Source organism: Bacillus crepusculi (assembly GCF_014764715.1).
GTDB lineage: Bacteria > Bacillota > Bacilli > Bacillales > Bacillaceae > Bacillus.
This window is the reverse complement of sequence record NZ_JACXXE010000002.1, coordinates 346028-403698: the sequence shown is the minus strand read 5'-3', so window position 1 is coordinate 403698 and position 57671 is coordinate 346028. Positions and strand designations below refer to the sequence as shown.

Genomic DNA, 57671 nt, shown 5'->3' with positions numbered 1-57671 from the left:
TAGATAGCCGCCAGGGTTTCCTCTCACATCCAGTACAAGACCCTCTATACCCTTTTTCTCGAGCTTATTCAGGCTTGACGTGAAATCCTTCGCAGTATCTTCTGAGAAGCTAGAGATCGCAATATAACCTGTTTTATGACCATTTACCTCTTTGATAGAGGAAGTCACGGTTTCAAGCGGGATTTCTTCTCGTTTGATATGGAACGTTAACTCTTTTTCAATCCCGTTTCGTCTAATTTTCAAGGCGACAGACGTTCCTTTTTTTCCTCTTATTTTCAGCACAGCATCGTTTAAGCTTTTTTCTTTCATTGGCTCACCATCAATACTGATGATTTCATCTTTTGGCTTAAGACCTGCTTTTGCTGCAGGGGATTTTTTAAAGGCAGAGACGATAATGATCTTTCCTTCATCCATCCCTACTTCTGCCCCAATTCCCTCAAAGGAGGAGTCAAGCGAATCAGAAAATTGTTTTGCTGTTTGCTTGTCCATATATACTGAATATGGATCATTTAAAGTTGAAAGCATGCCTTGAATGGCGCCTTCAAGCAGCTTTTGGCGATCCACTTCCTCTACATATTCATTCGAAATGAGATCATAGGCTTTCTCGATTTTCTCCATTCCATTTTCTTTCGCCCGATCACTTGATTGAGCTTGTCCAGCCACCATAGCAGCTGATCTCGGTGACTCTGCATGAGTCCCCTCTTTATGCGTGATCACCCCTGCACTGATTAATAGAACGACACTTGCCATAATAGATGCGATTTGTTTTTTCATATTTGGCCTCCTTCTTCAACTCTTCCTGATGACCTGAGTTATTATATGCCAGAAGAAGGGATTTCATGTAAGGACATTCTCTCATGAAGGCTTGACTAATCATTTCATTAGGTGTAATTTTTATTTTGTTATGATCGAGAAGGAGTCTTCGCTATGTATATTATATTGACGATGCTTTTATTAGGAATTTTATTAGGATTTGTAGGAGCAGGCGGGGCTGGTTTTGTCATCGCATTGCTTACGTTAATTTTTGATATCCCGATCCATACAGCGCTCGGGACATCTTTAGCCGCTATGGCATTTACGACGTTATCAGGTGCATACAGCCACTACCGGGAAGGGAATATTCAGCTGAAATCCGGTTTAATTGTTGGGGCTTTGGCTTGTATTGCTTCTTTTGCAGGGGCTAAGGTTGCTCCTTTTATTCCAGAGGAAAGCTTGCACTATTTAACAGCCGGGATGCTCTTTTTATCTGCTGTTTTTATGATGATCAAATTATTTGTCCTCAATGAAGAAGCAGAGCAGCAGCCGCTTTCTTCACGTCAGCTGATGACAAGGGGCATTATTTTAGGACTTGTATCAGGTATGCTGTCAGGCATGTTCGGTATTGGGTCCGCACCATTTATTCAAGTTGGGCTTTTGATTTTACTGAAGCTGTCGATTCGACAGGCAGTTGGCACGACCATGCTTGTCATCATCCCGATCTCCATCGGTGGTGGAATTGGCTATATTTCAGAGGGGTATGTTGATTTTATTTTACTGATTCAAATCTTAATTGGAACAGTATTAGGGGCATTTATCGGCGCGAAGTTTACACGACTTGCACCAAAGCTTTTATTGAAATCCGCTGTGCTGTTAACACCTATTATTGCTGGGTTACTGCTTTTATTTTAATTTTATTTAGATTCGAAAAAGCCGATAACATGGGGTTATCGGCTTTAGATGGTTGACAAAGGGCTAAAATGATCTTGATTTTAGCCCTTTGTCTTCTTTTCAGCGTGATAGAAAGCCCTTGAAGTCTAGGAAGGACGAGCACCGGAGCGGAGCGAATTGGACATTCGTGAGCACCGGCGCGCAGACCTGACAAAGAATGCGAGGGTTTGTCTACATGCTGAGCCGATAACGTGGGGTTATCGGCTTTTTTGTTAGCGGATATATGGTGCTGGATTGACAGCATTTGATTTTGCGCCATTCCATAATCCTTTATGAATTTCAAAGTGAAGATGCTGGCCATACGACTGACCTGTGTTCCCCATGTATCCGAGGAACTGTCCTTGTTCCACTCTCTGCCCTGTTGATACACTTCTTGTTGACAGGTGGGCGTATACCGTTTGATATGTCTGTCCATTGATATTGTGCGTAATAAATACAACATTCCCGTAGCTCGTTGAGTAGCTTGAGTTTGTGACTGTTCCAGATGCTGCTGCGACGACAGATACTGTGCCTTTTGCGGCAATATCTAATCCGTAGTGCTGTCCGCCAGAGCGTCCGCCAAAGCCTGATGAGAATCTACCTGCAGCCGGCTTAATGAAACCTGAGCTGCTTGCTGGTGTATCAGATACTTGATCCGAGCCACCGCTACGAGATGCAGGTACATTTTTTTCAGCAGCTGCTTGTTTTGCTTTTTTGGCTTCTTCCTTTTGACGGCGTGCTTCCTCAGACTTCACAGCCGCTTGCTGGTTCGCTAGAATGTCTTTTTCGTTTTCAAGCTTGCCTAGTTCATCATGTGCATGTTCTTTTTCTTCCGTAACATGACCAAGGACTTTTCCCTTTTCTTTTTGCTGCTTGGATAAATCCTTTTTCAGTGCTTCAAGGTCTTTCAGAGATGTTTCAAGCCCACTCAGCTGATTATTTAGCTCTGCTTCTTTTTGCTCCACCAGCTTTAAATCATTTTCATGTTCTGTAATCATGTCTTTATCGGCTTCGACAATCGTTGTGACAGCTCCAACACGACTGACAAAATCACTAAAGCTGCGAGCACCTAGCAGCACATCTAAATAGTTGATTGCACCGCCGCTTTTTTGCATAGAACGAATTCTGTCTTTGAAAATTGCTTTTCTTTTTTCAATTCGCTCGTTGATGACTTGAATGTCTTTTTTTAGTTTCTTGATCTCTTGTTTCGTTTGTTTGACTTCTTTTTCTTTTTCAGCGACCTTTTCAGTTGCAACACTTACCTTTTGGTCAATCTTTTCAATTTCTTGTTTTAGCTTTGTTTCTTTCTTTTCCAGCTTTGCCAGCTCTGATTTCTTTTTCTTCAAGGTTGATTCAGTCTTCGATGTTTTCTCTTCGATTTGTTGACGTTTTTGATCTAGGTCCTCGTATGCGAATGCACGATTTTCTTTCCCTGGAATGTATAGCCACGTTGTTCCAATAAACGCTGCCATTCCAGCCATTATCAGCTTTCTTTTCAAAACGATATTCCCCTCCCATGACAACTGTCGACATGAAGAGTCGACCGGATGAATCGGATCAACCGGTCACACCTTCTATCAAATCCTCGAGTGCTGCCATCAAACATATATTTATACTTTTAAGAATTTACGGATGGACGTTAAGCTTCCCCACACACCAATAATGGCACCGATCAATAGAAGGACCAGTGATACTTGATAGACAAACGGGTTATATGGAAGCATTGAAATAAATGAGCCTTGTACTCTCGGCGCCACCCAGCCCACAACATATTGATATGTGCTAAGCAATAGAGCAATTGGTATAATGGAACCAAATACACCAAGCAGTAATCCTTCAATGAAGAATGGCCAGCGGATAAACCAGTTCGTTGCCCCTACTAGCTTCATAATCTCAATTTCTTTCCGTCTAGCAAAAATCGTAATTTTGATCGTATTGGAGATCAAAAACATCGCTGTAAATAAAAGCCCAATAATGAGCGCAAATCCGACATTACGTGCCACTCCGACCACATTAAAGAGTCGGCTGACCTCTTCTTTTCCATAGGTTACTTTATACGTACCCTTTAAATTTTCTAATTTTTTCGCTACTTTTGGTGTATCATGAGGATCTGTTGTTTTCACAATAAATGCATCATTTAATGGATTTTCTTGATCAACAAGCCCCATAGATTGTCCATTTTCACCAAAGCTTTTAATCAGAGCTTTTAGCTCGTCATCCTTAGATGAGTATTTCACATCACTGATTTCAGGAATCTTCTCAATTTCTGCTTTTAATTCATCCTGCTGCTTTTGATTTGCCGTTAAATCAATGAGCACTTTTACTTCTACTTCTTTTTCAGCGTTCGATGCCATGTTATTCAAGTTGAGCATAATGACAAGAAAAACTCCAACTAAAATCAGTGTGACAGTGACCGCACTAATTGATGCAAAGGTCATCCACGTGTTTCTTCCAAGTGAACGGAAGCTCTCACGTAAATGCCGCGAGAGAGTTTTAATCATAAATTCCGTACTCCCCTCTTGCTTCGTCACGCACAATCATTCCATCTTCAATTGCGATGACGCGTTTCTTCATGCTGTTTACAATCTCTTTGTTGTGTGTCGCCATGACGACTGTTGTCCCGCGGTTATTAATCTCTTCCAGTGTCTTCATGATTTCCAATGATGTATCTGGATCAAGGTTTCCTGTAGGCTCGTCTGCAATGACAACCTCAGGACTATTGACGATGGAGCGAGCAATAGATACACGCTGCTGTTCACCGCCAGACAGCTGGTCAGGAAATTGGCGCGCTTTGTGCTTCAGCTGCACCAAATCAAGTACTTCAAGCACTTTTTTCTTAATGATACTAGGCTGTTCACCAATGACTTCAAGGGCAAATGCCACGTTCTCAAACACTGTAAGGGTTGGCAGGAGTTTAAAATCTTGGAATACTACGCCGATTTCTCTTCTCACATAAGGAATGTCTTTTTCCTTAACCGACCCTAAATCTTTGTTATTAATTAAAATTTTCCCTTTGGTTGGCTTCTCTTCACGATACATCATTTTGATGAAAGTGGATTTACCAGCGCCACTGGGACCAACAACATACACAAACTCTCCTGGATGGATAGAGACGTTGATTCCATTGATCGCCTTTACGCCATTAGGATAGATCTTGTAGACTTCCTTCATTTCAATCATGTAATCACCTAATCTTTTCTTATTCGCTGACTAACAGCTTATCATGATGTTTTGACACTTATCGTCAAAAAACGTTATGTATGGTCACGCACATACCCTTCGATACGTACAAGCAATTTATGTCCTTTTCATCCAAAAAGATGAAAAAATTGAGCATCTACATTTCAACAATTCCAATTATACGTCATGATTCGACTCAATGGTATTACATTTATATTTCAAAACTTATAAATAAAAGGTAAATAGAGCAGTTAAAATCGAGAAATATGCCTTTTTACCCTTATTTTTTTAATAAAATTTAATATAATCCGCTTTCATACTATTCAAAAGTCTTTTTCTACATATAGAAAATAAAAAAACCTTGTCGAGTAGACAAAGGTTTTATTTTTTCTCTGCAAGCCATTTTGCGACTTCTTTCGCTTGTTTCTCATCTACCATCCCGCTTGGCATAGATCCTTTACCGTTCTGTGCAATATCTGCGATTTGGCTTTCGTTATATTTTTTCCCTACTTCTTTTAGGCTTGGTCCGCCTCCGCCAGATAAGTCTTTACCATGGCAGCCAATACAGTTTTGCTGATAAATTTCCTCACCACTGCTAACAGTAGAAGCACTCTTACTACCTTCTTTGTCACTGCTGCTTGAATTACCCCCACAAGCCGCGAGCACAAAAAGCATGGTCACAAATAGAAGTGTTAACCCACTCTTTTTCATCTATTTCCCTCCCTTACAATCATTTGGTCAACGCTATTATATCCTTGTTTACGCCCTTTTAAAACCCTCACCAAGCACCTCTTTTGCATCCATCACGATCACAAATGCTGATGCATCGATTGCTTTGACGACTTGTTTCAACTTTGTGAATTGTGATTGCCCAACAACACACATGAGAATTGGACGGTCATGATCGGTATATCCTCCGACTGCCGAAATCTTCGTCACACCACGGTCAATTTGATCAAATACTGCCTGTCTGACCTCATCCTCATGGCCTGTAATGATCATCGCCATTTTCGAATGACTGAAGCCGGCCTGTACCACATCAATCGTTTTACTTGAAATAAACACACCAATGACAGCGTACAGTCCCTCTTCAATGCCAAAAACAGTCATCGCAGCCAGCACAATCAGGCCATCCATCATGGCTAAACATGTGCCAAGCGTGAGCCCTGTATACTTATTGATGATTTTGGCAGCGAGTGCCGTTCCACCCGTAGAACCATTTCCAAGGAACACGAGTCCTATTCCGATCCCAATCACCACTCCGCCAAAAATCGCTGCTAACAGCGCTTCATGTGTGACAGGAGCAATATGTCTTGTGACAAACACCATCAAAGGTAAAAAAATAGAGCCAACGAGTGTTTTCACACCAAATGTACCGCCTAATAAATAAAAGCCAGCGATAAACAGCGGAATATTCAGTCCCCACTGCACATATGCCGCTTCAAAACCGAATGACTGCATAATGGTACTAATCCCGCTCACACCCCCAGCGGCAATCTGATTCGGTAATAATAACGTATTAAATCCAATCGCCACAATGGCTGATCCGATTAAAATGAACAGATAATTTTTACTTTCGATCAACAATTGAGAATGTCCCTGCTTCATATCTTTCTTCCTCCGTTACGTCTGAATGCACACCTATTTTAAGCCCTCTTATTTCGAATGTAAATAACAGCCAAATGCAGTGCTAATGGATTAATACTTTATCACACAGACGGATCAGCGTACTCGCCGTTTGGCATGAAAGAAAATGATGGTATATTTAATATGTACATGAGAAAGAAGGGACATGTGATGAAGAAAATATTGAAAGTCACTGGCATTACATTACTTGCACTGATGATTTTAGCTTTTGGTGCTTTTTATACTTGGAGCCGCTTTACATATGGACCATCCGAAGCATTAAAAAAGCAGGTGGCCATTGAGCAAGTGGAACATAAAAATGGTGTGTATGCATTTGAAGCTTCAAAAAGCGATACTGGCATCATTCTCTATCCCGGGGCAAAGGTGGAACCACTTGCTTACGCCTATATAGGGGAGGCGCTAATGAAAAAAGGTTATTCTGTCTTTATTCCCGACATGCCCTTTTCCTTTGCGATCTTCAATACAATGAAAGCACATGATATCATCAAGGACCATCAATCCATTAAACACTGGTATATTGGTGGCCATTCACTCGGCGGGACAGCTGCCGCTATGTATGCAGAAAAAAAACAGGGCACGCTCGACGGACTCTTTTTCCTTGCGTCTTATCCAGCATCAGATAACCTGAAACAAGCGACCTTGAAAGTCCTCTCGATATCAGCTGAAAAGGACGGACTAGCGACACAAGAGAAAATCAAGAAGTCGAAAACAAATCTGCCGTCTCAAACCGTTTATCATGAGATAAACGGCGGGAATCATGCGCAATTTGGCATGTACGGCAAACAAAAAGGTGATCAGCCGGCAGACATTTCAGCCCTAACGCAGCAAAAGGATATCATTCAGACGATGCTTGAGTGGTTAAAGCCAGCAAAAAAGCTCCCATGACGGGGAGCTTTTTATTTTTTCGTCGCTTCTAAAAACTCTTCGGCATCTGCTACAGCCAGCGAAATGGCTTCTTCCCAAAATGCTTTTTGAGTAAGATCGACACCTAAATGCTTATATGCTAAATCTTCTACTGTCATTGAAGCTGTATCCTTTAATAAGGCGATGTATTTCTCTTCAAACGATGTCCCAGCCTGCAATGCTTTTGCGTAAATACCTAGCGAGAACATATACCCAAATGTATAAGGGAAATTATAAAATGGCACACCTGTAATATGGAAATGCAATTTAGATGCCCAGAAATGCGGATGGTATTCATCTAAAGAGTCACCAAAGGCTTCCTTCTGTGCTTCTACCATCAATTCATTCAAGCGGTCAGCCGGCACCTCTCCATGTTTACGCTCTTCATAAAAGCGCTGTTCAAATAAGAAACGCGATTGAATGTTCATAAAAAATGCCACACTTCGCTGCAGCTTATCCTCTAACAAGCTGAGACGCTCTTCTTCATTTGCCGCTTCTTTTAATGAAGCATCGGCCACAATCATTTCTGCGAATGTTGAGGCCGTTTCAGCTACATTCATCGCATATTGACGATTCAATATACGAACATCCTGCATGACTTCCTGATGAAACGAATGACCAAGCTCATGCGCTAGTGTCGCTACATTAGATGGACTTCCTGAAAAAGTCATAAAAATCCGTGATTCGCCGCTGTCAGGGAAATTCGTACAAAAGCCGCCCACCCGTTTATTTGGGCGATCCTCTGCTTCTACCCAATGTTCATTAAATGCTTTTTCAGTAAAGGCAGCAAGCTCTTTTCCAAATCCAGCGAAATGCTTCACAATAAAAGCAGCTGCCTCTTGATAAGGATAGACCTTTGTTTCACTTCCAATAGGAGCCCCAACATCGAACCAGCTCAGCTTATGAACCCCAAGCATGTCAGCTTTACGTTGTAAGTAATCAATAAATGGCTGCTTATGTTCATCAATCACAGACCACATCGTATCAAGAGTTTCTTGTTTCATTCGGCAAATATCAAGCGGCTCTTTTAAAATATGATCCCAGCCTCTTGCTTCATACACTTGCAAACGAAAACCAGCCAGATGATTAAGCGTGCTTGCAAATAAATGTTCATCCTGCGTCCATGCATGCTCTAAGTTATGATAAACTGCCTTTCTGACTTCACGATCTGAATCATCCATGGCATTTTCCGCTTGGCCTACAGAGATCATCTGCGTTTCACCATTTTGCTCAAATGGAATGGTGATCTTATTCACTAAGCTAGAATAAAGCTCATCCCATGCATGGTAACCATCTACGGCTAATTTTTGAATCAACGTTTCTTGTTCAACAGGTAATTGATCCTTCACACGCTCTCTGCGTTCATTTAATATGTAACGAACATCTGAAAAAGCTACTGAATTCATGAGTTCTTCCCATTTGCTAGAAGGGATGGCAGCAAGCGCTTGATCAAAAAGGGCAAGAATGGTTCCTAAATCGGCTTCCAGCTTGGCAATCGTACCTCGAAGACTGCCAGCCTTCATATCCTTTGTATTTTGAGATTGGAGACAGGTTACAAATGAACCTGCTTGAGACAGTTTTTTATATGTGCTTTCATACGTGTCAAGGACAGACGTTAGTTTGCTTTCAATGTGTGTATCTTCTTTTGAAAAGGCATCTACCTTTTGGCGTAATTCCTCTAATAGCTGCTGAATGTGTTGCAAGTATGTCATCAATTCTGGTGAAGAGCTGCCTCCTTTAAAAAAGGCATCTAAATCCCACGTCTCTTGTAATGGTTTTAATCCCAAAGTATTTCCCCCTTTATTTGCTAAATTCATCATACAAAGGATATAGAATCAGTATGGCGTATGTATTCCTTTATATTCATTATATTTTCTCACAATAAAAAAGACCCGGCAAGAAGCCGAGTTTTTATGATAATTTCGAACGTAAATAAGCATCGATAAATGAATCTAAATCTCCATCCATGACCGCTTGAACATTTCCCATCTCCGTATTGGTTCGATGGTCTTTCACAAGGGAATATGGGTGGAATACATAAGAGCGAATCTGGCTGCCCCAGCCAATTTCCTTCTGCTCTCCTCTGATTTCATCCAATTCTGCCTGCTGTTCTTCGATTCGTTTTTGATAGAGTTTCGATTTCAGCATTTTCATAGCACGTTCTCTGTTTTTGATTTGTGATCTTTCTGTTTGGCATGTCACCACGACATTTGTTGGAATGTGTGTGATACGAACCGCTGAATCCGTTGTATTGACGTGCTGACCACCTGCGCCGCTGGCCCGATACGTATCTACCTTGATGTCCTCTGTACGAATATCAATATCAATTTCTTCATTGAATTCTGGCATGACATCACACGAAACGAAGGATGTATGTCTACGACCAGATGAATCAAAAGGAGAAATACGAACCAAACGATGGACACCTTTTTCTGCTTTTAAGTAACCGTAAGCGTTATGTCCTTTGATCAGCAATGTCACAGACTTAATTCCTGCTTCATCACCAGGAAGGTAATCAAGTGTTTCGACCTTAAAGCCTCTGCGCTCTGCCCAGCGAGTGTACATTCTGAGTAGCATAGAACCCCAGTCCTGTGATTCAGTACCACCTGCACCTGGGTGAAGCTCAAGAATGGCGTTGTTTTTATCATAAGGTTCGCTTAAAAGAAGCTGTAGCTCAAATTCATTAAACTGCTTTGTTAAGTTCTTCAGCTCTTTTTCAAGCTCTGCATGAAGCTCCTCGTCATAATCTTCCTTTAATAAGTCATGCGTCATTTGCAGTTCTTCATGCGATTCGCTTAGCTCATGATAGGAATTCACAGAATCCTTCAGTGCATTGGCTTCATTGATTACGCCTTGAGCCTTTTGCTGATCGTTCCAAAAATCAGCCTCTGACATCGTCGCTTCAAGTTCTGCGATTTTGACTTCTTTTGTTTCTAGGTCAAAGAGACCCCCTAAAATCAGCTAACCTGCTAGCCATATTTTCAAGCTCTTGTCTAATTTCTACTAATTCCATATCCTTCACCTCATAGATGTATGGGGGCTGACATGAATAGAAAGAGGTTTTCACCTCTTTCCATTACTTATTCTGTCTTCCCATGACAATTTTTATATTTCTTGCCGCTTCCGCAGTGACATGGTGAGTTACGCCCAATATCCACGACTTTACGCACCGGCTTTTTCTTCACTGTTTTCTCCTCATCACCCTCTTGAGGCTGATGAGCCGTTGTTTGACCTTGAACCACTTCTTCACGTTCTAGGTTGTTTTGGATTTCTGATTTCAAGACATATTTGGCCACATCATCTTCGATCGAAGCCACCATATGCTCAAACATCGCAAATCCTTCCATTTGGTACTCACGAAGCGGATTTGTTTGTGCATACGCACGTAAATGAATTCCTTGACGCAGCTGATCCATTGCATCGATATGATCCATCCATTTCGAATCCACCGCACGAAGAACGATGACTTTTTCAAATTCACGCATTTGTTCATCGCCAAATGTCTCTTCTTTTGCGTCGTATTTCTCTTTAATACGATCCATAATGAAGGACGTGATTTCATCTGCTTCTTTGCCGAAAATATCTTTGACTGTAATGGCCCCTTCATCTAAATAGTTCGTGTTGATTAATTCAACAAGACCATCTAGTTTCCATTCTTCTGGAAGCTCATCTTTCGGCGTATAAGAGCCAACAGCCCGCTCAATAGACGATTGAATCATATTGATGACAATCGATTTCAGGTTATCAGAATCGATGACTTCAAAGCGCTGTTTATAGATTACTTCCCGTTGTTGACGCAGCACATCATCATATTGTAGAAGCTGCTTACGGGAATCAAAGTTGTTCCCCTCTACACGTTTTTGAGAAGATTCAACGGCTTTAGATACCATTTTACTTTGAATTGGTGTCGAGTCATCCATGCCAAAGCGGTCAAGCATCGCCATCGTCCGCTCTGCACCGAATCGGCGCATCAATTCATCTTCCATGGATAAATAAAATTGTGTAATCCCAGGGTCTCCTTGACGCCCAGAACGTCCGCGAAGCTGGTTATCAATACGGCGTGATTCATGACGCTCTGTCCCAATAACAGCCAGACCGCCTAGCTCTTTCACACCTTCGCCAAGCTTGATGTCTGTACCACGTCCCGCCATGTTTGTCGCAATCGTGACGGCGCCTTTTTGACCAGCTTCCTCAATAATTTGTGCTTCACGTTCATGGTTTTTCGCGTTTAACACTTGATGAGGAATGCCTTTATTTTTGAGCAGCTTAGAAATAAGCTCAGATGTCTCAACAGCAACTGTTCCGACAAGAACAGGCTGCCCTGTCATATAACGCTGGGCAACATCCTCAGCCACTGCTTTAAATTTGCCCTCCATTGTGCGGTAAATTAAATCCGGTCTGTCATCACGAACCACTGGTTTATTGGTCGGGATTGTCACAACCTGCATGTTGTAAATGTTACGGAATTCCTCTTCTTCCGTTTTCGCTGTACCTGTCATACCAGATAACTTTTCATACATACGGAAGTAGTTCTGGAACGTAATCGTTGCAAGTGTCATGCTTTCATTCTGCACTTCAAGACCTTCTTTTGCCTCGATGGCTTGATGCAGCCCTTCACTATAGCGGCGTCCCTTCATTAAACGTCCTGTGAAGGAGTCAACGATAACAACTTGGCCATCTTCCACGACATAATCAACGTCTTTTTGCATCGCAACATGTGCCTTCAGGGCCTGAGCGATGTGGTGGTTAAGTGCGACATGTTTGACATCAAACAGGTTGTCGATGCCAAATGCCTTTTCCGCCTTCGTCATTCCGCTTTCTGTCAGCTGCACACTTTTTGTTTTAATATCATACGTGAAATCGTCTTCTATTTTTAATGTACGGACAAAAGCGTTTGCTTGTACGTAAAGTTTTGTCGATTTCGCTGCTTGTCCAGAAATAATAAGAGGGGTTCTCGCTTCATCAATTAAGATGGAGTCAACCTCATCGATGACGGCATAATGAAGTGGTCTTTGAACCATTTGCTCTTTGTACAGCACCATGTTGTCTCGTAAGTAGTCAAAGCCAAGCTCGTTGTTTGTTGAATACGTGATATCAGCGGCATACGCTTCTCTTTTTTCATCTTTGTCTAAACTGTTTAAGTTCAAGCCAACCGTTAATCCAAGAAATTCAAAAATCTTACCCATTTCCTCCGCATCACGGCTTGCCAAATATTCGTTGACTGTCACAATGTGGACACCTTTACCAGAAAGAGCATTTAAATAAACAGGCATCGTTGATGTCAACGTTTTACCTTCACCTGTTTTCATCTCAGAGATGTTGCCTTCATGAAGCGCGATCCCCCCCATGAGCTGCACCTTAAATGGGAACATTCCTGTCACGCGACGAGATGCCTCGCGAACTGTTGCAAATGCTTCAACCAACAGGTCATCCACGGATTGTCCTTTTTCAAGCTTTTCTTTAAATTCGATCGTTTTATTTCGTAAAGCTTCGTCAGATAATTTCTCAAAATCTTGAGCGAGTGCTTCAATTTCATTTGCCTTTTTTTCATATCGGCTGATCGTACGTTTCGTAGGATCAAACACTTTGTTTAAAATTCCAAGCATATAATAACGCTCCTCTATTTCATGCAATTTTTCGGCATGTCCAAAAGTTTGACAGGTCCATATTTACCTGCATTTATCATACCATACCTTCCTTCATTTCCAAAGAATTTGCAATGATTTCGCACAAAAAACCCGCCCCTCATCGAGGGAACGGGTTTACTTTTTTTAGGTTATTTTTAGATCAGCAGAAGCTGATGGTTAAGCGTTTGGCTCAATGAGTCCATATTTACCGTCATTTCGACGATAGACCACATTGGTTAAATTTGTCTCAGCATTTGTGAAGACAAAGAAACTGTGACCTAACATGTTCATTTGGAGAATGGCCTCTTCGCTATCCATTGGTTTTAAGTTGAAGCGTTTTTGTCTGACGATTTCTGTTTCATCAATTTCCTCGTCATCTTGAACCGCTACATCGGCAGTGCCATTTCCTCCAGCAAATAGATGCTTTTTCACACCTTGCTCTCGGAACTTACGGTTCACTTTTGTTTTGTGTTTTCTAATTTGACGTTCTAATTTACTGGCTGCTAGGTCTACTGCATTGTACATATCCTCATTATGCACCTCAGCTCGAAGTGCTAGATCAGTCATTGGAATGGTGACCTCAACTTTAGATTCTTTGTCATTGTAAAACTTCAAGTTCACGTTGACTGAAGCATCGACATCTGACTCAAAATAACGCTCCAGCTTTCCAATTTTTTTCTCGACATGATCTCTTAGTGCAGGTGTTACTTCAATGTTTTCTCCTCTGACATTGTAATTCATGTAAAGAACGCCTCCTTTAAAATTAAGGATATGTAAACCTATTTCTACTTTTCCCTCCTTTTCTCCTGCTCAAACGTAAAAATAATGTGAATATTTATTGAATTTTGTCGAATCCTGCGGTTCCGCAGCTTTTGCGGTGATGAATATATATTCGTTTCATGTGCGAAAAAGACCCACCCTTAATTAAATGTTAAAAGATGAAATAGATGTTTTCAATGATTGAGACAGGGACTTCAAATCCTCCGCAGCTGCTTTCATTTCTTCGTTCGCCGCTAGTGATTCTTCTACTGCCGCTGACATGTACTCTGTCTCTTCCGAGTTTCGTTTGGCTCCTTCTTCGATGACACCAACCGTTTGAGAAATTTCCTCTGTACTAGCTGAAATTTGCTCTGCTGTGGCTGACAGCTCCTCTGCTTTCATTGAGATATCACGAATGGATTCCAGAATTTCATAAAAGCTCTGTTCAGACAATTGTGATACTTTCACACCTTCTGCTACATCTCGTTCAACCTTCGTCATTGATTGTGATGACTTTTCAGTATCTTTGTTCACGTTCGCAAGTAATTGACTAATCTGATCTGTCAGTTGACTCGATTCCTCTGCCAGCTTCCTCACTTCATCTGCTACAACCGCAAAGCCTCTTCCATGTTCCCCTGCTCTTGCCGCTTCAATTGCTGCGTTTAAAGCAAGCAAATTTGTCTGATCAGCAATGGCGTGAATATGACCTAACAGATCCTGAATGCCCGTAAACTGTGCTTGTACATTGGCCATCGTGGAATGGTGGTCATTCACAGACTCCTTAATAGAGCTCATTTGTTTCACAAACTGTTGAATGAGACTAGCACCCTCTTCAGCCTTTTCAGTCACTGAAATTGAGTGACCCGAAACATCGGATGTGTGTTCAGCCGCATTTTGCATGCCAGTCGAGACTTCTTGAATGGCGGAAGCAACTTTTCCGACCGCATCTGATTGTTCACGTGAAGCTTCACTGACCTGTTCAATCGAGCTAGACGTCTGCTCACTAGCCGATATGGTTTGGCTGATGGTTTCTTCAAATTGAGCTGCAGAATCAGCTAATTGCTTTGATCCGTTTTGCACCTGTAAAATGAGCTTGCGCAAATGAGTCGTCATTTGGTTAAAGGCTGTACCAAGTTGGCCAATCTCATTTTTTGAGGTGACTTCAATCTCTTCAATTGTGAGATCACCATCAGCCATTCTTTTTGCGGCATTTGTAACAGAAACAATCGGTTTTGTCATTCGATGAACGAATCTGATACCAATGATCAAAAAGGCGAGCACAATCGCTGCACTGACGAGTATGAGTGTGAGCAATAATTGGTTACTGTCTTGATTGAGCTGATTGATTTTTTGATCTCTCTGTTTCAATTGTGTTTGTGCGAATTCTTTTGTAAGGGTATGTATTTCTTGTTCGATTGGCTGTAACTCTTGACTGAGGCGGGTGTTGAATTCCTTTTGATTTTGCATATTGAGTGAATTAAATAATCGATTGGTTGAGGTGTAGTAAAGGTAATTTTTTTCAGAAATTTGCTCTAACACATTTTTTGCTTGTTTAACAGTACTAAGTTTTGAAGCTTCATTTGTTTTCTTATTAATATCTTCATATGTTTGCTCAATCTTCTGTAAATTCTCTGCGTCTTGCACGACCACATATGTCTTGATTTGCGCTTCCTGCTTTTGCAGAAGTGCTTCTAATTCAAGTGATGTCTGATAAAGCTTCACTTCTTTGCTTAGAAGTGCCTTATAGGATTGATCTGTTTTGTAATAGATGAAGCTTGAAAACCCTAAAATACTAACAAACAGCACACATATGACAATAAGCCCAAATAAGAATTGATTTTTTAGTCTCATAATTTCCTCCGAATGGTCTGAATTGGACAAAAATTAATGAATGACATACGGCCTCATACAGGCATGTATTTCATCCATCCACTTTCTATATTCAGGTATAAAATATGATGTCAGGAATGATTGGAAGTGATTTGAAGGGAATGTATAGAAAGCTAGTATATCGAAACTTAAAAATATTTGATCAAACGAACGAATCGTCTTGGCAAAGTGCTCATTTTCAATGATTGAAAGCAGAAGGGGGTGTGTTGTATCTAAATGAAAGAAGGCATGGATCAGATCATTAAAGATCCGATCCCCTTCCGTTTTAGCAAAATCCTTCTCAATTTCATCTAAATATCTTAGACTCTCTTCTATCGTATATAGAAGTTCATAATATGTGGTTAATAAAATATAGTCATCTGAACGATACGCCACAGGTCTCACCTATTTATTTTCGTTTATCGTAGTATACGCCGTCACTCGTCAAAGGCTGGTATAGGTTTTGATAATTCAACTGTTTCGTTTTCTTTCTTTGAATCGCTTGAATATCTGCTTTTATCCCTTTTTGGATCACCGTTAATTGTTTCGCCATCTGCTGATCCGTTTGAATGATTTCTTTGATCTTCTCTTTTTCTTGATCGGAAAGCTCATGCTGTATATCTCTCATTAATTCGTCTCTCTCAATTAAAAAGGCGTCAAAGTCTTCAACCAACGTTTCACTTTGCGGATTTGCCGATATTTCGGCTGCCATTTTTAACGTTTGGTCGTGCAGCTGGTCTACAATACTCATAGAGATCCCCCGATAGAATGGTGACGCCCTTTTCGATCGGTCTGAATAACTTCCTTCCAAGCATCTCGAAAATCAGTCACGTATTGCTCTACTTCATTCAGTATCTCTTCGTCATTTTGCAGATTGGCTTCAATAAGTCTCCGATAGATGTAGTCATACATACTTGCCATGCTCTTTGATACATCATACGTACGATTTAAGGTGACATTTAATTCTTGGATGATGTTTTGAGCCTTTTTCAGGTTCAAGTTTCTCATTTCGGCATCTTCTTTTTGAATGGCATGCTTTGCTAGTCTGATAAACTTTAAGCATCCTTCATAAAGCATAAGCGTCAATTCGGCAGGTGTTGCGGTCTCAATAGAATTTTTCTGATAGGCGGCATAAGGGTTCTGTATTGCCATATGTTATAAACCTCCAATTATTGTCCAAGCAGTTGAGAAAGATAGCCAGATTGGTTGTTTAGCTTTTGAATCGCACTATCCATGGCATTAAACTTTGTATAGTAACGGGCTTCAACAATTTTCAAACGGTCTTGGAACGTACTCATTCGTTTTGTCAGAGAATCAAGGTCCTTACCAAGTCCGTATTCCTTTAATTCCATCGTTGTGCTTCCAGCCTTTGTTTGAATGCTCTTCGTGAAGGCTGTTAAAGAATTTTTGACACGATAAATGATCCCTTGTTCTTTATATTGCTGCTGCGCTTTGTCTTGATCTTTTGAATCCACATTTAAACTACCTGAGATGAACATTTGACTGACCTTTTGTGGATCTTCTTCTATGGCTTTTCTTAATTTCTCTATTCCATTACTATCCTTACTAAATTCAAGCTTCCCGCCATCTTTATACTTGGATGATGTCGTAATACCGATTTGTGTGAGATGAATTTTATTCGTATCACTTGTCGTAATATCAGCATAAAAATCATTTCTTATTTTAGAGGCACCAGCTCGTAAAATAGAATCACTTCTCAGCAAGCCCGACTTAGCTGTTGTTTCCCATAACTCAATTTCTTTTTCAGACATAGATTTTTTCTCTTCAGCCGTTAATGGCTGATAGTCTCTATTTCGTTTTTCATTCACTTTACCATTAACCAGTTCAACGAGTTCGTTGTATTTATCAACAAATTGTTTAATTTTATCAAAAATCGTATCCACATCTGTTGAAACGTTTAAGCTGACAGGCTTATCCGTTGTCCCTTTTAGCTCGTACGTAATACCAGCCTGCTCAAACGTATTGTTGTTATTTTCCATTTTTAGGCCATTAATCTCGTATTGCGCCTTCTGCCCTTTCGTTGTCGCAACTAATTTGTTATCTCCATCTACTTGGAATCCTAATTGCGTTAAAAATGAAGCAGAATTGCCATCCGTTGCCTTAATACTGACACCTTCACCGGTTGTACGCGAAGTGAGAGCGATCGTATCTACATAGTTTGTCCCATCAAAGATTTGACCTTTATAAGCCGTGACACCTAGTTGAGAGCTGTTCAATTTTGTCACGATTGAATCAAGGGTATCTGTATCAGTGGTATTAATGGTCACTGTTTTGGGTTTTGTAGAATCTGGTGTCGTCACCTCAAACGTAAACGTACCGTTTGCAGCAGTAAATCCAGAGGTACCAGAAGATTTGAAGACGGAAGCTGTCGCTAGTTGGGTCACATTAATCGAGCCAGAGGCAGCATTTGTTGATCCAGTTGCTGTGACAGCAGATTCATTTGAGCTTGTCACCTTTTTTGCGCCATATGTACTTGGACGCGTTAAGTTTAAGCTGTTGATCAAATCATCTAATTCTTTGACTTTCGAATTCACCTCGCGATAGCTGTCTCTTTGCCATTCAAGTGTTTGTTTCTGGCGTGTCATTTTATCAAGTGGCGCTTGCTCAGTTTTCATCAGCTTTGATACGATTTCATCAATATCAAACACATTTGAAAATCCAGTAATTCGATTTACCATTGTTTATGTTCTCCCTTCATTTACATTCTTTTATCTACAAATAAACCGACAATCTCAGTCATTGCTGCATAAAAATCAAGCCACTCCTTGGAAGGAATCTCTCTAATGACTTCTTCTGTTTGGTTATCTACGACTTTGACATAATATTCATTGAGCTTTTCATGTAATTCAAATTGCAGATGAAATTGCGTAGGCTCAATGAGCTTGTTTGCTCCTTGAAGCGTTTTTTCAATTTCCTCTTTTGAAACGACCTTGCCATTTGCTTGTAAATCAGTGTTTACATTGTCATTCTGATGATTCGTAACACGGGTTTGAAATGCATCAATCAGTGGTTCTAGCGAAGTCAACTTACCAACAGACATAGTTATTCAGCTCCTGTGCTTTAATCTATCTTTTATATCGGCTTTGAATTTTCAAATTAAATATAGATGAACCGATTTGTTAAAGTTTCATATAGATGGTGAACATCCACATAGAAACGCTTTCACACGGAGAAGGAATCAGATAAAAAAATCCTCACTTTTTTTGTGAGGATAATTGAGAAAGAAGATCTAAGGACAAGCTCGCAGCACGATTGTTCTCTTCTTGAATAGACAGGTACACTTCTTTCCTGTGAATATCGATGTGCTTAGGAGCCTCAATCCCGACCTTCACTTGATCGCCTTCGATTGAAATAATCTTGACTTCAATATCATCGCCTATTTGAATGGACTGATTTAATTTCCGAGACAGGACTAACATGAGGATGCCACCTCTAACAAATGTTTTGTATGATAGGCTGAATCATGCAAAATCACTTGCTTGGCTTTCATATTTTTCCGGTTCACAATGATAGGCGCTCTTAAGTTAGCAGTCGTTTTATCAATAGAAGATCCCATTGTTAAAATAACCATCACTTCCACATCATTGCTATCTTCCACCTCAAGAATGTCTACAACCGATTCTTCTAAGTCAAATTCATATTGATTGAAGAACAAAAAAGGGCTGCTGACAATAAAGCCTAGTTCTGCATTTTTCAAAGATTGGAGAACTAAAAAAGGAGACTCTTCTGATAAAGGTAAAATAACAAACTGTTTTTGATCCAGAAATCCTGGTATCCCATTAGAAAAGTTGATGATCTGCTCCTCTTTAATTGTCACTTCACCATGGTATTTTGTTTGAATGATCATAATTCACGACCTTTTTCGTTTTTCTTACCTATACCTTATCACCATTTTGACCCGTTTCGTCAACTTCTATTTTTAATTCAGGGTATTGTAACATATCAATATTTACTTTACCTGGCTGGTAGTTAACGATCGGTTTATGTGGTGTTGCCTCAATGACCGCTTTTTGAGGCTCAACATCAATTTGAAGCTCGGATGGCTGATAGTGAATTTTGACACTGAAGAATGAAGGAATCACACCGATGGTGAATTGCTTCGCTGGAGGACTTCCATTGATTTTGGCAAACTCAGCAATCGCATTCCCACCATTCTCGATCTTGATGAGTTCACTTCCTTCTTCTGCTCTACGCCCCATTCCTTCGCCAACAGCACGTTTCCCCTCAGCTGCCCATTCCTCAGAACGCCTAAAAATCGACTTAATATCCATATCAGCAAAGGCCTCGGTTTGATCTATGGTTAATTTCGAAGGTGTCCTTGTGATGTTCATAACAGCTCTTGGCTGCTGAATTTCGAGGTCAGCTCTTGGCTGCTCTACTTCTTGCCTAGAAGGAGTTGTCGACATTTGCAGCTTTGCATAGGTTTGCTCTATTAACAATCTAGGGATTTGCATATGTTCACCTCCATGATGCAAAAAAGCACCCAACGGATGCTTTTTATTATCTTAAGAAATCGACAAGGGATGGCTGAATGACTTTAGCTGTCGTCGCTAAAGCAGCTCTATTCACAGTTTCTTGTTGAAGAAGATCAAGAATCGCTTTTTCACTTTCAACATCTTCATTATCTGATTTAGCATTTTTCAGCACTTCGAATTGTGAAGTCAAGCGGCTGCTTACTAAGTCAATCCGATTCGATCGGGCTCCAAGATCTGAGCGCTCAGCACTCATCACTTCTTTAAACTGATCAATGTTTCCTAATGCATCATCAGAATTCGCGAACGTCCCATTTTTTAATGAATTTTCTAAATCCGTCAGCATTTCAATCACATTTTGACCGCTGGCAGATTGTCCACCAAATGCTGAAATAGGATTTGAATTCACATTTAATGTGATACCGTCAGAAATGTTCGATTGAACTGAGTTTGCATCAGTATAGTTTTCAAAGTTAAATGTATACGTACCATCTGCATTCTCTACAACTGGTTTAACATTTGTATTCGTCCCATTAAAAACGAACTTACCTAACATCTGCGTGTTCATTGCATCAATGATTTGTTTCTTCATCTGGCTAATTTCCACGCCGATAGCTGCTAAATCTTCTGGCTGTTTAGTTCCATTCGCCGCATCAAGCACTTTGTCTCGGACATTTGACATAATATCAATAATTTCAGTGACACTCGTTTCAGACGTATCAATCCAGTTTCGTGCCTCATTTAAATTATTTTGATATTGTTCATTTCGAAACAGGGCTGTACTATACTGAAGACTTTTCACTGCTGCAACAGGATCATCAGACGTTTTTGTGAAACGTTTTCCAGTCTGTGCCTGCTCATTAATTTTAGAAAGTTTTTCATAACTTTTACTAATATTGCGAAGTGAGTTTTGAGAAATCATACCTTGCGTGACTCGCATTAGCTATCCCTACCTTCCTACGACACCCATGCCGTTGATCACTTTATCCAATACTTCATCTTGTAATGTCACAATTCTTGCCGCAGCATTATACGCATGCTGGAATTGGATCATATTCGTCATTTCTTCATCGATGGAAACAGCACTAGTCGACATTCTACGTTCATTGGCTGAGTTGACAAGAGCCGCTGAACTGCTTTCTAGCGTCATATTCTTTTTACCTTGTATCCCCATTTCAGCAATGACATTTTGGTAGTAATCCTGAATTGTCGTTGTATTACCGCCGATTGGCAGCTTTAAGTTTTGAATATTAGCTAACTGCGTAGCATTCGAACCGTCACCCTGCGTTTGATTGAGAGATGCGGCAATATTATCTGTTGATGCTAAAATCACATCACTCACTTTGATACGTGCTGCTAAGCCTTTATTCAAATCATTGTTATTCTCGATATCAAAAAAGTCTTGTCCATTTGCCCCATTTAACGTGTACCCTTGCTTATGAACGTCGTTAAATGTATCCATGAATACTTGTGCTACTTCATCTAGCTCTGCAAGCATATCTGGATACATTCCTTTTTCAGCACCATTTGACATGTAGCCATACGCCTCAACAAGTGCTTTTACTTTACCATTCACTTGCAACTGATCTGCTGCAATGGTTGTTGTTCCGAATTGAAGTGAGTTAACAAGTCCCGTCGTATTATCATAGGAGATTTGCAGTTCAGATTTTTCGTTGGTAATACCATTCAAAATTGTCCCAGCAGATTGTCCATTTGCACCGATAATGTCGATGTTGACGGTTCCTTCAGCAATTTTGAGTGCATTTCCGCCAGATGGATTGTAGCTCACCTTAATATCAACAAGCGAGGATAACTGATCGACCAACGCATCACGCGTATCATAAAGATCATTCGGAAGATATCCATTTGGCTCCACTGTTGCAATCTGTTTGTTCACTTCATCTATTTGAGATAAAATGGTGTTCACATTTTTTGCTGTTGAATCGAGTTCTGTTTTTAAATTCTTTTGTATTGTTGTTAAAGAAGAATTGAGCAGACGGAATTGGTCCACTAAAGCCTGTGCACTTGTTTTAACAACGGTACGTGCAGAGGCAGTATCAGCATTTTTCGATTCTGATAAGACCTGTAATGATTTCCAAAGATTATCAAAGGCTCTATTTAAGCCTTCATCTGTCAAATCATTCATAACCCCCTCCATTTGTGAAAGGGCATCAGACTTCGTTGAATAATAAGATAAGTTGTTATTATGATCTCTGTATTGTAGGTCTAAAAAGCTGTCTCGAATTCTTTCAACCGTTCCAACTTGAACACCTGTCCCCATTTGGCCGTATGTCTTACCATCATAAACAGAAATCACTGGGTAAGGGTTATCTGCTTTAAAGGTAACTCTCTGTCTTGAGTAGCCTTCTGTATTTGCATTGGAGACGTTGTTTGATGTGACATAAAGCCCTGCACGCTGGGCTGTGATTCCTCTTTTTGCCGTTTCTAGTCCCATAAATGTAGAACCCATTGGTATCCTCCTTTTACGCCTTTGAATCAAACAAAGCCCTATGCTGTTTAGGCTTTGAACTCTCAAGACCATTTTGTCCGTAATTCATATTTTCTTTATTAGGGTTAACGAGATCGAATGTCAGTGAAATAAATTGAAGTGACTGCTGAATGAGCTGTTTATTTAGTTCATTTACATCTTTCAGTTCCACCATGATGTCATTCAGTTTCTCATATAACGAAATGAGCTCTTCTTGCTCCGTCCCTTTAGCCTTTTCGATACATGCGGTGATTGTCGGCGGTTGATCACTTTGTAAAAATTGAACTGTCGCTTCAATACGCTTTTCTTCTAATTGAGAAATGGCCTGAATATATTTTTGCTCTAAATTCAGAACCTCTGAAAGAGCATCAATCTCATTACTTTTCAGTATTTCTGTTTTATCCTTAGACAGCTTTAAAAGCTGTTCATGTAATCCATAGAGACGATGCAGCTCTTCAATAATTATTTTAACTGACATTCACGCTGCTCCTTTTGCTATTGTTGTTTATAAAAATTCAGCATTTTATCTGCAATACCTTTTGTATCTACCTGATATGTTCCTGCTTCAATGCTTTTTTTAAGTTGGTCTATTTTATCTTGACGTTCTTTCATTAAATTCGGCACCTTTTGCATTTCCATTGCCTTTTTAGAAATTTCGACTTTATCAGTTGATTTTGCTTGATTCGATTGCAACGTTTGTTTCTCATATGTTTTCTTGTAAGGATTTACTGGTTGTGTTCCATATCGATTAATTTTCACGGGATTCCTCTCGCTTTCCGTTACAGTCTGTCTTGATTCTATCCATTTTATCGACCAAACTGCAACTTAGTTTAGGGAATCAGTCGTTTTTAGGATTAATGGCATAATATGTGTCTTTTTTCCTAGATTCAATTTCCTTTTTACGCTCATCCTCTTGGTTCATTTGGCTTATTTGCGAATGAATATCCTGTTCACAATTGCTACACAGCTTGTTTTTCCTAATCGGTTGGCCGCATCTTTCACAAGGATAGTTAATATTCGGAAATTGACTAATTTGAAGCCTTTTCAAACGAATAAATTTCAAGATTAATTCTTCATCAACATCTGTTGCATCTACGATTTCAGCAATGGTTGATTGTCTATTACTTTGCTTTCGCAAAAATTTATACACGATATCAAAAGAACGTTCTTCTTCTTCAAAGCATTTGTTACAAACCGTTTGGATGGTGGTTTTTAAAAATAACTGATTACATTGTGGACAGTTTGCCAATTGATTCATAACCAAAACCCCTTACGTTATTTTCTTTTCTTATTATCGGTTGATTATCATGATTTTTAACTACGTATCAACGTAAAAGAGGAAACACTTTTGGCACCTGCGTCTTTTAAAATGTTTGCCGCATCATAGATGGTCGCCCCAGTTGTGTAAATATCATCAATTAATACAATATCCTTTTGAAGGATCGCATCTGACTGCTTTAATTGGAACAATCCCTTTTGATCTAGACGTTCACTTTTATTTTTCTTGGACTGCTTACTTTGATGAATTTTAACGAGTGGCTGCAGTATAGGCACACCAATCAAGGTAGCTATCACGACGGACTGATTAAAACCTCTTTCCTTTAACCTTTCTTGACTGAGAGGGATCGGTAGTAGCACCGGTTCTTTCATTGAAAAAGAGCGCTTAAACACTGCTCGTACATCTCTTTTAAACAGCTCAGCTAAAGCAGTATCACCTCGAAATTTAAACCGAGCAAGGACGTCTTTCATCAAATCGTTGTAAGCATACACAGACCTATTTTTCACAAGAACTTCTGAAAAGTCGGACTGTTCATTCCATCGGGTGCAGTCCTGACACAATTGGTCATTTAACTGCGCCCTTCCGCATTTTGGACAAATCGGGCGATGAATCTTAACTAGGTGATTCTTACATGATGCACATAAACGATCATCATTTAATAGAAGTAATGATTTCCATGTAAAGGAAGCCACAAAATGCGCCTCACATATTGGGCAAATCAACTGTTCTCTCTGTCCAGCGGCAGACGATTTTCACATCTTGGAAAGGTTGTGACCTTTGAAGCAGCCTCTGTCAAAATGACCAACATAGCCGTGTTCTTCTGTTTATCCACCATCTCGGATTTACTGTAAGATATTTTATCGATGTCTGTTATATATTGTGGCTTCACTTGATTTAGTGAAATCGCTAATACATCTTCTATACACTTTTCACAATGACAAATCATGTTTAATTGATTGAGATATTGATAGAGGATTTCCTTGAGTAGTATTTCCTTTGCATTGAGTAGCATATTTTGTCTCTCCTGCCATTTGTGTATTGTGAATATAATGTACCATGATTTAGTTAAGCTCACACTATTTTTCAGAAAACTCCTGTGCAGCCGTATCATTCATTTTTACGATATGCTTCTTTGCTTGTTTCATACTTCTCGTTAAACCAAAATGAAAAAAGAAAACATCTCCATTAGAATATTCTGGGTGTCTACCCGCCCTTCCAGACATTTGAACAAGTGCACTTTCTGTAAAAATAGTAGATTCCGCCCCTAGTACACCGACCTGAACATTTTGAATGGTGACGCCTCTTTCTAGAATAGTTGTAGTAACCAGTACATCGTAAGCGTAATCTCTAAATTGTTGGACCTTTTGCTTCCTATCTTGATCATCAGCAGATACACCCTCTGCATTTACATGATGCTCTCGAAGAATCTTCGTTACCTTCTTCATCGTGGAAATAGAAGGAACAAAAAGTAAAACTCTTCTCTTTCTTTCGATATGTTTCTCTAGCCAGCTCATGACAGTAGATGGCAGCTGTTTCTTTTTTAATTTCTTTTTCCATTGTCCAATCCATTGAAAGGATGGAACGGGCAACGGTTGCCTGTGGAAACGCAGGGGGATTTTTATCGCTTCTAGTTGTCCACGAGAAACATCTCTTTTCATTTTTTCAGAGGGTGTGGCACTTAAGTAAATCCTAACCCCAGTTTTTCTCAAGGCCTTTAAAACCGCAAATTGAAGACGTTCATCGATTGAATAAGGAAAAGCATCGACTTCATCTACAATGAGAACATCAAAAGCATTTTTGTATCTCATGAGCTGGTGAGTTGTTGCGATCATAAGCGGTGCGATTTGGTACCTTTGAGGACTTCCGCCATAAAGCACAGCTATATTCATCCCTTGAAATGCCTTTCTAATTCGCGGCTCGAGTTCAAGCACAACATCTGTTCTAGGCGTTGCAATACAAACAGTCAACCCTTTATTTAATGCATATTCAATTCCGTGAAAAAGCACCTCTGTTTTCCCTGCCCCACAAACAGCCCAAACTAGTAGATCAGATTTGTTTTTTATCGCTTCGATCATTTTATCTGACGCTTTCTTTTGTCCTTTAGACAGCTCTCCATGCCATGTTAATTCAGCTTGAAATGTTTCTTCCACTTGCGGCCCCGTCCATTCATAAAGAGAGCCACATTCGGTTACTTTTCCCATCATGATGCATGATCTACAATACACACATTCTTTTTGACATATGTCACACGGTGACAGAGCAAAGTACTGCTTGTTTGATACACCACATCGGCAGCATGTAAAACTGCTCGCTTTCCTCTCAATGGCAGAGGTTCTATTTACTAATCCTTTCTCCTCCAGCCAATCCAAATCAAGCTTTGCGCATCGTGTTTCAATGGGAAGGAGGTGACGTGAGTGCAGTTGTCTTCTTAGTTCCATAGCTTTGTCCATGTTTAAATTCATCTAACACCTTTCAACTGATGTTCGCTTATTATGTACAAAGACAAGATCTTTCGTCCAACTGTAAAAATTGAAAAACAAACCCCCTTCTCCATGAGAAAAGGGGGTTTTTAAGATCTATTTCATCATCCAGCCAAGGCCCAATGAGCCTTCGCCTAGATGAGTACCAATCACGGCGCCAAAGTAGCTTTTATAAAATTCTACATGAGGGTATTTTTCTGATAAATGCGCAATCAATTCTTCTACTTCTTCTTCTCTATTACCATGTATCAGTGTTGCTCTCATCGGTACACCACGTGATGCATCCTCATCGAATAATTCAAAAATACGTGAAATAGCTTTTTTCCGTGTACGAATCTTCTCAAAAGGCACAATTAGCTTGTTGTCAAAATGCAGGATAGGCTTTACCTTTAAGAGGCTTCCAATAAAAGCCTGAGCACCATTTAATCTGCCGCCTCTTTGCAAATGAGTTAAATCGTCTACCATAAAATAGGCTCGTTCGCTTTCTTTCAGATAGTTTAGATGTGCTAGAATTTCTTCTGGAGAGGCACCCTCTTGGATTTTTTCAGCAGCTTCTAATGCATAAAACCCCTGAACCATACAGCTAGTTTCTGAATCAAACGGGTAAATGTCAATTCCGTCAACTAGATCGTTTGCTGAGGCTGCACTATTATAGGTTCCACTAATTCCGCTTGAAAGGTGAATACTAATCACAGCGTCGTAAGTTTTACTTAGCTTTTCATATAATTCTACTATTTCACCAAAAGCAGGCTGAGAGGTTGTTGGAAGGTCTTTATGTTTTTTGACTTCTTCATAATACGTCTTCCAATCCATCTCAATTTCTTCACGATACGATTCATTGCCAAAAATGACGTTAAGGGGGATCATATGAATTTGATGTTTATCACGTAGCTCTTGTGGTATATAAGCAGTACTGTCTGTTACAACGGCTATTTTCATTCTTAAATACCTTCCTTATTCGTTACTCTTTTTTATTCTAAAAGACTGATCATTGTTTTTCATTAGATTTATAATAGTAATCAAAAAAGCTTGCCTAATCAATAGGCAAGCCCGCTATATCCGAAAAAGACTCCTTATCCTGCCTATCATTTCTCTCAATCTTAAAAATACGAGAGAACCAAAAGAGGCGAAAAAGGAGTACTTGTCCGGAACATTATCTCATTTCTACCCAGCCGTTTTTAATAGCTACAACAACAGCTTGTGTACGGTCATTTACATTCATTTTTTGCAAAATGTTACTTACGTGATTTTTGACTGTTTTCTCACTAATAAAGAGCGATTCACCAATTCCTCTGTTGCTCTTTCCGTCAGCTAACATTTGAAGAACTTCACATTCACGTCTTGTTAAGATATGAAGTGGTCTGCGAATTTCTGGATATACCTCGTGCTGTGGATGTGCTGAAACGCCGCTAGTTGCTAAGCGTCGGAATTCATTTACTAAGTTATGAGTAACTTTTGGATGTAAATAAGATCCTCCATCAGCTACGACTTTCACTGCTTCAATGAGAGTGTCTGCATCCATTTCTTTTAACAGGTAACCTCTTGCCCCTGTTTTTAATGCATGTGTCACATAGTTTTCATCGTCATGAATAGATAGAATAATGACTTTTGATTCGGGATAAAGCTCTACTAGCTGCTTTGTAGCCTCTACACCATTTACATTCGGCATATTAATGTCCATAATGACAACATCCGGATGATAGTGCTCTACGATACGTGCAGCTTCGTCACCGTCGTCTCCTTCTGCAACTACTTCAAAAGTAGGTTCAAAATCTAAAATCCGTTTGACACCTTCACGGAATAATTGGTGGTCATCAATAATTACAATATTTACTTTAGTCACAAGCTACGCCTCCCCATGTTTATTGTTCTATACCTGAACTTTATGGTCAATATGTCTTTTGACTCTATTTTACAATTTTATTTTGCAATGTTAACGGCACTCGAATCATAACGAATGTCCCTAGACCTATTTTTGAGTCTATCGTCATTTTACCTTCTAGTAAGTCTACGCGTTCTTTCATGCCAAGTAAACCGAAGGATTTGTTTTTGTTTGTTTTCACATCTTTCATATCAAAGCCTTTTCCATCGTCTTTGATCATTAATGTCACAAAGTCTTTCGTTACTTCTACCTTTACAGAGATTTCTTCAGCTTCAGAATGCTTTAAGGAATTTGTGACCGCTTCTTGGGCTAGTCTAAACAGTGCCACTTCAAATTGAGAAGCAATTCTTTCGCTTTCTGTATCACCTAGGCATTGGAACGTAATTTTCGTTTTTCCATCATACTCTTCAATTGTGTTCAAGTATTTTCTGAGCGTCGGAATGAGACCTAAATCATCTAAAGCCATCGGTCTTAAATCATAAATGATTCTTCTCACTTCGTACAGTGCATTTCGCACATTCTGTCTGAGACTTCTAATTTCTTTAAAGCCTTCTTCTGTACCACGGTCTCTAAAAATTCGTTCAATTAACTCAGAACGCATCATCACGTTTGCCAGCATCTGAGCAGGGCCATCATGAATTTCCCGGGAAACTCTTTTGCGTTCTTCTTCTTGAGCTTCAATAATTCTTAGTCCAAAATCTTGTTTTGCCTGAGCATCTTCAAGTAAAACGCCTACCTGGCGTAAATCCTGGTTAAGATAGTTCAGAACAACGGTGATCTGACTCACAAGCGTTTCAGAGCGTTCAATGACGTCTTGTAAGCTTAATAATCGTCTCTCTAGATCGTCTCTTCTCTCTCTCAGCTGCTTCTCACGCTGCTGGATCATGGTCAGTTCTACTTGTAAGTTATGTGCTTTTTCGTAGGCTTCTCGTATTTCTTCTTCGCTGAATTTGTTGAAGTTTCTGCTGACCTCAGATAAGCGATTTCTAGCATGTCTCGTATGGACTTCTAGTTTATCCCCAAAATCAATTACCTCGTTCACTTGCTGCTTGATTTGCTTAAGCTCTTCTACCAGGCTCTCATATTGTTGACGGGACTGTTCGCCTATCCTAAATACTTCGTCCTTGCTGCCATCAACTGTACTTAGCATTTTCATGATGATTGAATCCAATAATTTCGGATCCATTTTGGGTGTTGTCATGGCTTTTCCCTCCCGTAACAGTGATGTCATCTTTTTTTATTATAAATGTCATTGATCTGCATTTTATGTCGAATTATAATGAAAGAATGCGTATAAATGTTGAAGTTTTTATGACGACCCTTTTTCCGCTCCTATCATCATAACAAAATACGCTGTAAAATTCTAAAACCATGCAAATTTTCTCTCGACTTATAATTTGCTTGTCAGGAGGGTATCTCTTTTGCTGAACCGCTATCTCACAGTAAAAAGTCGTGGCGAGCATGAGATCGTCATTGAAAAGTCACGTTTTATTTGTCATATACAGCGTGCTGTCTCTGAAGAAGAAGCACAAGCATTTATACAATCCATTAAAAAACAACATTGGAATGCCACACATAATTGTTCAGCCTATCTCATTGGTGAACATGACATGATTCAAAAGGCAAATGATGATGGTGAACCAAGCGGTACGGCAGGTGTGCCAATGCTTGAAGTGCTAAAAAAACGAAAGCTTAAAGATACAGTCGTTGTGGTCACCCGTTATTTCGGCGGTATCAAATTAGGTGCTGGTGGATTAATTCGTGCCTACGGAAAGTCTGTATCAGAAGCCATCAATCATGTTGGTTTAGTAGAGCGCTGTTTAATGCGTACGATGCACACAACAATAGATTATACATGGCTTGGTAAGGTAGAGAATGAGCTTAGAGCCTCATCTTTTCAGCTAAAAGAAATCCATTATGCCGAAGATGTTATTTTTGAGACGTATGTAGAAGAAACACAAACAAAGCAGTTCATTGAATGGATGACTGAGCTGACAAATGGAAAGAGTGTTACAAAAGAAGGCGAATTGATTTATTTAGAAAAGGACATTGGTCCGATAAAGGAGACAGATGAATGGCACAACGAGTAAAAGTGCGTGTAAGAAAGAAAAAGAGTAAGAAGAAGAAAATTTTTAAACGTATTCTGGTCTTATTTTTGCTTCTATTCATCTGCATGGGCGGATTTGCAGTCTATAAAATCGTCAACACACTTCAGGCTGCTGACAAAACATATGATGAACTAAGCCGCGGGGAGAAATCGAAGCTCCGTGATGCTGTTATTGATATTAAGAAGAAACCTTTCTCCGTTTTATTTGTTGGAATTGAGGACTATGCCACAAATGGTGATCATGGGCGATCAGATTCACTCATTGTTGCAACCATTAATCCTCAAGATAAAACGATGAAAATGGTTAGTATTCCTCGTGACACACGGGTACAGCTAGCAAGTGACACGACAGGAAGTAAAGTAAAGATCAATGCGGCATTTGCTAAAGGCGGAAAGGACGAAACGATTGAAACTGTCGAACAATTCTTGCATATCCCGATCGATAAATATGCGACAGTGGATTTTGACGGCTTCAAGGATGTGATTGATGAAGTAGGCGGAATTGATATCAATGTTCCATTTGACTTCAATGAAAAAAGCGATGTCAAAAAATCGAAAAAGATTTACTTCAAAAAAGGAAATATGCATTTAAACGGGGAAGAAGCACTCGCTTATGCGCGGATGAGAAAACAAGATCCTCGCGGTGATTTCGGGCGTAACGATCGTCAAAAACAAATCTTACGTGCCATGATTGATCAAATGGCGAAGCCAAATAATATTGCAAACGTGGATAATATTGCGAAAGAAGTAAGTGATCACATTACGACCAATTTCCGTATCACAGAAGGACTTGCTCTTCAGCAAATCTACAGTGGATTTAAAGGAGACGACACAGAAACACTTTCTATTAAAGGCTCCGATCTGTATTTAGGACCAAATCGAACGTATTACTTCGAGCCGGATCAAACCAATTTAGCTAACGTACAGAATGAATTACGGACGCATTTAAAGCTTCCTTCAGAGTCTTCAACTGAAACAGGTTCACAGACCAATTCATCCTCTGATGAAACAGGAGCGTCTGATACTACGACCTCTCCAGAAAGTTCATCAGCACAATAAAGAACAGCCCAGTTCCTAGGAACGGGCTGTTCTTTTATTGTCTTTTGACCATGCGTTTATAAAATTTTGTAAATGGTTTGAACTCTTCATTCACCAACCCCGTAACTTCCGCAATCACTTGCATAAACATCACGAGTAAGAAGATAATGATCAGTGATAACCAAATGGTGGCACTTGTCAGCAAAATTGCACTTAAGCTAAAGACTAAACCAATCATGTAGATGACGATGACAGCCATTCGATGGGACAAGCCAAAGGCCATGAGTCTATGATGGATATGTGATTTGTCAGGTGCTGAAATTGGCTGTTTATTTAATATTCGTCTAATGATTGCGAAGGTCGTATCAAAAATCGGGACACCTAAGATAATCACCGGGACAACGACACTAAACAAAGTGACACTTTTGTATAATCCTAAAAGTGACAGCACTGAAATCATATAGCCTAAAAATAGCGAGCCTGTATCACCCATAAATATCTTTGCCGGATGAAAGTTGTAAAATAGAAAGCCGATTGTACTGCCAATGACGACTAGGGATAAAGAAAGAATGAGAATTTTATCAGCAGAAAAAGCCATCACTGCAATCGTTGATAAACCGATGACCGAAATACCGGCAGCGAGTCCATCCAGGCCGTCTATTAAATTCACGGCATTTGTGATTCCGACAATCCATAATACAGTGAGAGGATATGCCATCCAGCCTAACTCGATACGATCTGTTAAGAATGGAACAGAGAAAAAGTCCATTTTAAGGCCAGTGCTCACGATTAAACAAGCCACGAGAACTTGCACGAGAAATTTAAATTTTGCGCTTAAATTATATTTATCATCAAATATACCTAAAATGACGATGAGTACGGCACCAACTGAAATCGCTGTAATTTTATTATGTAGAAACAGCCCGCCTGCTAATGCTCCAGCCACTACCCCAATAAAAATTGCCAAACCGCCCATTCGAGGCATTACTTTATCATGAACTTTTCGTTTATTCGGCTGGTCCACTGCACCAATCTTAATTGCAAACTTTTTGACGATTGGTGTCACAATTAAAACTGTAGCCAGAGAGACAAAAAACGCTAATAAGGCGCGTTCGTAATCCATAGGTCAGTCTCCTTCTAAATTGAAATCTGTATTTTGTATATTGGCCGCTCTTTCCATTATACAATTGAATAGAGGATGATCACAAGCTCCCCCGGTGAAGAAGAAACAAATAAAAACGCACAATCCTGAATGAATTATGCGTTTTCTTTAATATTCGTTAGTTCCACCATATTTGTGAACAGCGCGTGCCAATCTTTTTTCTTTGCCCGGCTTTGTCTTAGATGTCTATAGGTCATATCATCTTTTTTGCTGATCACTTTCAGGCAGGCTTCTATGAAGAGCGCAGGATCTTCGCCCTCTACATATTCATACACTTCATTCTCTTTTAGCCTTTCCGTTGACGGGAGATTTAAACCGACAACAGGTATGCCTGCAGCTAAAAATTCATATAGCTTGAGCGGGAAAACGGCTTGATTATAAGGAGATTGTTTGTACGGCATCATCCCTACATCAATCAGTTTCATATAAGCAGGCACTTCTTCTGGTGCAACAGCCCCTGTCCAAATGACATTTGGCAGTTTGAGTGCATGCTGAAAAGATGGATCTCCATTTGTTCCATCTGGACCGACAAATAAAAATGTCCAATCTGGCTGCATGCGAGCAGCTTCAGCTATCATGTTAAAATCGAGCTTTGGCTTGATTCCTCCAATGAAGCCAAGAACGGTCCCTTCTCTTCCTTCCAGCACATCCTCCTTACACGGAAGAGTGCTTTTTGCAAACACATCGTACTCGACGCCATTTTCCACTGTGAACACATCTTTCGGTTCACCCATAAGACGTTTTTTAATTTGATCGTGCAAGTATTGAGAAGAGCATGTAATGCTGTGTGCGTATTTAATGATTCGGTTTTCTGCTTTGACAATGACACGCTGCCTCATATAGGAGAGTATGTTGTTTTTGCCGCTTATCGGCTCCCCCCACAGATCACTGCAATCATAGACAATATGTTTCCATTCAAATAAAGACGATAAGAGCGGAAAGCCAGGAAACGTATACCATAAGCAAACGGCTATCCCCTTCTTTTCCTCCTGCCGCAAATGTTCAAGAAGAGGGGACAATTTATGAATATAGAACATATCTTGATAACGGCCAAAGCGAAAAAATTTGCTCTTGAGCACATCAGGAATGGTCAATTGCTTCATTCGATCGGTTATGGGCTGAAAGGGAGCTGTATGTCGAGATGCAGATGGGCATACCCAGATGACCTCTTTCGTTTCTGGATCAGATGCTAGAAATTCTGCCAACCGATGCCGTCTGTACCTTAGGCCGTCCTGTCCCCATTCTCCCGTCGCTACGATAACATGTATGATGGAGTCTGCTTTCACCTTTATCACCTTTTTCCCCTTCTGTTTATAAGCGCTTCTTCACAGCATTTGTCGCATAGTGCATAAAACACCAAGACGCTTTCACAAAATGAAGCTGCTCAATTTCTCGGTAGACGAACCACGTTTTTTTCGCTGCTTTCCATTTGTTACTTGAGATCGAGTTTCCAACGATGCGATATTCACTAAGTGGCTCACTCATTCCATAGGCAGTAAATCCTCTTTTTAAAATAGATAGCCACGTGGCTAAATCCTGTCTTGTACGAATGTTCGGCATTTCTACATGTCCCACTTGCTGAAGATCAAGCATCACCGTTAAACAGCCGATAATCGTATTTTTTAAAGCTTCATTGTAGTTCAATCTCGCTGGTGCAGTGACGGTTTTTTCTAACGGTTCTCCATTTTCTGCAATGATGTCATATGCGGTAAATGTAAAGGCATAATCGTTTGTCAGCATGAAGTCTACCTGCTTTTCGAGCTTCGTCTCTTTCCACTTATCATCGCTGTCTAAAAAGGCGATAAATCGACCTTTTGCCTGTTTGATGGCAGTGTTTCTCGCAATAGCGGCTCCCCCATTTTCCTCTAAATAAATGACGTTGATTCTGTCGTCCGTCTGACTTAATTCCCCTAATAGCTTTCTTGTTCCATCTGTTGAACAATCATCTGCAATGATCAGCTCCCAATTGGAATAGGTTTGGGCAAGGACGGAATGAACTGTATCCGTTAAATAACGTTCCGCATTATACGCCGGTGTAATGATTGAAACTAACGGTTGATTGTTCACTTAAGACTCATCTCCAGTTCATCATTAAGATTCTTTGAATACTTCAGGTAACACCACAAACATGAGCGAGATGCTAAAGCCAATGACAAGTCCAAGCAGTGCCCGTTTTTTCGCTGACATGCCTTTATTCCCTTCATCAAGCACCTGGGCTGGATCGACAATCTTTGCCTGCTTCATTCCGAGCTTTGTAGACTCCAATTCGTATAAAAATCGTTCTTTATCTACTTTGGAATCATTGCTGACAGATTCGTCTTCAAGAGCGCTTAATCTACTGTCAATCACCTGCTGCCTTTTTGTAAATAATGCTTTATCTTGCTTTAGAAATGTATCTGATACCTGCTTCACGACAGCCAAAGCGCGATCCTTATCGGCATCTGTGAAAGACAGCTGTAATTGTGTATCTGATTGATTGGTGAGAATGAGGCGGTTTTTCACATCCTGCCTTTCTTCTTCCTTTACATCACTAAGTGCTTCATTCAGAAATGCATCACTTTTTAATAAAGATGTCACTTCTGCCATATTGTTATACACCCCGTCATCATATTTACCAAGTGTGAGGGTAACAGCAGCTGTGTAACTAGACTGCTGGGCTGTTCCTTTGGCAAAAAAGAAACCAAAAGCGCCTAAGATGACAGGCAGCAGCACGAGCCATACAATATACTTTTTGATTCGCTTCCCTATTCTTAACATGAAACCAGACATGTACATTCTCCCAACATTGACGTATTTGCTTTTTCACTAGTGTAGCCATACAAGTTCAGTACCACACACGATTTACCAAGGCTTGAAACGTTGTTTATTTTTCAAAATATTAACCGCTGCGATTACGAGCCCCAAAAATACCCAGTGGAAATATAAATTCGAGACGGAACTAGGACTGATACTTGAGACAAGAAAGCTCAGCATGGCAGCAAACAAACCTTCAATGATCATTTTTGCTGATCTTGTGTCAGCCCATTGGTATTGTTTGTACAGTGTGAACATGAGATAGGCGTACACCGAGATATAACCTAGCATGACCGCAAAGCCGAAATTCGTCATCACCTCTAGCAGCCAATTGTGCACTTCAACGACTTGATCTGTATCAAAGATTGAAAAGTGGGCTAAGTAGTAAGATACATTCCCTGCCCCAACCCCGAAGCCGTATGAATTCGTAAAGAAATGCCATGCATTTTTAATCAAATTCGCTCTCGCAATATTGGACGGGAGTGGTTCACTAAAAGAATGCGCAACCTGAGAAGCGAGAAACAAGTCATAAAAGACCGAATAGATCTTGGCTGAAAAGATAGCGATACAGATGATACCAAGTCCGCCTGCTGCGATGAGTGACCATTTTTTGAGAAAGCGCGGCATCAGTAGCCACACATAAATAGCCACTCCCGCAAATATGCCAAGCAGACTGGCGCGGGATTCTGTTAACAAAATGAGATACAGCGCTGAGATTGCGCCTAATAATCCAAACGCTTTGATATAACCATTTTTCATTTGACGCATGCACGCTAGATACAAGAAAAAGCTAATCGATAAAAACGTCGCAAAGTCATTTTGATTAAAAAAGACAGATGTAGGATAGTGCTGTTTATACGCTGGCCCAAGATATAATGAAGTATTCGGTAAATGGTTCAAGGTAAAGTGATTATAGAACCCAATCCCCATTACAAAAACAGTCATGACCAGCCAAATGCTATAAAAGGTGACAAGCTGATCCATTCGTTGAATGTACATGACCACAAGAAAGACAAATCCCATTCCCATCGCAAGCAGGGACATATATTTCAGACCGTCTGTGACCGAATGAGCCCAAAGCAGTGAGATGAGCCCGTAAAGAAACCAAGCAGCAAAAAAAGCGAGAATGCCTTTTACACGAATCTGCTGCCACTGCAATATGTACGTCCCCTTATCTCTCATCCGCCATATGAATAAAGCAAAGACGGCAATGAGCATGATACGGTAGAGGAAAAGACTAAAGAACCCAACACTAATTGAAAAGAAAGCGTTATTGAGAAAGGTCAATGCAATGAAAAGGTAAATGGCTGACATGAATACTTGATCACCATTCATATATAGCTTCATCAACACGAGAGCTGCTGTGAGTACCACAAGCAGTAACGGAATTGCCACCATCTTCTTTAACCCAAGGGGCTGCGTTGATGCTAGTTGTAGAAGCCCTATCCCTGCTGCAAACAAAATACATCCGATCATGATTTGCCATGCTGTTTGTTTCACACTCATACCCATTTTCCTCCTAAGCCATCCATCCGATTTGAGGGATTAAGCCTTTACTTCCTGTTGATAGTAGGAAATGGTACGAGCCAAACCTTCCTGTAAAGTCACGACAGGCTCCCATGCTAAGACTTGTTTTGTTTCCTCATTTGCCAATGTGCTATGCACGATATCTCCTGCACGCCGCGGCTTATAAATCGGTTCAAGATGTGATCTCGTCACTCGCTTCATCGTTTGAAACAGCTCATTCACAGTGATGGAATCACCACACGAGATATTTAAACAAACGTTTGATTGGGCTGTTAAAGCCGCGACATTCGCTGCTGCTAGATCCCCTACATAGATGAAATCTCTTGTTTGTTCCCCGTCTCCGAAAATGAAAGGTGCTTCATGCTTTGCAAGCTTATCAGAGAAAATAGAGACCACTCCGCCTTCTCCAAGTGCATCTTGACGCGGACCATAGACATTGCTGTACCTGAGAATACAATAGTCCACATCGTAGAGTGATTTTGACAATTCTAAATATCGCTCTACTGTCAGTTTTGCTAAGCCATAAGGTGAACCGGGCTGTAGTGGATGAACGGTGTCTACTGGTAGATAAACCGGGTCTCCATAGACAGCAGCTGAAGAAGCAAACACCACTTTCTCCACCCCGGTTTCAGCCGCTGCTTTTAAGACGTGCAGGGACCCTTTAATATTGACCTCTTCGTCATAAACGAAATTTTGAACCGACACGGCTACACTCACTTGCGCTGCAAGATGAATGATATAATCCGGTGCCAATTGTTTGATCAGCTCAACCGTTTCTGACTTTGTGACATCTGCCTCAATGCATCGAACGGGAAGATGGGCAATATTTTCCCGAGATCCAGTTGAAAAGTTATCAAGAACGATGGGCTCATAGCCTTTTTCTAGTAAAGCCTCTACCGTATGTGACCCAATAAATCCGCTTCCCCCAGTAACCAATACTTTTTTCATCCAAGTTCCCCCTATTATTGTGCCTTCGATACCAATTCTGTTTCCCATACGCCTGGGCGGCCGATAGACTGGTAAATAAATCCTCTCTCTTTCATTTCTGCTGGATCAAACAAATTCCTTCCATCAATTAAAATGGGTGAGCGAAGCAGCTGCTTGATTTGTTCCTTATCCATTCTCTGTACGTCATCCCATTCTGTTAGGATGAGACAAGCATCTGTATCTTTCACTGTTTCATAGAGATCGTTGCTGAAGATCGCCTGCGTACCAAGCTCTCTTTCCGCTTCTACATAAGCAACCGGATCATAGGCTTTCACAAATGCACCTAGCTCTCTTAGCATCGGGATAATATCTAAAGCCGGCGCAGAACGCATATCATTTGTGTTCGGTTTAAATGCGAGACCTAAGACAGAAATGGTTTTTCCTTTAATATCACCGAACACACTCATGAGCTTGCTGACAAGGTGGGCTCGTTGGTTGTTGTTCGTTTCAATCACGGATTCGATCAGCTTGAACCGGTAGCCAGCTGTTTCGGCAATTTTGAGAAGAGCCATCGTATCTTTTGGGAAACAAGAGCCCCCAAATCCAATGCCCGCTTTTAAAAATTTATGCCCGATGCGGCTGTCTAATCCAACGCCTTCGCTGACCTTTTCGACATCAGCACCCACTCGCTCGCAAATATTCGCAATGTCATTGATGAAGGAGATTTTTGTGGCAAGCATGGCATTTGCCGCATACTTAATCATTTCTGCACTTTCTAAGTTGGTTTCTACAATCTCTGTTTGAAACGGATCATGCAATTTTTTGATGATGGTCGATGCATAGGTGCTTGTCGAGCCAATTACCGCTCGCTCCATATTCATCGTGTCTTGAATCGCAGAGCCTTCTCTGAGGAACTCCGGATTCGATACGACGTCAAAGGGATATTTACTACGTGACGCTTTTTCGACAATGGCTTGAACAAGACGCCCTGTTCCAACGGGTACTGTGCTTTTATTGACGATGATTTTATAGCCATTTAGATGTTCACCGATCGTTTGAGCGACGGCTTTTACGAACGTTAAATCCGCTTCCCCCTGCGGTGTCATCGGTGTTCCTACGGCAATATAGATAATTTCTGATTCACGGATTGCGGCAGGAATATTGGTTGTAAAACACAGTCTTCCTTCTTCTGTATTCTTTTCAATCAATTCCTTTAACCCCGGTTCATAAATGGGAACGACACCACTTTTTAAGCTGTTGATTTTTGATTCATCGATGTCACAGCAGATGACGCGATTTCCGATATCAGCAAAACAAGTACCCGATACTAACCCGACATACCCTGTTCCAATCACAGCAATTTTCTTCAACATTTTTCATCCTCTCAGTAAAAGCATATTGTCCGTTCCAAGCTGTTTATCTATCTATCATTCTTTGCACATTTCATCCTGTTTAAACGATGGATGTTGATTCATTGAGCACCTTTTCATATTGCCGAATGAGATGCTTCGCATTATTTGTTGATGAATATTCAGTATGAACCCTTTCATAAAGCTCGTTCTTCACTTGCTCATTCCATTTGTTTTCATAAAGACACGCGTGAATCGCCTCTTTTAGCTGACTCGTTGAACGCGGTTCAATGAGCAGATGTTGATAAGTAGAAAATAAGGATGGGAGACCACCAACTCGTGTCGCAATGACAGGTACTTTTAAAGCAAGCGCCTCAAGGACGACGGTCGGCATTCCTTCACTATAGGAAGGAAGTGCAAACAGGTCGGCTGCCATTAAGTAGTCTTTCACCTGATCATTTGGCACCTGTCCTGGAAGTAAAAGTGATTCCCCGGCTCGTTCAGTTAGTTCCTTTGCAAGAGGGCCTTTTCCGACAAAGACCGCTTTCACACCATCCATCCCACTGACAGCATCAGCTAATTCAAGTAGGCCCTTCTCTTTGACTAAACGACCAACAAACACAACGAGCTTGTCATGAAGTGGTAAGCCTAACTGCTTTCTGATGACTTCTGGATCTTCTTCCGTTTTAGAAAATGACTGGAGCGGAATACCAAGCGGGAGAAATTGCGCGTCCACCTTTGTCATGTCATTTGTCTTTTTTGCCAGTTCCTCACTCACAGTCAGAACAGCAGATGCCTGTTTCACCGCTGTTTCAAAGGCTGTGAAAGCTCCTTTGCTATAACTCGGATACACGTTCACATCACTGCCGTGTAAGGTCAAAAGATACGGGATATGCGCTTCTTTTTGAATGACAGCCGCCGCTCCGCCAGACGGCATGGCAAAGTGCGCATGGATAAAATCTGGTGATAGCTGATGACGCCGCATTGCGCAGAGAACAGAAGCCGCTATTCGTTTACTCGGCTGTGCCCATTTCAGCTGTCCGGGGAGCGCTGTATAGGGCGGCCTGTAAACTGGCACTCCGCATCGCACTTCCTGTTCGGGAAGGTTTTTTTTCTGCCGGTAAGATGCCTTTAGCATCCGCAAGACGGGCGGGTTCACTGGATTGGGACAAATGACAGTCACTTCAACTCCTTGTTTGATCAACTCCTGCACTTGTGTTTCGTGAAAGACACCCTCACTCGGATGTTTTTCACTAGGATATACACTTGTCAGCCATAGCACCTTCATGACGAACGACCTCTTCTCAATAATTTACCTGCAACCTGTGGATACATTTTGATGAGCATCAGACCATACAAAGCAGCACTGAAACAAACAGTCAATAGTAATTGAAGTGACATATCTGCTGACGTCCGCTTCATCCCTTGATGTAAAGCTACCGCACAGACGGCCATGAGCAGCGTCATGACAGCAGGCTTTCCAAGTGATCTTAGATACACTTTCATATCAAGCTGAATGACGTAGGCCATGAGCCATCTGCCAACAATGAAGTTCAGCAGGCTGACACCTGAGTAAATCCAAGCCACCGTGAGCAGACTGCCTGTGCTGACGGCTACATACAATGCGCATCCATATACGATGAGCATCCCTGTATCCCAATAAAAGGCTAAATCTGCTCTCCCTTTTGCAAGGAGTATTGATCCGTTTGGATTCATCAGCACACGCAGAAGGCCGACAATGCACAAGATATTAAGAACCGGAACGGATACGAGCCATTTCTCTCCAAACACTACTTCTATAAAGCTATCTGATACGGCAGCAAGGCCGATTAATAACGGAAAGCTAATTAAGGCGAGCATATTCGTCATACTTAGGAAGCCCTCGCGGAGCATGGAGTGATCACGCTGACTTTTTGCGAAAACTGGAAAAGCCACTCTTGTCACAATCGGATTAATTTTCAGCACGGGGATCGTCACAATTTGATAAGCCAAGCTGTAAACACCTAACGCCTCCGCTCCAAGAAATCGACCGATTAAAATCATGTCAATGTTCGACCCTGCTCGATTGACGAGCCTTGATGCCAGCTGGAAAGCACCGAATGAGAAAAATTCTTTCACTTCTCCTAATGCAAAAACGGGTGCGGGACGCCACTTTTTCCAATAAGCTGCTGCATACATGAGCCCTTTTCCGGATTGCAACAACACTTGAGAGATGACATAAGCAACAATCGGATTGATGAAAAAAGCGAAAGCGAGTAAAACGAGCAGCGACATGATGGTCGCAATGGCTTCAATGGTACTTAATGTTTTAAAGGCTAAGTCCTTTTGCATCATATATTGATATTGCTGGCCAATTGGAGCAATGAGAAACATGATCGACAATAGCTTGAGCAGACCCTCTAGTTCAGGACGGTCATAAAAGGCGGCAATCATCGGACTTACTAGGATGAGTAAACAAAACAAGACAATCCCTGTGAGCAAGTTGATCCAATATAATGTAGATAATTGACGATCTGTTGTTTGTTCCTTTTGAATGATCGCTGCACCGATGCCTAGATCAAGTAAAATCTGCGTAAATATTGTAACAGTGGTGATCATGCCAACGAGTCCAAACTCTTTGAGTGACATCACATTTCCTAAAAAAGCAAATTGCGCAATTTGGATAATGGTAATGATCAATGCGGACAAGCTTGTCCATTTTGCCCCGCCTAGCATGCGATTTTTCATACTTGCCATTTCTCTTCCCTACTTTACTTATCTGGCTCCGTCACCAGTCATGATGACTTTTAACGTTTTTACCATAATCTTCGTGTCGAGAGAAAATGTCAAGTTTTGAATATACTGTAAGTCGTGTGATAACTTTTCACTTGGACTCATTTCATATCCACCATTTACTTGAGCAAGACCTGTCAGCCCTGGCTTCACCGCCAGTCTTTTTGTAAAGCCTGGAATCGTACGGTTAAATTCTGCGGTAAACATTGGTCTTTCCGGCCGCGGACCTACGATGCTCATTTCTCCTTTTAACACGTTGATAAATTGCGGGAGTTCATCAATTCTTGTTTTACGGATGAATGCCCCCACTTTGGTGATACGCGGGTCATTTTTTTGTGCCCATTTTGCTCCTCCGCTCTCTGCGTCAGTTCTCATCGATCTGAGCTTCCATAATTGAAAGTAAACACCATCTTTCCCCACCCTTTCCTGCATATAAAAGGCTGGCCCCGGTGTTTCTAACTTAATCAAAAGGGCAAACAGCAAAATGATTGGTGTACTCAACATCAATCCGATGAACGAGAACACTATATCTATGAAACGTTTTGCAAATAAATAACGAACCATATGTTCTGTTAAGGCAAAAGAGTGGTTTCGTCTCACTTCATATTCTCTATAAAGATTCATCGCTTTCTCTGCACTCACTGACCTGCACCTCACCATTCAAAGTAGTTGTTGTGTAAAGAGATGTTCTATGAAAGTCAGTTTATCAGAGCAACATTAAGCAAATGTAAATGCGCTGTTAAGTCTTGTAAAAGTGTGTTAAGAATGTGCACTTATATCAAGTTATGCCCTTTTAAACGTAAAAAAGACCCGCAATTGTGCGGGTCTACGGGTCACTTCTTTATTTTGCTTTTACGGATTCGATCGTTTTCAATCGAAGTGTTCCGTTTGCATCTTTTGTATAGGTGACTTTCACTTTTGATTCTTCTTTTAAGCTGTTTACTTGTTTAGAAAATGTATTTCCGAATTGAATGGCTACTTCTTTTCCATCAATATTGACAGCAATTGTATGTCCATCAGCCAAACCGACATATGTGCCTTCTTTGGTGACTTCATTTTTCTTATTTGTTGTTGATTCTTTCTTTGTTTTAGACTCAGCTTTTGATTGATCCTTTGCAGGTTCTTCTTTTGTGATTTCTTTACTTGAGCTTTCTTTTGCATCTTCATCTGATTGACCTGCTTGGTCTTCTGTTTTAGCAGTCGTTTCCTTGCTTGGATCATCTGCCTTTTCACTTGCAGACTGATCTTCCTTTTTTTCGTCAGATGCATTTTCTTTGTTTTGATCAGACGCTTCAGTTGTTTCTTTTTTGCTGTTATCCTTATTGTTATCGCTTGATTGATTTGTTGTGCCGCATGCTGTGAGCACTACACCTAGAAGCAATACTAGAAACGGCATTGTGATTAATTTTTTCAATATTGTCACCTCTTCATGATTTGTCGATTTGCTGTCGCCTGAAGGTAAATATGTAAAAAATCCACCCTCTATGTTTCAATTATAACAAAGATAACCTGAATTGAAATGTATTTTTAACTTGACACACCTTTCATTCGGCTTATTTTGATTCAAAGTAATTGGATACACCAGTAGTGATACCAGAAGCTAGCCGATCCTTAGCAGTGGTTGATTTTAAGATACTTGCATCAATTGGACTTGTCACAAAGCCTGTTTCTAGCAAGATGCTTGGCATTTTGGAATACTTGATGACGTAGAACCCCGCTATTTTTACACCCCGATCTCTTGTACCAAGGGCACTGACCATCCGGGGCTGGACCTTTTGCGCCAGCTTGAAACTATTGCCTGCCGCATACGTCGCATCATAATACGTCTCTGTTCCATTTGCAGCGCTGTTATCATTTGCATTGGCGTGAATACTGATGAACACATCAGCACTGGCCTGTGCCCCTTTGCTGACACGCGTTTGCAAGGAATCAAATGTATCCGATGTTCTAGACATGACAGTGAGGGCACCCGCTTGGTTGAGCCTCGTTTGCAGCTTTAACGCCACTTCTAAATTCACGTTTTTTTCAAGCAGACCATTTCCTACCGCTCCAGCATCCTGTGCACCATGGCCTGGATCAATAAAAATCGTTTCGCCTAATACCGCATTTTTCAGCTGTGTGATGACATTGGATTGAATGGTTGATGTTCCGCCTACCACAGAAAATGTTGACATCTTTTTTGTTCCAATGACTCTCCTGATAGCGTCTGGCACCGTTTGAGCGTCTGTGAGTAGAAGGGTTTGTCCCTGTTTGGCTGCTAAACTTGCCGCAGCTGCTGCATCTGCATAGGCATAGCCATTACTCATATACGTTTGGCTTGTCTTCATTGGGTATGCTTTGACAATACGAGCAGACACCTCATGCCGATTGGCCCCGCTGATTCTCACTGGTGACGGGAGCTTTTGATACGCTGTTTTATTCACGCTTGCTTCTCCGCCGATCACAATGGTCCGCTTGACCGCTTTGCTTTTTAATAGATTGGCTGTTTCCTGCCGCAGTCCTTTCGCATCTGTTAATAAAATCGGATAGCCTTGTTTTGCAGCGTATGGCGCAATCGCTACAGCATCTGCATAAGCAGAACCATTCACGACCACAGCTACACCAGCACTCTTCATTTGCTTTGCAACATTTGCTGCCAATTCATACCGATTCTTTCCTTGAATACGTGATACTGCTAAATTCATCGCTTTTAGCTGCGTCACAACTTTCTCAGAAATGCTCGCGGTCCCGCCAAGAATGATGACCCGTTTCGTTTTCAGCTGCTGTAGACCTGACTTTGTTGCACCTGAAAGACTGCCCGTATTCGTTAACAGAACAGGGGCGCCTTGCTGAAAGGCATATGGCACAGCACTCAGGGCATCTGCATAAGCATCACCGCCCACTAGCACAACTGTAGGCGCTTCTGGCCAGCCCTTTTTGGCAGCATTTACTGCCACCTCATACCGATTCTTTCCTTCTATCCTCGATACTGTGTGCTGGGCAAATGCAGCTGGTGCATACAAACAAAATGAAATAAAAATAAGTAAAAGACATTTAATAGAAAAACGCATGAAGTCAACCTCCTTGGTTTGAACCCTTCACCCTGGAATCACTTCATCGACTTTTGAAAAAAGGCTGCCGAGAGACGTTCTCGAGCAGCCTAGAGGAGTATGTTAGACACCCCTCATGTATGTGTTCTTATCTAAAATAGCCTGACACGCCGCTTGAAATACCTGATGCTAATCGATCTTTATACGTGGCAGATTTTAAAATATTTGAATCAACTGGACTAGAAACAAAACCTGTTTCTAAGAGAACACTTGGCATCTTAGAATATTTAATGACGTAGAAGCCAGCTGTTTTTACACCACGGTCTCTTGTACCTAGTGCACTGACCATTTTCGGCTGAATGTTTTGTGCCAGCTTCAGGCTGTTTGCAGACGCATATGTTTTGTCATAATACGTTTCTGTTCCATTTGCACTGCTGTTATCATTTGAGTTCGCATGGACACTAATGAAGATATCTGCATTTGCTGACGCACCTTTGCTCACTCGCGTTTGAAGACTGTCGAATGTATCTGATGTTCTAGACATCGTCACGAGTGCACCTGCGTTGTTTAATTTCGTATTTAAACGCTTGGCTACATCTAAATTCAAGTTCTTTTCATATAATCCGTAGCCTACAGCTCCTGAATCATGAGCGCCATGACCTGGGTCAATGAATACTTTCTTCCCGACGACAGGATTTTTCAATTGGTTCACAACAGTTGGTGTCACCGTATTTGTACTGCCTACAACAGTAAATTTGGTGATTTTTTTACTGCTAATTGTTGCTCTTGTTACTTTTGGTAATGTCTTTTCATTCGTTAGAAGTAATGCTTTGTTTTGCTTCGCTGCAATTCCTGCAGCAGACGATGAAGTGGCATAGCCAAATCCTCTTGAGACATACGTGTTATTGATACTCATATTGTATTTCTTCACAATATTCGCAGCGACATCATAACGAGTAGAGCCTTTGATGCGCGTTGGAGATTTCAACTGATTGTAAGCTGCCTTTGTGACGTAATTCTCTCCGCCAACTACAATGGTTTGTTTGACATTGCTCGCTTTTGCAACAGACGCGATTTCAGAACGAAGTCCCTTTTTATCTGTGTATAGAATTGGGAATCCTTTTTGTGCCGCTACAGGTGCAATCGCAATTCCATGCGCATAGAAGGAACCTTCAACAACAACGACGCCTGCTGGCTTGTTCATTTTTTTCGCGATATTCGCAGATAGCTCATATCGGTTTTTTCCTGATATACGCTGTGTAGAGATGCCCATTTTCTTCACTTGATTGACCACATTGTTTGACACACTTGATGTGCTGCCTAAGACGATGACCGTCTTTGTCTTTAATGCGGTTAAGGCTTTTTTCGTATCACCTGAAAGGCTGTTACTGTTTGTGTAAAGAACTGGTCCATTTTTTTGATGTGCAAGTGGAATTCCTGCCGTTGCATCTGCATACGCCGTTTTCCCTACTAAAACGACTGTACTAGCCGTTCCCCATCCTTTTTTCGCTACGTTTGCCGCTACAGCATACCGGCTCCCACCGTCAATTCGTGAGACGGAATTATCTGCCGAAGCTGTTGGAACGATAACGAAAATGGCGATGAGGCTGAGGATGGCTGTTTTCATGATTGAGCGCATCTTCTAAGTCCTCCTTTTTACCTTTTAATAGTTTGTTAGTTTCGTACCTGGATAGTAGAACGAAAGTATAGAAGAATATGAGTTTCCTGATTCAGCTCTAGCTTTGGCGCCGTATTGGCTCATGCCAATGCCATGACCATACCCTTTTCCTGAAATCGTGAAGTCATTTGTATTGTTTTTCACTGACGCAAACGTGCTTTTGACCTTTGTTGCGCCCATGACTGATCTAAACTCTGTCATCTTCATACTTGCTGTTGTGCTTTTATTCACTGAATACGTGCCTGTTTTGTTTTTCAAATGGTATGTCAGCTTGATCGATACCGTCTTTGCACGCTGGCCTTTTGTTTTTCCTGAGAACGTCAGGCTTGAGATTGATGCAATTTTCATATCAGATGCTGCTGTTTCTTTGTTTTTGAGCAGCCATGATTTGAGACCAGCAAGGTCAGCTGCATTTGTCTCTTTTGCCTTAGACCACTGGGATGCTGCTGTACTTGTAGTTAACGCGCTACCTAATTGTTTTTTAGAGAGCTTCAGTGTCCAAGCATTGACCGGATCTTTAGTATCCTTTTTGGCCACTAAGTACGGAAGTGCATTTGCCCACACTTCTTCACTTGCCTCTGTATACCCGCCATTACTAGAATAATAGGTTGCTGAAATGAGCTGATTGTTGTATTTCAAAACCTTTCCTTTTGTGGCATCGACAGCTTTTGTTGAATTTGTGTACCAGTTATATCCTCCATAAACTTGGAAGGCTGTTGTATCAGGTACGACTTTTCCAATACTTTTCACTGAATACGTTCTAGCGGCAACCGCCTGTGCTTTTAATGCTTCAACATGCCAGCTTGCCGGCATTTCATTTGGCACAACACCTTTTAGATAGTCTTCAAATGGAATATTTTCGAGCGTCGGCCTGATATTGCCTGATTCAATTGCAAAATTTACATTGCCTAAGTAAGGCTTTCCTGCAATTTGAAGGACATTTTTCGTTGAATATTTCTCAGGAACAACTCTTACCGTGTTATACGTCTTTATGCCTTTTAATGAAATTTTTCCGTTAGAAATATTCAATTGGTAGTTTTGATTTTTTTTCAGATAAACTTGTTTGGCTAATGAATTTTTCAAGCTATCTTTAATCGCACTTGTGCTACCAGCAAGATGGTAAGCATATGTACCTTTTTCTTTCAGCAATGCTTTTAACGATGCTGTAACAGAATCCGGTTTTACATACACGACGGTACTGTTAGATTTTGCAGCCAATTGCGACAGCGGCATTGCATAAATATAGCTAGAGGCTTTTGCCAAATAGACTTTATCTGCATTGATATTTAATTTCTTGATAATATTCACAGATAATTCATAGCGATTGGCTCCGCTGATTCGTGTCACCTGTGAGGTTTTTTTGATTTGATTCTCTACTTTTTGTCCAGTACTTTTCGTACTGCCGATGATGATGACTTTACTTGGCATTTTGTAAGTCGGAATGGAATCTTTTTTTGTTAACAGGATTGGGTATCCCTTTCTCGATGCATAGGATGCGATCGCAATCCCATTCATAAATGAGTTCCCGCCGACAACGACAGCTTGTTTATAGTTACCCATTTCTTTAGCGATTTTTTGGGAGATTTCAAATTTGTCTTTTCCACTAATGCGTCTGACTTTGCCATACTTTTTAATAGATTTCTCAGCAGCCGTTGAAATACTTTTCGTATTACCGACAATCAGGATGTTATCCGGCTTCATTTTCTTCAGCTGGTTTTCTGTTGTTTTCGTAAGCCTTTCTATGTTCGTATACAAAATGGGGGCGCCCAGTTTGTATGCTAACGGTGATACTGAAATGGCATGATCAAATGCATCTCGGCTGACAATGACAACGGTTGAAGGATTTTTCCAACCAGCTTCAGCAATACTATTGGCAACCTCGTAACGATTTTTGCCATCATATCTTTTCGTAACAGCCACATTCGATCCGGAAAGCTTGTATTCTCCAGTTGTGGATAGATCTATACTTTTTTTGTTTCCGATATAATTAGACAATTTCACTGAAATGGTCGAGCTAGCCATGGCAGACTGAAAAGGTGCAATTAGTAGAGTCAATGTCATGAGAACAATAAGTGTAATGCCTGTTTTCTTCAATTTTGTTCATCCCGCCCATCTTTTTTACTTCTGTTTTTCTATCTTCTGAATTTCCTTTTGACCACTGTCATTGATAAAGTAAGAGATTTCTACTTTGTCACCTGGTTTAAATTCATTTAACACATCTTTAAAATTATCCGTAAACTCATAGCTTAATGTCGTATTCACTTTTTTCACTTCGACTGTATGTGCATCAGCCATTCCAATAAATTCAGCTTTTTCTTCCAGCACCTGAGGAGTTGAACTGCTTGTCTTGTTTTCTCCTGAGGACTGCTCAGCCGTTCCACATGCTGTGAGCACGATACCTAGTAGTAGTATTAAGAACGGTAAAACGACGATTTTCTTCATTTTTTTCACCTCATGTCTTTGTATCGTCTTATAACTTAATATTTTAAGGTAAATTTAAGGTTTTTTGAAACCTTTTTTTTGTTACAACGTCTATATCTAGGTTCAGAGTAAAAAAATAACTTGTTTATCAAGATTCGTAAACCTATAATCATGGAAGAATCATAGAAAAGGTGAGGGACATTATGAGAGCTGAGAGAAAAAGAAAGAAGAAAAAGGTTCTTTGGATTGTTTTATCGATTATTGGCTTATTCGTATTAGCAACTGGCGGATACGCATATCATCTTTGGAACACAGCAGCATCGACCGTCGCAGGCATTCAGGAAAACTTAAAGAAGTCAGATAAGCGTGACAAAGATGTCGATTTAAGTAAAAAAGACCCGATTTCTATTTTAGTCATGGGTGTCGACGAAAGAAAAAATGACCGAGGCCGTGCAGATACATTAATATACATGACAGTAAATCCAAAAACCAAAACAACCGAGATGGTGAGTATCCCGCGTGATACGTATACAAAGATTGTTGGGAAAGGCACAATGGATAAAATCAACCACTCCTATGCATTCGGCGGCACACAAATGGCAGCTGACACAGTAGAGGAACTGCTTGATGTACCTGTTGATTACTTTGTCAAAGTCAATATGGAAAGCTTCAAAGATATTGTCGATACACTTGGCGGTATTACGGTGAATAGCACGTTTGCTTTCAGCTATGACGGACATTCATTTGGTACAGGAGAGATTAACCTGAATGGGGATCAAGCCCTTGCCTATACAAGAATGAGAAAACAGGATCCAAAAGGTGACTTCGGACGTCAGCAAAGACAGCGCCAAGTCATTGAAGGAATCATCGCAAAGGGTGCGAACATTTCATCTATTACGAAGTTCGGCGATATGTTCAAAGTCGTGGAAAACAATATGAAGACAAACATGTCCTTTGACGATATGTGGACGATGATGAATGATTATCGTGATGCAAGACAGAACGTGAAGCAGCACGAGCTGAAAGGAACGGGTACACGAATCAATAATATTTATTACTACCAGCTTGATGAAAGCAGTCTTGCGAAAGTGAAGAAGGAATTGAAGGAAAGTTTGGAGCAGTAAAAAAGAAGACTACATTCCTGTAGTCTCAGATTGTAGAGAAACTCATGTTTTTCTACAATCTTTTTTATTTTCAGCGCAAGTATGATGGGATGGAATTTAATGAAAAAGGCCTCCCACACACCTAGCCTAGCTTCGCTAGGTGTGTGGCAATCTTCTTCATGTTCTGACACGCAGCTGTGAGAAGCACTTGCTCACTCACGTTTTGTTTTCCCCTTAACCGGCAGTAGCGAAGCCCATGCAGTTGTTTTGAATCTGCAAAGCTTCGCTCTATTTTTTCTTTTCTTTTTTTATATAAGGAAAAAATAAAGCTGTCGAGATTTTCTCGACAGCCTGAAGACTACATTCCTGTAGTCTTCTTTTTTTATGATTGGAATGGGGCTGGTTTTTCGTCACTTAAGCCAAAACGATGCAGGAGTTCTTGGACGATTCGTTTCGATGCTTGTCCATCACCATAAGGGTTAGAAGCCTTCGACATCTTGTCGTATTCCTGCTGGTCTTCTAACAGCTCTTTTGCCATCTGATAAATGGTTTCCTCATCTGTTCCTGCAAGCTTAAGCGTTCCAGCTTTCACGCCTTCTGGGCGTTCTGTTGTATCACGCAGCACCAATACTGGTTTCCCTAAGGACGGAGCCTCCTCTTGCACACCGCCAGAATCCGTTAAAATAAAGTGTGAAGCTGCTGCAAAGTTATGGAAATCAACCACTTCGAGCGGTTCAATTAAGTGCACTCGATCGAGATCATTGAATTCCGTCTGAGCCGCATCACGAACAGCAGGATTTAAATGAACAGGGTAAACGACCTGAACATCTTCGAACTCTTCTACAACACGTCTAATCGCTCTAAACATGTTTTTCATCGGCTGACCAAGATTCTCTCTGCGATGAGCCGTTAATAAAATCATTTTGTCTGTGCCTATTTTCTCTAAAATAGGATGTTGATACTGTTCTGTGACCGTTGTTTGCAAAGCATCAATGGCTGTATTCCCTGTCACACAAATGGTCTCTTCTTTTTTATTTTCGATTAAAAGATTATGCTTCGCCTCATCTGTAGGAGCAAAATGAATATCGGCGATAGTGCCTGTCATTTGTCGGTTCAATTCCTCTGGGAACGGCGAGTACTTATTGTGTGTTCTTAAACCAGCTTCGACGTGACCGACTGGAATTTGGTGATAGAACGCAGCCAAGCTTCCTGCAAAGGTTGTCGTTGTGTCTCCATGGACAAGGACAATATCAGGTTTTTCCTCTTGGAATAATTGATCTAGTTTCAACAGTGCGTTTGAAGTGATTTCTGATAATGTTTGGCGCTGCTTCATGATGTTTAGATCATGATCTGGCGTAATAGAAAAAGCCTCAAGGACTTGATCAAGCATTTCTCTATGCTGAGCTGTTACAGTAACAATTGAATTTATCTGTGGATGTTTATTTAGTTCAAGGACAAGTGGTGCCATTTTAATTGCTTCAGGTCTAGTACCGAAAATAGTCATTACATTTAGTTTTTTCACTTGTTTATGCCTCTTTCCTAGTATAGTACTTTCAATTATACACAATTTGGCGGATAAATTTAATGATATAAAAAAAGAAATTTACATTGAATTAACGGTAAATTTCTTTTTCCTTTACATTTAACATATAAAATATGAATTATCTAAAATTCATTTTAGTGAAATCATTTGTCTTTCCTATGATTTGTAAGTTACACTTTAATCAGACGACCAAGAACAAACATGGATTTATTAAATCGGTTATCTATGTAAGGAAGGTGCAAAGTTCATTGAAAAAAGTACGTAAAGCCATTATACCAGCTGCAGGTCTTGGGACACGTTTCCTGCCTGCAACAAAGGCCATGCCTAAGGAAATGCTACCAATCGTTGATAAACCAACCATTCAATATATTATTGAAGAAGCTGTTGAATCAGGAATTGAAGACATTATTATCGTGACTGGAAAAGGAAAAAGAGCCATTGAGGATCATTTCGATTTTGCACCAGAGCTAGAGCGGAACCTTGAGGAAAAAGGGAAAAGTGAGCTTTTAGAAAAGGTGAGAAAGTCCTCTAATATTGCCGACATTCATTACATACGTCAAAAGGAACCTAAAGGACTTGGACACGCCGTTTGGTGCGCACGCAACTTTATCGGTGATGAACCTTTTGCTGTTTTATTAGGTGATGACATTGTTCAAGCTGAAACACCTGGGCTTCGCCAGCTAATGGATGAATACGAAAAAACTCTTTCATCTGTGATAGGCGTTCAGCAGGTAGCAGACAGCGATACGCATCGCTACGGGATTATTGACCCTCTTACACAAGAAGGGCGCCGCTATCAAGTGAAAAACTTTGTTGAAAAGCCGCCGCAAGGAACAGCTCCATCGAACTTAGCCATCTTAGGCCGCTACATTTTCACGCCAGAGATCTTTATGTATCTCGATCAACAAGAAATTGGTGCAGGCGGAGAAATTCAACTGACAGATGCTATCCAAAAGCTGAATGACATCCAGCGTGTATTTGCCTACGATTTTGAAGGAAAACGATACGATGTCGGTGAGAAGCAAGGCTTCATCGAAACGACTCTCGAGTTTGCCCTTCAGGATGAAGACCTGAAAAAGAAGCTCATTCCATTTATGAAACAGCTTCTTGAAAAAGAAGAAGCCAATTAAAAAAAGCTGCCGGCATCGGCAGCTTTTTATTTGAGCGCTGAAATAGTCAGCGTATGCTGTTCATTGTCAATGACAAACAGGTTGTTTTCGCCCTTCACTGCGAATTTCGTTTGTTTCTCATTCATCCAGACATTTTGTTCGGTCAGCCCAAGTGTTGAAGGAGAAATTGGCATAATATCGCGGAACACAATTTTATTCGCCTGTCCATTTTGAATCACATAATCGGTTTTCTCAGTGGTCAGTCGCTCAATGGTATCACCTTGTTCACTTTTGATCGAGCTCAGCGTTTGCATTCTTTGCTTGAGCACAGATTCTTCTTTTCCAAGGAAAGAAAGTAAATACTCATACGAACCTGCTGATGCAGGTGATACGTAGGAATTGAACTGTCCTGGTCCAATGGATAAAGACTTTAGATCATCTGCGGTTTGAAGGGCACCAGGTTTGACAAAATACGTCTTTGACGCTGTTTTGATTTGAACGGTTTGTTTATTTTCAGCCACAGCCTGCACTTCTTGTCCAAACGGTAACTTGACGTCTGCCTTTTTTTTCATGGCTTGATCTTTGTAAACCGTCATTGGATCTGCCGTGACAATCACCTGTTGATCCACCTTTTTCATATGAGGCGCACCCTTTGTCTGCTGGTTCTTTGACTGAGGCACTTCTGTCTGATTTGATGGAATTGCACCAAATGTCGCCAGCGTACGAAGCGGGCGATCCGAAAACATAGAAAGGGCAAGCAAAATAGTTAGGACGGCTAGAATGGTCACTTGAAACCCTGGTCCAAAAAATGAACGTCGTTTCCCGTTTTCATTATAACGAGACACCTTTGCTGTCTTTTGTACGCCTTTGCGGCCTTCCTTGTGTTTCAGTTGATATTCTTTTTTCTCTTTCTTAGAAAGCTTGTTAAACCAATCAACAAACTCCTTATATTCTTTCACGACCTTTTTCGTCTCATCAAACATACGAAGCTCACCATAATGCATCCAAGCCACCCGGTCACAGATTTTTTGGATTTGGCTAATGGAGTGACTAACAAAAAAGATCGTCTTTCCTTGTTCCTTGAATTCTGTGATTCGATCGACACATTTTTGATAAAAGGTTTGGTCTCCTACAGATAACGCTTCATCAATAATCAGGATATCTGGATCGATATGTGCTGAAATGGCAAAGCCTAGACGGGATTTCATTCCGCTTGAATAGCTTTTTACAGGCTGATCGATAAAGTCACCAATATCTGCAAACTCTACGATTTTTTCATAAAGCTCGTCTATTTCCTTATTCGTCAGCCCCATCATTAAGCACTTTAATCGAATGTTGTCTTTACCGCTCAACTGATTGTTCAGCCCTGCCGCAATGGCAATTAACGAAGGTTGCCCGTCCATATCAATTTCACCACTTGTCGGTGGAATGATTTTCGCTAGAAGGTTCGACATCGTTGATTTTCCAGATCCATTGATTCCTACAAAACCAATCGTCTCGCCTTCATATACATCAAAGGACACATCACGAACAGCAAAGAAACCTTTTTCATTTTTATTAGGAAAAAACAGTCCTTTGATCTTGTCCGACTGCTTTTTATATAAGACGTATTGCTTGGATACGTTTCGAAACGAAACCTTTAGTTTCATCGTATAATCTCCTTACTTTTTAAAGAAAATCGACAAATTTATCCCTGAATTTCATATGAAGCAATGAACCGACTGTTAAAAGAAGAAGCGTGATCAGCCAAAAATAAAGTGTATATTTGACATCATGGAAGAACCATTCTCCCTTTAACAAGCTATTTCTAAAACCATCAATAATATAGAAAAGTGGATTCAGTCTTAAAATATCTCCAATCCACGCTTTGTCTCCAGTGAGCTTCTCTGAAATATTCCAAAAAATCGGCAGCAAAAAGAAAAGTAAGCGTGTCACTGATTGTAACAGAAATTGATAGTCCCTCACGAGTACGCTAATGGTGGAATTAAACAAACTAAACGAAAACATAAACGCGATCATACATATAAGGTAGTAAATATATTGTAGCCAATGCGCGTCAGGATATATGCCATAGGAAATCAGCACAATGAAATAGACACCCATCATGACAAAATAGCTAAACAAATTGGACATAATCACCACAGACGGCAGCGCACTAATCGGAAAATTCATTTTCGATACCATATTAATGCGTTTAAACACACTGTTTGATCCATCAAGAATCGTCGGACTAATGAAGAACCATGGAATTAATCCGGCAAGCATCCAAATGATAAATGGAACCTCCATGCCTCCAATGACAATTGGCTGTCCCCCGCGAATGCCCATACCAAAAACGAACCAGTAAGCCAGCATTTGAATCAATGGATTTAAAAACTGCCATAAAACACCTAAATAATTCATCTGATATTTTGATTTTGTTTCATAAACAGCAAGTCGCATAATCAGCGGAAATGAGCTGATTTGCTCCTTTAATATCGTCAACATTGCGTTCATTCTAATCTTCCTTAGATATAAGTTTTTGGGATTACTTTTTTAAAAAGCACCGCTCATAATTGTAACAGATAACGATTCACATTTCATCTTATAACAAAAGTCGTGCTAGTCAAACGAGAAGGCAAAAAACCCCTGAATCCTTTCAATCATAGATTCAGGGGGCCTAAGACATTAGATAATTTGATGCTCTTTTAAGAAATCTGTAATTCTTTTCGTATTTTGATTATCGTTAAAGCTGTTGATTTTCAAATATTTTTCTTTATATTCATCTTCCACAACATACTGATGATCAATCGCATGTTTGACAATTCGAATCAGGTCTTGTGTATTATATGCAATCGGTCCTGGTGCATTTTCTTCGTTTACAGGAGGGATGGCCTTATACTGTCTAATTAAATAATCTTTCTCTTCCCAATAAAAAATAGGGTAGGCTCCTCTATATTGTGCATCATAAATAGCAGAAGAATAATCAGTGATAAACACTTTTGATACTTTTAGCGCTTCCGATGGATTATCAGAAATAATATGCTTATACTGAGGTAGATTTTGATAAACGTACTGCGAAAATTTGTTATGCGGTACAATTAACAGACGATCGAGAAGACCTGCTTCTTCAAAGCTTTTGATAATTTTGATCAGAACTCTATAATAAGATGTTTCTTCAATTCTATTTGTATAAATAAGCCCCTCTTCCCAATATCGGTAAGTTGGCATAAAGGCGATCTTATCTGCACCATCTACTAATTTTGCATGGTCAAAGGTTGCAAGCCCTGTCAAAATTAAATCCTCACGGTCATATTTCATCTTATAAAATTCACCGGCCTCTAATTCAGAGCTGATCACTGATTTATAAATATTGTATTGGTTTTTGTCTTTATGAAATCCAAAAGCCATTGGATTATCAACCGGTTTCGCAAACATAATGCCATGTTGTAAAAAGACGAGCGGGACACTCATGATTCTCTCTCTGAGATGATCAATGTATAATCTATCATTCAGAACATGGTTAGATAATTCACTTGAAATAAAATAGCTGGCGTTAAAGATACTCAAGTAGTGTCGCAGGCTATATTTCGGAATAATCCCCTTCCCATATTTAGCCTTCAATGCTGGATATGCGCTTGATTTCTTATTAAGAATAAAGTAATTTCTTGAGTCTGTTTGACATTTCTCTTGTACGTAGTCATACACTCTAATAGCTGATTCATCTGCTTTATCACTCTTTTTCTCAAAAAACAAATTCACACCATACTTCTTGTCTTTATAGAAAGATGATAAGATGCTCGCTATTTTTATTTTTACTTTACTAAATAAAGAATATTCCTGTGAATAAGGAATAATGGTTGATGTCACATTTCCAAATAGATTTGTTCTTAGTACTTGAAGCTTGTCCCCATTCTTTTTCGTGATATATGTTTTCACCTTTTTATCTCTTTTTTTCAACCTTAAACTATGGATAATTCGGTTATCATTTCCAACGAATAAGTTATTGTGGATTCTGCTGTCTAAATCAAGATCATTTAACGATATTTTAAAGAAACCATACCTTTTCAGAAATTTGATCTTTCTAAATGGTCTTATAAATTTCGCCAGCTGGTGTTCAGAATTTCTAATGTAAAGGTATTCATACTTTTGATCTGAATTATAGGCGTAATGCGTCAATCTTCCATAAATATAAAAACTATTAAACAAACTAAAAATGCGTAATCTTGATGTATGTTTTGTAACGAGATATGGGTTTCCTCTCACTAAGTAAACGCCATTCGCTCTTACATATATGTAATATCTTTGTTTATTAATGACCAAGATATTAAGAATATTGTCTTGTTTGAATTGCTCTAACGTATCTTTACCAAAAATTTTGAGCGGTTGATATACAGGAACAAGTCTAAAGTTGACGATTTTCGTTTGCTCAGTCACCTTATTTAAAATTTTGATTTGATTACGGTTATTGACAATCACTTCAATATCTTTATGTTCCTGTATCACATCAAACAAAATTTTCCTTACATTTAGTTCTTTATTTTGACAGTCATACGTAATAACTAAGTGGAAAGGGCTGTATATGATAAAGGAGATATCCACAAATCGTCTATCCGCCCCATCAATGGTCAAATCCATTTTATAATTCTGGTTGATCTCATCTACGTTCAGCAACCCTGAAAATAGTAACAGTTCATCTTCGCCTCTATACAAACCATAACGATCTATCCCTAGTTGTTTGACATAGATATCTTCAAATTGATTGTTAATCTCTATAGGATGAATTTGATTTGGCTGAATCATGTCTGAGCTTTCTTTCACAATATATAAATTCTGATCTT

At 40.3% G+C, this 57671-nt stretch carries 56 protein-coding genes and 1 pseudogene (2 of these 57 running past the window's edge); 6 read left to right on the top strand and 51 right to left on the bottom strand.

The features are described from left to right. A protein-coding gene (gene ctpB, locus IEE86_RS05990; protein WP_191096386.1) for a carboxy-terminal processing protease CtpB crosses the window boundary here: on the bottom strand, positions 1-774 show its 5' portion. Its footprint begins 675 nt before the window's first position; 774 of the gene's 1449 nt are visible here — the first part of the coding sequence; it begins with the start codon at positions 772-774; the stop codon falls past the left edge of the window. Positions 775-927: 153 nt separating this feature from the next. Here ctpB and IEE86_RS05985 point away from each other — a divergent pair, with 153 nt between their 5' ends. Further along, positions 928-1668, top strand: a complete 741-nt coding sequence (locus tag IEE86_RS05985) for a sulfite exporter TauE/SafE family protein (RefSeq protein ID WP_024423598.1) — start codon at positions 928-930, stop codon at positions 1666-1668. On the opposite strand, the gene IEE86_RS05980 is transcribed toward IEE86_RS05985, so the two are convergent. The 6 genes from IEE86_RS05980 to IEE86_RS05955 all read right to left on the bottom strand — a co-directional run bounded on the left by IEE86_RS05980 (position 1640) and on the right by IEE86_RS05955 (position 6474). After that, positions 1640-1966 carry a hypothetical protein gene (locus IEE86_RS05980; protein ID WP_224740813.1) on the bottom strand — a complete coding sequence of 109 codons (327 nt, stop codon included), beginning with the start codon at positions 1964-1966 and terminating at the stop codon, positions 1640-1642. The genes IEE86_RS05985 and IEE86_RS05980 overlap by 29 nt on opposite strands. Continuing rightward, the gene (locus tag IEE86_RS05975) at positions 1920-3185 is read right to left on the bottom strand and encodes a murein hydrolase activator EnvC family protein (protein ID WP_191096385.1); all 1266 of its coding nucleotides are present in this window, start codon (positions 3183-3185) and stop codon (positions 1920-1922) included. The genes IEE86_RS05980 and IEE86_RS05975 overlap by 47 nt, the downstream gene beginning before the upstream one ends. Positions 3186-3296: 111 nt before the next feature. After that, positions 3297-4187 carry a permease-like cell division protein FtsX gene (gene ftsX, locus IEE86_RS05970; RefSeq protein WP_191096384.1) on the bottom strand — a complete coding sequence of 297 codons (891 nt, stop codon included), beginning with the start codon at positions 4185-4187 and terminating at the stop codon, positions 3297-3299. After that, on the bottom strand, positions 4180-4866 hold the full coding sequence (ftsE, locus tag IEE86_RS05965) for a cell division ATP-binding protein FtsE (RefSeq protein ID WP_191096383.1): 687 nt from the start codon (positions 4864-4866) through the stop codon (positions 4180-4182). Before ftsE ends, ftsX begins: the two co-directional genes overlap by 8 nt. Before the next feature lie 381 nt (positions 4867-5247). Continuing rightward, complete coding sequence (gene cccB / locus IEE86_RS05960) at positions 5248-5577, bottom strand: cytochrome c551 (RefSeq protein ID WP_034318648.1); 330 nt, start codon at positions 5575-5577, stop codon at positions 5248-5250. A 48-nt stretch (positions 5578-5625) separates the two neighbouring features. After that, positions 5626-6474 (bottom strand): YitT family protein, encoded by an 849-nt coding sequence (locus tag IEE86_RS05955; protein ID WP_191096382.1) that lies wholly within the window; start codon positions 6472-6474, stop codon positions 5626-5628. 189 nt (positions 6475-6663) lie between these two features. On the opposite strand from IEE86_RS05955, the gene IEE86_RS05950 reads away from it, so the two are divergent. Beyond that, complete coding sequence (locus IEE86_RS05950) at positions 6664-7398, top strand: alpha/beta family hydrolase (protein WP_191096381.1); 735 nt, start codon at positions 6664-6666, stop codon at positions 7396-7398. 11 nt (positions 7399-7409) lie between these two features. On the opposite strand, the gene IEE86_RS05945 is transcribed toward IEE86_RS05950, so the two are convergent. The 24 genes from IEE86_RS05945 to degS form a co-directional block, all read right to left on the bottom strand. Continuing rightward, entirely contained in the window at positions 7410-9203 is a 1794-nt protein-coding gene (locus IEE86_RS05945; protein WP_191096380.1) for a M3 family oligoendopeptidase, read from the bottom strand. A gap of 124 nt (positions 9204-9327) precedes the next feature. Beyond that, positions 9328-10429, bottom strand: a protein-coding gene (gene prfB / locus IEE86_RS05940; protein ID WP_096881918.1) for a peptide chain release factor 2 whose coding sequence is annotated in 2 segments (ribosomal slippage) — positions 9328-10356 and positions 10358-10429 — 1101 coding nt in all. Because the reading frame shifts where the segments join, the coding sequence is not laid out codon by codon here. Between the two features lie 67 nt (positions 10430-10496). Beyond that, positions 10497-13022, bottom strand: coding sequence for a preprotein translocase subunit SecA (gene secA, locus IEE86_RS05935; protein WP_191096379.1), 2526 nt, complete (start codon positions 13020-13022; stop codon positions 10497-10499). 198 nt (positions 13023-13220) lie between these two features. Next, positions 13221-13784 (bottom strand): ribosome hibernation-promoting factor, HPF/YfiA family, encoded by a 564-nt coding sequence (gene hpf, locus IEE86_RS05930; RefSeq protein ID WP_191096378.1) that lies wholly within the window; start codon positions 13782-13784, stop codon positions 13221-13223. A 183-nt stretch (positions 13785-13967) separates the two neighbouring features. Then, positions 13968-15653 (bottom strand): methyl-accepting chemotaxis protein, encoded by a 1686-nt coding sequence (locus IEE86_RS05925; RefSeq protein WP_191096377.1) that lies wholly within the window; start codon positions 15651-15653, stop codon positions 13968-13970. Positions 15654-15686: 33 nt separating this feature from the next. Continuing rightward, positions 15687-16067 carry a DUF8042 domain-containing protein gene (locus IEE86_RS05920; protein WP_191096376.1) on the bottom strand — a complete coding sequence of 127 codons (381 nt, stop codon included), beginning with the start codon at positions 16065-16067 and terminating at the stop codon, positions 15687-15689. A gap of 13 nt (positions 16068-16080) precedes the next feature. Continuing rightward, positions 16081-16422, bottom strand: coding sequence for a flagellar protein FliT (fliT, locus tag IEE86_RS05915; RefSeq protein WP_191096375.1), 342 nt, complete (start codon positions 16420-16422; stop codon positions 16081-16083). Then, complete coding sequence (gene fliS, locus IEE86_RS05910) at positions 16419-16823, bottom strand: flagellar export chaperone FliS (RefSeq protein WP_191096374.1); 405 nt, start codon at positions 16821-16823, stop codon at positions 16419-16421. Before fliS ends, fliT begins: the two co-directional genes overlap by 4 nt. Positions 16824-16840: 17 nt before the next feature. Next, a complete protein-coding gene (locus IEE86_RS05905) occupies positions 16841-18370 on the bottom strand; it encodes a flagellar hook-associated protein 2 (RefSeq protein WP_191096373.1) in 1530 nt (509 codons plus the stop codon). A 20-nt stretch (positions 18371-18390) separates the two neighbouring features. After that, positions 18391-18732, bottom strand: coding sequence for a flagellar protein FlaG (gene flaG, locus IEE86_RS05900; protein ID WP_191096372.1), 342 nt, complete (start codon positions 18730-18732; stop codon positions 18391-18393). A 154-nt stretch (positions 18733-18886) separates the two neighbouring features. Next, positions 18887-19111 (bottom strand): carbon storage regulator CsrA, encoded by a 225-nt coding sequence (gene csrA / locus IEE86_RS05895; RefSeq protein ID WP_008360181.1) that lies wholly within the window; start codon positions 19109-19111, stop codon positions 18887-18889. Then, entirely contained in the window at positions 19105-19539 is a 435-nt protein-coding gene (fliW, locus tag IEE86_RS05890; RefSeq protein ID WP_191096371.1) for a flagellar assembly protein FliW, read from the bottom strand. The genes csrA and fliW overlap by 7 nt, the downstream gene beginning before the upstream one ends. A gap of 28 nt (positions 19540-19567) precedes the next feature. Then, positions 19568-20146, bottom strand: coding sequence for a DUF6470 family protein (locus tag IEE86_RS05885; protein ID WP_191096370.1), 579 nt, complete (start codon positions 20144-20146; stop codon positions 19568-19570). A 46-nt stretch (positions 20147-20192) separates the two neighbouring features. Beyond that, a complete protein-coding gene (gene flgL, locus IEE86_RS05880; protein ID WP_191096369.1) occupies positions 20193-21104 on the bottom strand; it encodes a flagellar hook-associated protein FlgL in 912 nt (303 codons plus the stop codon). Between the two features lie 9 nt (positions 21105-21113). Next, positions 21114-22634 carry a flagellar hook-associated protein FlgK gene (gene flgK, locus IEE86_RS05875; protein WP_191096368.1) on the bottom strand — a complete coding sequence of 507 codons (1521 nt, stop codon included), beginning with the start codon at positions 22632-22634 and terminating at the stop codon, positions 21114-21116. 13 nt (positions 22635-22647) lie between these two features. Further along, positions 22648-23130 (bottom strand): flagellar protein FlgN, encoded by a 483-nt coding sequence (locus tag IEE86_RS05870; RefSeq protein WP_191096367.1) that lies wholly within the window; start codon positions 23128-23130, stop codon positions 22648-22650. A gap of 17 nt (positions 23131-23147) precedes the next feature. Further along, positions 23148-23411: a flagellar biosynthesis anti-sigma factor FlgM gene (gene flgM / locus IEE86_RS05865; RefSeq protein WP_191096366.1), complete on the bottom strand. Its 264-nt coding sequence runs from the start codon at positions 23409-23411 to the stop codon at positions 23148-23150. Between the two features lie 79 nt (positions 23412-23490). Further along, the gene (locus IEE86_RS05860) at positions 23491-23910 is read right to left on the bottom strand and encodes a TIGR03826 family flagellar region protein (RefSeq protein ID WP_191096365.1); all 420 of its coding nucleotides are present in this window, start codon (positions 23908-23910) and stop codon (positions 23491-23493) included. Positions 23911-23966: 56 nt separating this feature from the next. After that, the gene (locus IEE86_RS05855) at positions 23967-24653 is read right to left on the bottom strand and encodes a ComF family protein (RefSeq protein ID WP_191096364.1); all 687 of its coding nucleotides are present in this window, start codon (positions 24651-24653) and stop codon (positions 23967-23969) included. Further along, positions 24650-24943, bottom strand: coding sequence for a late competence protein ComFB (comFB, locus tag IEE86_RS05850; RefSeq protein ID WP_191096363.1), 294 nt, complete (start codon positions 24941-24943; stop codon positions 24650-24652). Before comFB ends, IEE86_RS05855 begins: the two co-directional genes overlap by 4 nt. Before the next feature lie 64 nt (positions 24944-25007). After that, positions 25008-26393: an ATP-dependent helicase ComFA gene (locus tag IEE86_RS05845; protein ID WP_191096362.1), complete on the bottom strand. Its 1386-nt coding sequence runs from the start codon at positions 26391-26393 to the stop codon at positions 25008-25010. Between the two features lie 114 nt (positions 26394-26507). Continuing rightward, positions 26508-27350, bottom strand: a complete 843-nt coding sequence (locus IEE86_RS05840) for a DegV family protein (RefSeq protein ID WP_191096361.1) — start codon at positions 27348-27350, stop codon at positions 26508-26510. Between the two features lie 214 nt (positions 27351-27564). Beyond that, positions 27565-28254 (bottom strand): two-component system response regulator DegU, encoded by a 690-nt coding sequence (gene degU / locus IEE86_RS05835; protein WP_008348273.1) that lies wholly within the window; start codon positions 28252-28254, stop codon positions 27565-27567. Positions 28255-28318: 64 nt separating this feature from the next. Beyond that, positions 28319-29494 carry a two-component sensor histidine kinase DegS gene (gene degS / locus IEE86_RS05830; protein WP_099726394.1) on the bottom strand — a complete coding sequence of 392 codons (1176 nt, stop codon included), beginning with the start codon at positions 29492-29494 and terminating at the stop codon, positions 28319-28321. 220 nt (positions 29495-29714) lie between these two features. Between degS and IEE86_RS05825 the strand changes: the two genes are divergently transcribed. Next, positions 29715-30383 (top strand): YigZ family protein, encoded by a 669-nt coding sequence (locus IEE86_RS05825; protein ID WP_191096360.1) that lies wholly within the window; start codon positions 29715-29717, stop codon positions 30381-30383. After that, complete coding sequence (locus IEE86_RS05820; RefSeq protein WP_191096359.1) at positions 30368-31459, top strand: LCP family protein; 1092 nt, start codon at positions 30368-30370, stop codon at positions 31457-31459. The genes IEE86_RS05825 and IEE86_RS05820 overlap by 16 nt, the downstream gene beginning before the upstream one ends. A 34-nt stretch (positions 31460-31493) precedes the next feature. Here the strand turns inward: IEE86_RS05820 and IEE86_RS05815 are convergent, their stop codons facing one another. The 15 genes from IEE86_RS05815 to IEE86_RS05745 all read right to left on the bottom strand — a co-directional run bounded on the left by IEE86_RS05815 (position 31494) and on the right by IEE86_RS05745 (position 49117). Beyond that, positions 31494-32561 (bottom strand): glycosyltransferase family 4 protein, encoded by a 1068-nt coding sequence (locus tag IEE86_RS05815; protein ID WP_191096358.1) that lies wholly within the window; start codon positions 32559-32561, stop codon positions 31494-31496. A gap of 134 nt (positions 32562-32695) precedes the next feature. Beyond that, positions 32696-33892 (bottom strand): teichuronic acid biosynthesis protein TuaH, encoded by a 1197-nt coding sequence (gene tuaH / locus IEE86_RS05810; protein WP_318010263.1) that lies wholly within the window; start codon positions 33890-33892, stop codon positions 32696-32698. A gap of 19 nt (positions 33893-33911) precedes the next feature. Then, the gene (gene tuaG / locus IEE86_RS05805) at positions 33912-34667 is read right to left on the bottom strand and encodes a teichuronic acid biosynthesis protein TuaG (protein ID WP_191096356.1); all 756 of its coding nucleotides are present in this window, start codon (positions 34665-34667) and stop codon (positions 33912-33914) included. Positions 34668-34691: 24 nt separating this feature from the next. Then, on the bottom strand, positions 34692-35369 hold the full coding sequence (gene tuaF / locus IEE86_RS05800) for a teichuronic acid biosynthesis protein TuaF (RefSeq protein WP_191096355.1): 678 nt from the start codon (positions 35367-35369) through the stop codon (positions 34692-34694). Between the two features lie 72 nt (positions 35370-35441). Next, positions 35442-36899 carry a teichuronic acid biosynthesis protein TuaE gene (gene tuaE / locus IEE86_RS05795; RefSeq protein WP_191096354.1) on the bottom strand — a complete coding sequence of 486 codons (1458 nt, stop codon included), beginning with the start codon at positions 36897-36899 and terminating at the stop codon, positions 35442-35444. Positions 36900-36938: 39 nt separating this feature from the next. Continuing rightward, entirely contained in the window at positions 36939-37868 is a 930-nt protein-coding gene (locus IEE86_RS05790; RefSeq protein ID WP_191096353.1) for an NAD-dependent epimerase/dehydratase family protein, read from the bottom strand. Between the two features lie 14 nt (positions 37869-37882). Then, positions 37883-39220, bottom strand: a complete 1338-nt coding sequence (gene tuaD, locus IEE86_RS05785; RefSeq protein ID WP_191096352.1) for a UDP-glucose 6-dehydrogenase TuaD — start codon at positions 39218-39220, stop codon at positions 37883-37885. A gap of 79 nt (positions 39221-39299) precedes the next feature. Next, positions 39300-40484: a teichuronic acid biosynthesis protein TuaC gene (gene tuaC, locus IEE86_RS05780; RefSeq protein ID WP_191096351.1), complete on the bottom strand. Its 1185-nt coding sequence runs from the start codon at positions 40482-40484 to the stop codon at positions 39300-39302. Continuing rightward, positions 40481-41932, bottom strand: a complete 1452-nt coding sequence (gene tuaB / locus IEE86_RS05775) for a teichuronic acid biosynthesis protein TuaB (RefSeq protein WP_191096350.1) — start codon at positions 41930-41932, stop codon at positions 40481-40483. Before tuaB ends, tuaC begins: the two co-directional genes overlap by 4 nt. An 18-nt stretch (positions 41933-41950) precedes the next feature. After that, positions 41951-42610 carry a sugar transferase gene (locus IEE86_RS05770; RefSeq protein ID WP_191096349.1) on the bottom strand — a complete coding sequence of 220 codons (660 nt, stop codon included), beginning with the start codon at positions 42608-42610 and terminating at the stop codon, positions 41951-41953. Between the two features lie 199 nt (positions 42611-42809). Continuing rightward, positions 42810-43391, bottom strand: coding sequence for a prolipoprotein diacylglyceryl transferase (locus tag IEE86_RS05765; RefSeq protein ID WP_411955681.1), 582 nt, complete (start codon positions 43389-43391; stop codon positions 42810-42812). Positions 43392-43521: 130 nt separating this feature from the next. Beyond that, complete coding sequence (locus tag IEE86_RS05760; RefSeq protein ID WP_191096347.1) at positions 43522-45018, bottom strand: N-acetylmuramoyl-L-alanine amidase; 1497 nt, start codon at positions 45016-45018, stop codon at positions 43522-43524. A 127-nt stretch (positions 45019-45145) separates the two neighbouring features. Then, entirely contained in the window at positions 45146-46636 is a 1491-nt protein-coding gene (locus tag IEE86_RS05755; protein WP_191096346.1) for an N-acetylmuramoyl-L-alanine amidase, read from the bottom strand. Between the two features lie 24 nt (positions 46637-46660). Next, complete coding sequence (locus IEE86_RS05750; RefSeq protein WP_191096345.1) at positions 46661-48769, bottom strand: SpoIID/LytB domain-containing protein; 2109 nt, start codon at positions 48767-48769, stop codon at positions 46661-46663. Positions 48770-48793: 24 nt separating this feature from the next. Next, on the bottom strand, positions 48794-49117 hold the full coding sequence (locus tag IEE86_RS05745) for a hypothetical protein (protein WP_035701604.1): 324 nt from the start codon (positions 49115-49117) through the stop codon (positions 48794-48796). A gap of 182 nt (positions 49118-49299) precedes the next feature. Between IEE86_RS05745 and tagU the strand changes: the two genes are divergently transcribed. After that, entirely contained in the window at positions 49300-50220 is a 921-nt protein-coding gene (gene tagU, locus IEE86_RS05740; protein ID WP_072367392.1) for a polyisoprenyl-teichoic acid--peptidoglycan teichoic acid transferase TagU, read from the top strand. 121 nt (positions 50221-50341) lie between these two features. On the opposite strand, the pseudogene IEE86_RS05735 reads toward tagU, so the two are convergent. Beyond that, positions 50342-50518, bottom strand: a pseudogene (locus IEE86_RS05735) (transposase); the annotation flags it as partial. A 63-nt stretch (positions 50519-50581) separates the two neighbouring features. After that, positions 50582-51721: a non-hydrolyzing UDP-N-acetylglucosamine 2-epimerase gene (gene wecB, locus IEE86_RS05730; RefSeq protein ID WP_191096344.1), complete on the bottom strand. Its 1140-nt coding sequence runs from the start codon at positions 51719-51721 to the stop codon at positions 50582-50584. 269 nt (positions 51722-51990) lie between these two features. Here wecB and galU point away from each other — a divergent pair, with 269 nt between their 5' ends. Continuing rightward, positions 51991-52872 (top strand): UTP--glucose-1-phosphate uridylyltransferase GalU, encoded by an 882-nt coding sequence (galU, locus tag IEE86_RS05725; RefSeq protein ID WP_034318540.1) that lies wholly within the window; start codon positions 51991-51993, stop codon positions 52870-52872. Positions 52873-52898: 26 nt separating this feature from the next. Here the strand turns inward: galU and tagH are convergent, their stop codons facing one another. From tagH to IEE86_RS05710, 3 genes are all read right to left on the bottom strand, one after another. Beyond that, positions 52899-54500 carry a teichoic acids export ABC transporter ATP-binding subunit TagH gene (tagH, locus tag IEE86_RS05720; RefSeq protein ID WP_191096343.1) on the bottom strand — a complete coding sequence of 534 codons (1602 nt, stop codon included), beginning with the start codon at positions 54498-54500 and terminating at the stop codon, positions 52899-52901. Between the two features lie 19 nt (positions 54501-54519). Beyond that, positions 54520-55347: an ABC transporter permease gene (locus IEE86_RS05715; RefSeq protein WP_191096342.1), complete on the bottom strand. Its 828-nt coding sequence runs from the start codon at positions 55345-55347 to the stop codon at positions 54520-54522. Between the two features lie 171 nt (positions 55348-55518). Continuing rightward, on the bottom strand, positions 55519-57671 hold the 3' portion of the coding sequence (locus IEE86_RS05710; protein WP_191096341.1) for a CDP-glycerol glycerophosphotransferase family protein. Its footprint extends 214 nt past the window's final position; only the last 2153 of its 2367 coding nucleotides appear in the window; its start codon lies beyond the right edge, outside the window; its stop codon occupies positions 55519-55521.

Excerpts from the sequence above, each read along its gene's own strand:
- IEE86_RS05985 (WP_024423598.1), top strand. The coding sequence starts at position 928 with ATGTATATTATATTGACGATGCTTTTATTAGGAATTTTATTAGGATTT.
- IEE86_RS05980 (WP_224740813.1), bottom strand. The coding sequence starts at position 1,966 with ATGGCGCAAAATCAAATGCTGTCAATCCAGCACCATATATCCGCTAAC.
- ftsX (WP_191096384.1), bottom strand. The coding sequence starts at position 4,187 with ATGATTAAAACTCTCTCGCGGCATTTACGTGAGAGCTTCCGTTCACTT.
- ftsE (WP_191096383.1), bottom strand. The coding sequence starts at position 4,866 with ATGATTGAAATGAAGGAAGTCTACAAGATCTATCCTAATGGCGTAAAG.
- cccB (WP_034318648.1), bottom strand. The coding sequence starts at position 5,577 with ATGAAAAAGAGTGGGTTAACACTTCTATTTGTGACCATGCTTTTTGTG.
- IEE86_RS05955 (WP_191096382.1), bottom strand. The coding sequence starts at position 6,474 with ATGAAGCAGGGACATTCTCAATTGTTGATCGAAAGTAAAAATTATCTG.
- IEE86_RS05950 (WP_191096381.1), top strand. The coding sequence starts at position 6,664 with ATGAAGAAAATATTGAAAGTCACTGGCATTACATTACTTGCACTGATG.
- secA (WP_191096379.1), bottom strand. The coding sequence starts at position 13,022 with ATGCTTGGAATTTTAAACAAAGTGTTTGATCCTACGAAACGTACGATC.
- hpf (WP_191096378.1), bottom strand. The coding sequence starts at position 13,784 with ATGAATTACAATGTCAGAGGAGAAAACATTGAAGTAACACCTGCACTA.
- IEE86_RS05925 (WP_191096377.1), bottom strand. The coding sequence starts at position 15,653 with ATGAGACTAAAAAATCAATTCTTATTTGGGCTTATTGTCATATGTGTG.
- fliT (WP_191096375.1), bottom strand. The coding sequence starts at position 16,422 with ATGAGTATTGTAGACCAGCTGCACGACCAAACGTTAAAAATGGCAGCC.
- fliS (WP_191096374.1), bottom strand. The coding sequence starts at position 16,823 with ATGGCAATACAGAACCCTTATGCCGCCTATCAGAAAAATTCTATTGAG.
- IEE86_RS05905 (WP_191096373.1), bottom strand. The coding sequence starts at position 18,370 with ATGGTAAATCGAATTACTGGATTTTCAAATGTGTTTGATATTGATGAA.
- flaG (WP_191096372.1), bottom strand. The coding sequence starts at position 18,732 with ATGTCTGTTGGTAAGTTGACTTCGCTAGAACCACTGATTGATGCATTT.
- csrA (WP_008360181.1), bottom strand. The coding sequence starts at position 19,111 with ATGTTAGTCCTGTCTCGGAAATTAAATCAGTCCATTCAAATAGGCGAT.
- fliW (WP_191096371.1), bottom strand. The coding sequence starts at position 19,539 with ATGATCATTCAAACAAAATACCATGGTGAAGTGACAATTAAAGAGGAG.
- IEE86_RS05885 (WP_191096370.1), bottom strand. The coding sequence starts at position 20,146 with ATGCAAATCCCTAGATTGTTAATAGAGCAAACCTATGCAAAGCTGCAA.
- flgL (WP_191096369.1), bottom strand. The coding sequence starts at position 21,104 with ATGCGAGTCACGCAAGGTATGATTTCTCAAAACTCACTTCGCAATATT.
- flgK (WP_191096368.1), bottom strand. The coding sequence starts at position 22,634 with ATGGGTTCTACATTTATGGGACTAGAAACGGCAAAAAGAGGAATCACA.
- IEE86_RS05870 (WP_191096367.1), bottom strand. The coding sequence starts at position 23,130 with ATGTCAGTTAAAATAATTATTGAAGAGCTGCATCGTCTCTATGGATTA.
- IEE86_RS05860 (WP_191096365.1), bottom strand. The coding sequence starts at position 23,910 with ATGAATCAATTGGCAAACTGTCCACAATGTAATCAGTTATTTTTAAAA.
- comFB (WP_191096363.1), bottom strand. The coding sequence starts at position 24,943 with ATGCTACTCAATGCAAAGGAAATACTACTCAAGGAAATCCTCTATCAA.
- IEE86_RS05845 (WP_191096362.1), bottom strand. The coding sequence starts at position 26,393 with ATGAATTTAAACATGGACAAAGCTATGGAACTAAGAAGACAACTGCAC.
- IEE86_RS05840 (WP_191096361.1), bottom strand. The coding sequence starts at position 27,350 with ATGAAAATAGCCGTTGTAACAGACAGTACTGCTTATATACCACAAGAG.
- degS (WP_099726394.1), bottom strand. The coding sequence starts at position 29,494 with ATGACAACACCCAAAATGGATCCGAAATTATTGGATTCAATCATCATG.
- IEE86_RS05820 (WP_191096359.1), top strand. The coding sequence starts at position 30,368 with ATGGCACAACGAGTAAAAGTGCGTGTAAGAAAGAAAAAGAGTAAGAAG.
- IEE86_RS05815 (WP_191096358.1), bottom strand. The coding sequence starts at position 32,561 with ATGGATTACGAACGCGCCTTATTAGCGTTTTTTGTCTCTCTGGCTACA.
- tuaF (WP_191096355.1), bottom strand. The coding sequence starts at position 35,369 with ATGTCTGGTTTCATGTTAAGAATAGGGAAGCGAATCAAAAAGTATATT.
- tuaE (WP_191096354.1), bottom strand. The coding sequence starts at position 36,899 with ATGAGTGTGAAACAAACAGCATGGCAAATCATGATCGGATGTATTTTG.
- IEE86_RS05790 (WP_191096353.1), bottom strand. The coding sequence starts at position 37,868 with ATGAAAAAAGTATTGGTTACTGGGGGAAGCGGATTTATTGGGTCACAT.
- tuaD (WP_191096352.1), bottom strand. The coding sequence starts at position 39,220 with ATGTTGAAGAAAATTGCTGTGATTGGAACAGGGTATGTCGGGTTAGTA.
- tuaC (WP_191096351.1), bottom strand. The coding sequence starts at position 40,484 with ATGAAGGTGCTATGGCTGACAAGTGTATATCCTAGTGAAAAACATCCG.
- tuaB (WP_191096350.1), bottom strand. The coding sequence starts at position 41,932 with ATGGCAAGTATGAAAAATCGCATGCTAGGCGGGGCAAAATGGACAAGC.
- IEE86_RS05760 (WP_191096347.1), bottom strand. The coding sequence starts at position 45,018 with ATGCGTTTTTCTATTAAATGTCTTTTACTTATTTTTATTTCATTTTGT.
- IEE86_RS05755 (WP_191096346.1), bottom strand. The coding sequence starts at position 46,636 with ATGCGCTCAATCATGAAAACAGCCATCCTCAGCCTCATCGCCATTTTC.
- IEE86_RS05745 (WP_035701604.1), bottom strand. The coding sequence starts at position 49,117 with ATGAAGAAAATCGTCGTTTTACCGTTCTTAATACTACTACTAGGTATC.
- tagU (WP_072367392.1), top strand. The coding sequence starts at position 49,300 with ATGAGAGCTGAGAGAAAAAGAAAGAAGAAAAAGGTTCTTTGGATTGTT.
- tagH (WP_191096343.1), bottom strand. The coding sequence starts at position 54,500 with ATGAAACTAAAGGTTTCGTTTCGAAACGTATCCAAGCAATACGTCTTA.
- IEE86_RS05715 (WP_191096342.1), bottom strand. The coding sequence starts at position 55,347 with ATGAACGCAATGTTGACGATATTAAAGGAGCAAATCAGCTCATTTCCG.